This window comes from Nitrosopumilus sp. (genome assembly GCF_025699125.1).
GTDB lineage: Archaea > Thermoproteota > Nitrososphaeria > Nitrososphaerales > Nitrosopumilaceae > Nitrosopumilus.
Map to the genome: position 1 here is coordinate 1 of NZ_JAILWC010000001.1, position 57,671 is coordinate 57,671.

Here is a 57,671-nt window from a genome sequence, read left to right on the forward strand (position 1 = left end):
ACCTTCTCTTCTTCTATCACCACCTTCTCTTCTTCTATCACCACCTTCTCTTCTTCTATCACCACCTTCTCTTCTTCTATCACCACCTTCTCTTCTTCTATCACCACCTTCTCTTCTTCTATCACCACCTTCTCTTCTTCTATCACCAAAGCTTCCACTATCACGTCTGAATGATTGAGGTTTTCTGATGTCTTTCTCAGTTGGATTTTCGTATTTTTTGCCTATTTCGTCTACTCTAATGTTGAGTTTTTCAAGCAGAGTTTGATTTAGGCCTTCACCATAAACATCAACTCTGGCAGCAATGACTGCTTTTGCAGCAACTGCTCTTGCAATCTTTCCTCTTTGCCATCTAGGAGCAGCATGAACCATAGCATGTTGGAATAGTAATCCGTGTTTTGGTGGTTGTGAACCTGTCTTTAATGATCTAAACAATGCTTTCTCAGCTCCTAGAACTTGTATTGTACTGGCAGGAAGAGATGCTAATCTTTTGAGACTTCCTGCTCTTCCTAAAATTCTAGCGCCCACTGCACTTCCAAGAATTGCTGAAAGGTTTGGTGCAATTTCTTGCATTGCAGTTTCAACGTGCTCTTCAAGTTTTTTACGTAACTCGTGGAAATCTAAAATTTGTTTTGCTATTGATTGCACTATAGCTAAATTAACGTCTGAGATGTCTCCTCCTCTGCTTTTAGATGAAATTAAAGACAGCATTTCTACTTTTGATTCTGGAAAACCTGCATCTTCAAAAACTTGTTTTGTTAATGATTCTCGTTTTCCAGCAAGAACGATTTGTGCATATCCATTAATACTATCAATGATGTTATCCAATTCTGGAAAATGTAATCCATACCATTCTCTGAGTCTTGAACTTAGACCATTTGCAATTTTATCAATTTCATCTAATGAATTGATTGCTTGAATTATGTGAAGATCTGGACTTTCTGATACTTCAGTAACTTTTGATGATGATAATCCTAAAGCAAACTCTCTTAGTTTACCTAACGTGTCTTGCAAATTGGAAGCAAATCCTGAATCTACAATAATTTGAGGTTTTGTTGCTTGAATGTTGTTTAATTCTGATGCTTCCATCAAGTAACAGTCAATAGAAAATTTTTTTAAAATTGAAAGTAATGATTCATCACTAACAGAAACTCCTCTTTGAATAGAGGCAAGATAGTTGATTAATTCATTTAGTTTTGATTCCTTGTTTTTTACTAACAGATATTCTTTAACTGGATTTGAGAATGGAAACGCTCTTTCAATCTTTCCGTCATTGAAAACTGAGATTCCTAACTCTGTTAATACCACAGAATACATGACTAGTTGATTCTAAATCACCTTTAAAAAAGGTACCAGAATCGTGAATCAACTATTATATTCGAAACTAAGTTCATTATTCAAAGTGGAACTCAGTCTAGCAACTTCCATAGGTCAAATTCAATTAGATAGGCCTGTGATGCTAGCGTCTGGAATTTTGGGCATATCTTTGGATGTTTTTAATCGATTGTATCGTTCTGGCGTAGGTGCTGTTGTAACTAAATCTCTCAGTACAGAACCATGGGAAGGTTATCCCAATCCGACTATCTTTAGTGTCAAGGGGGGTGGATGGATAAATGCAGTGGGTCTCTCGAATCCAGGAGCTACTAATTTTGCAAAAATGATTGAACCTAATCAGGATGTTCCAATAATTGTGAGTTTGGTGGGTTCAATTCCAGAAGACTTTGAAACAATGATTAAACAATTTGAAAATTGTAAAGTTACGGCATATGAGCTAAATCTATCCTGTCCACATGTAGCCAAAGTTGGTTTAGAAGTTGGCGATGATCCTGAATTAGTTAAAAAAATTGTAACTACTGCAAAAAATACCACTGATGTTCCAATAATAGCCAAAGTTGGTTTAGGAACTACTCATTATCTTAATACTGTAAGTGCGGCAATAGATTCTGGAATTGATGCAATCACTGCAATCAATACTGTCAGAGCAATGGCAATAGATGTTGAAACTCAACGACCAATTCTCAGTAATAAATTTGGAGGGTTATCTGGGACTCCAATCAAACCAATTGCATTGAGATGTGTCTATGAAATTTCTTCAAAACATGATATTCCAATAATTGGGTGTGGTGGTATATCTACATGGGAGGATGCAGTTGAATTCTTTTTGGCAGGGGCTTCTGCAATTCAACTTGGTAGTGCGGTAGGAGATAATTGGATTGATGTTTTCAATGACATCAATAATGGAATATTACAGTACATGAAAAGAAAAAACTATTCTTCAATAAAGGAAATGGTGGGTCTTGCAAAGAAACAATAATCATACAACAATTGTTACCATTGAAAAAGTAATTGATGAAACACCAACTGTCAGAACTTTAGTTTTTTCTGATGATGTGATGTCCAATGTTCTTCCCGGACAATTCGCAATGGTTTGGATTCCAGGAGTAAATGAATTGCCAATGAGTGTGATGATTTCTAAAGAACCTGGAAAGGCAGCATTCACAGTTAGAAAACATGGACCTGCTTCAACTGGGTTGTTTAATATTCTCGAAGGTCAACAAATTGGAATTCGTGGCCCGTATGGAAATTCATTTGATCTAAAAGAAGGAAAACTTTTGTTAGTTGGTGGTGGAACCGGTCTTGTTCCAATGATGCGATTACTCACTTTTGTAAAACCTACTGACGATGTTACTGTTTTAATTGGTGCAAAATCTAAAGATGAGGTATTTTTTGAAGACTTGGCAAATAATTTGCTGGAAAATAATCCTCACAAAGTAATTGTCTCAACTGATGATGGAAGTTATGGCGAAAAAGGGTTTGTCACTGATTTGGTTGAAAAACTTGTCAGCAAATCTCATTTTGATGGGGTTTATGTATGCGGGCCTGAAATAATGATGTACAAAACCGTACAATCAGCTCATTCTAGGAAAATGTTTGTCCAAGCTAGTCTTGAGAGGATGATGAAATGTGGTGTTGGAATTTGTGGTAGTTGCTGTGTAGGCGAAGATCTGGTATGCCGTGATGGGACTGTCTTTGATGGGCAACATCTCTCAACAAACAAGGAATTTGGTCATTTTTACAGAAATAAGGCTGGAATATTAGAAAATTATTGAATTTGACTAGCAAGGTTTAAAATAAATCACAAAATTATTTCCATGACGGAAATGGGAACTCCAAAAATTGTATTGACTGCAGATAGAACCCTGATGTCTCCATATAGGGGATTGTCGCTTGCAACATTTTTTGGATGTGCACCGGCTATTGACCCAAACCGCGATAAAAACAGCTTTTGGTATAAAATTCTTGGAAAACAGGTAACTCCCAAAATACTGTTTGATTTTATTTGTAATTATATTCCTCATACAAATGGTGTTGCAAACTATGCTCCATATGGCTTGAGAAAATTAGAAGCTGGTTTGCTTCGAGATGGATTTAGCAGACAAGATGTAGTAGTTGCACATCCTGATCATATTGAACAATTTATTGGTCCTCAAACAGAAGTTGTTGGGACCTATGAGATGGATCCTCTTGGAATGGGTCCTGTAACTATGACATTTACTTATGGCAGAAAACAAACATCTTATGATGAATTTTACAATACTGAACTACATCATAGAATCAAAGCTGCTAAATTAAAAACTGGAAGTAAGGCCAAAGTAATTTCTGGTGCATCTGGAACTTGGCAATACAATTATGATCCGGAAAAAATTGAAGAATTTGGAATTTATGCAATTCTAGAAGGAGAATTGGGTGGGATTGCACCTGAAATTGATGGACATGCTGGACGATTCTTCAACTATTTGATAAATGGTGACTTTGAAAACATGGATCCTTTCAGAAAGAGAAGTGACTTTAAAGTTAACATAAAAGAATTTGAAAGAAACGGAAAAAAAATCCATGGACGTTTTGTTAATTTCTGGGATAGACCTGAACTTGAAGAAATTCCTGACATTGTAGAACCAAGTATGCATGGAATGGTTGAGGTAATGCGTGGTTGTGGTAGAGGTTGCAAATTCTGTGATGTTACATTAAGATCATTGAGGTATTATTCTCCTGAAAAAGTCAAAAGAGAAATTGAAGTTAACATAAAGAAGGGTGGTTCTAAGTCTGCATGGATTCACAGTGATGATATTTTTGTTTATGGTATGGATCCTAGAACTGCGAAAGGTATGGAGCCAAACAGAGAAGCACTCGAAGAACTGTTCACTGCAATCATGTCAACAGGAGTTGAACACACAAACCCAACTCACGGAACTCTTGCTGGAGCTATTGCCGATGAAAAATTAATTCCTAATCTTTCTAAAATCATCAAAGCAGGCCCTGATAACATGATTGGTGTTCAAGCTGGATTTGAAACTGGCAGTCTTAGATTAATCGGTAAATACGCTGATAGAAAACTTGCACCATATTCACCTGATGAATGGCATTGGGTTGTCAAAGAAGGTGTCAAGACATTAAATCAAGACTATTGGATTCCTGCATTCACCTTGATTATGGGTCTTGATAATGATGAAACGCCTGAAGACTCTTGGGAGACTATACGTTTACTTAGTGAATTAGAAAATGAACAACCTGATTCTATGTTTACAGCTACTGCATTAACATTCGTTCCTATTGGATTACTAGAAAAATCTGATTTCTTTAACATTGGAAATGAGATGACTCCTGCTCAACTAGGTGTGCTTTACAAAACTTGGCAACACAATTTCAAATATGGCATTCAGAAATTTATGACCAAGACCGGCTCTAAAGGCCCTCAAAGATACTTCTTTAATGCCATAGCAAGATCTCTTGGCGGTGTTCCCCTTGGTGCAATGGAGAGATATGCTCGAAGAAAGAGTAAGGAACACGAAAAAGTCATTGAGATTGTTAAAGCCAAGTATTGGTAGTCATACAAATACATAAATTCACTAATTCCTATTTCTAAATATGGCAACACACGGTTCACTTACCAAAGCAGGTAAAGTAAGAGGACAGACACCAAAAGTTGAAGGACGAAAAATTGTAGGTACTAGTTCTAGTCTTAGAAACAAAAGTAACTTCAAAAAGCGATTTGTTCTAGGTAGATTTCCTGGTCAGAACAAACCAGGACAAAGAAGAAAGAGACGTTAATCAATTATTATCAAAATTTTATCATTTTACGATCTGTGCCTATGATCTGTAATTCTAAATGACCGATCCGACGACTTTTGACAATGAGAATTTCCGACGGAGACTTGACAGAACCCCAAAACAATACTCTTATAAAGTACTCGTACCGTACCATACGGTATGGTAGAAGATTTAAGATTAGATAGTTTAGAGGGCGTAGGTCCTGTAACTACAAGAAAATTATCCGATGCAGGTGTCCACAACGTCATGGATCTCATCGTCAGAGGTCCTGTGGAAATTGCAGAAATAACTGGAATGGAAAAGGACACTGCTGAAAAAATTGTCAATAAAGCCAGACAACATTTAGTTGATGGTGGACTAATTGCCAAACACTTTGTTAGTGCAACTGAAATTTACAAACATCGACAAAGTATTGGTAAAATTACAACTGGTACAAATTGTCTTGATACACTATTTGATGGTGGTATTGAGACTCAGGCTCTTACAGAAGTTTATGGTGAATTTGGATGTGGTAAAACACAGTTTGCTCATACAATGTCTGTGATGGTTCAAAAAACCAAAGAAGAAGGTGGTCTTGAAGGCAGTGTATTATACATTGATACTGAAAATACTTTCAGACCTGAAAGAATTGTATCTATTGCCAAAGCTCATGATATGGACCCAGAAAAAGTTCTAGATAACATCATAGTTGCTCGTGCATACAACAGTGCACATCAAGTGTTAATTCTAGAAGAAGCTGGTCCCATAATTGAAGAAAACAATGTTAAACTAATTGTTGCAGATTCTGCAGTTGGACTATTCCGTGCTGAATATCTTGGAAGAGGAACATTGTCTGTTAGACAGCAAAAACTAAATCATTTTGTTCATTTGCTATCTAGAATTGCAGAAACATACAACTGTGCTGCAATTGCAACCAACCAAGTTATGGCATCCCCTGATGTCTTTTTTGGAGATCCAACAAGACCTATTGGTGGAAATGTAGTTGCACATACCAGTACATACAGAATCTACTTTAAGAAATCAGGTAAGAAACGAATTGCTAGAATGGTAGATAGTCCTCATCATCCTGAAGAGGAAGTAATCTTTGCACTAGGTGAAGCAGGTGTAATTGATCCTGAAGACGCCGATAAAAAGACAAAAAAGACTACCAAAAAAACAACCAAGCCTGCAAAAGAAACAGCTGAAGTAGATGCTACAGAAACAGCTGAAGTAGATGCTACAGAAACAGCTGAAGTAGATGCTACAGAAACAGCTGAAGTAGATGCTACAGAAACAGCTGAAGTAGATGGCATTGTGAAATCTACAGCAGATGATGAATCAGAAGATTCAGAACCAATTGAAGAGTAACTCTTCTCCTTTCTCTTCATTTATTTTTTAATTTTTATTTATTTTTCTCAATATTGATTAAATTATAATATCATTTGTGACTATCAATACATGATGACCGATCTTTATCGATTACTTCCAGAGGAGATGGAACAGCTAGTCATTGACATGGGTTATCCTAGATATCGTGCAGATCAAATCTTACTTCCGTTATATTATAAATTTCCAAAAGACATTAACGACATACCCCAACTTCCAAAAAAATTAAGAGAAGAACTGACGGAAGCTGGATATACAATTGGTTCTGCAAAAGAGATTCATAGAGTTGTTAGTGATGATGGAGAGACAACTAAACTCTTACTCAATTTGACTGACAATAATTCTGTAGAAACAGTTTTGATGCAATACCCTTCATCTAAAATTGGTGGTCATCCAAGATCAACCATTTGTGTTTCTACTCAAATTGGTTGTGCAATGGGGTGTGTATTTTGTGCAACGGGGCAGATGGGTTTCAAAACAAATCTTACTGCAGAACATATTGTATCTCAAGTAATTCATTTTGCAGAAATTTTGGAGAAACGCGGTGAACATGTAACAAATTTGGTGTTTATGGGAATGGGTGAACCAATGGCAAACTATGATGAGATGATCAGGGCCATACGAATTTTAACTCATGATAGAGGTTTTGGATTGGGTCAAAGACACATCACAATTTCTACAATAGGTATTGTTTCTGGAATCGATAAACTCGCTGAAGAAAATCTACAGATTGGTCTTGCCATATCACTTCATTCACCAAATAATACATTACGAAAAAAACTTGTTCCGACTGCTGGACCAAATTCTGTTGAAGATATCATTGAGGCAGGGAGACGATATTTTAAAAAAACTGGAAGACGTGTTACATTTGAGTATGCTTTGATGGAGGGAATTAATGACTCTCCTGAGATTGCAACAGAACTAGCTAGCCTTTTGAAAGGCAACGGATCTCATGTCAACCTAATCCCAATCAATCCAACAGCTGGAGATTTTAAACGCCCATCAAAACAGAGAGTACTTGAATTTGAACGAATTTTATCTAATGCTGGTGTAAATTGTACTGTGCGGGTGGAAAAAGGAACTGAGATCTCAGCTGCTTGTGGGCAACTCCGAACCGATATTATTGGCTAATTTTGCCTAAAACATGTTCTAAGTCTTAAAATAGGGCTTTCGAGGATTTTACACTTAATGGCAACTAAGAAATCTCATGGTCGTTCACATGGATTTAAGCACAAATCTAGATCCGTTATGAAGAAAGTATCTCCTAGAGGAGTCTCGTTCTTGTTACGTGAATATCAGGAGGGCCAGCAGGCACTTGTCATTATTGATCCTAGACAGCACAAAGGACTGCCACACAGAAGATACCATGGCAAAGTAGGTGTCATTACAAACGTTGGTAGACGTGCAATTACACTTGATGTGAAATTAGGAGAAAAATCGAAAACCTTAATCACTAGATTGGATCACATAAAACCATTCGGTGTATGATATGGAAGAAGTACAAAAGAAACAAGCAATTTCTCTTTCAGAAGTTAAAGAAATCTTAGGTAAAGTTGATCCTGAGGAAATGGATCAAATTCAAAGATGGACTTATGATTATGTTTCAAAGTTTGCATCAATAGAACCAAAGGATGCAAAAGAAATGAAAAAACAACTCATTAAAGAATGTGAGTTAACAGAAGACGAGGCTGTTGAAATTGTTAACATTAGACCCACAAGTTTAGCTGAACTACGTTCATTTACATTTGGTTGGAAAAAACTAATTCTTGCTGAAACTCTAGAAAAGATGCTCAAGATAATCAAGGGGCAATAGTACTTTTTTTCGGAGAACTTTATTTTGTATAGGGCACAATCCCCACCTAGGAAATATGAAGAGCATGCTTATGTTCTGGATTTCAATCCTAGGGGAAAATCATCAACAGTTCGAGGACGAGAAGGAATTATTGTTACTGCGATTGGGGAAGATCGTCTTACTCTTTTAGAAATTCTTGGAATCCCAAACTCTGTTTTTGAAATTGGTGAGAAAATCTATATCGGAAAAGATGGCCGAACCAAAGTTCTATCTGTTTTAGGAAAAATGGATTATGACAAAATTTCATCATCTGCACAAAGTGAGTTGCCTGCTGTTGTCGAAAAGATTGTAACTGATAATGAATCCAAATTTGTAGAGTATCTGAACAAAGCACAACCATTAACACCTCGAATTCATGCTCTTGAATTAATTCCTGGAATTGGCAAGACCTACATGAAAACAATGTTGGAAGAACGAGAAAAGAAAAAATTTGAAAGTTATGATGATTTACAAGAAAGAGTTGGGCTCAAAGAACCAGTTAAGCATATTTCACAGCGAATCATGGATGAAATCACTGGTGAAAGCAGAATGAATCTCTTTGTCAAGAGATGATAAAACGTAAACGATTCGGACAACATTTTCTAAACTCTAATTCCATAGCAAAATCCATTGTTTCTGAGGCTAAAATCACAAAAAATGATACCGTTTTTGAATTAGGAACCGGATTGGGTATCTTGACTCCTCTTCTATGTGAGAAAGCAAACAAGGTTATCTCCATGGATGTGGATGAACAACTGATTGAAGATGCAAAATCTGATTTCTCTAAAATTCATAATTTAATTCTGAAATCTGGTGATGGTTTTAAGAACAACGACTCTTTCACTATTTTTGTGTCCAATCTTCCATATTCTAAGAGTAAAGAAGCGATTGAATGGCTCGCGGAATCCTCGTTTTCACATGGTGTGATAATGGTTCAAAAAGAATTTGCAGAGAAACTGCTTGCAAAATCATCAAAAAAACGCAAAGCAATAAGTGTAATTGCTGATCATGCATTTGAAATTAGTATTCTTTCTAATGTGAGTAAGAATAACTTTTCACCGCCTCCCAAAGTTGATTCAGTAATTCTAAAAATAGTGAAAAAAAATATCATGAAAAAAGATCTAATTCAAACAATAAATAAAATTTTTTCATATAGGAGGAAAACTGTTAAAAATATTTTAAAACAATTCAATAAAGAAACTGTAATAGATAAAAGAGTGGATGATCTTTCTGGGGATGAAATAATTAACATTGCAAACCAAATTCTTGAAAAATGAAGAATATCCTCCCTCTGAGGATACTTTTTTCATCGTAAAAAATATTGAAAATGAAAAAGGAAATTTTGCTTTGGATATAGGGAGCGGTTCTGGATATCTGACTAAATTACTTTCTGAGAATTTTGTTTTTGTAGTTGGGACTGACATCAATTTCAAAGTCTTAAAAGATCAAACTTACAAAACCAAAAACATTGTTTGTTGTAGTGGTTCTGATGCATTAAAAATCAAATTTGATTTTATTGTGTGTAATCTGCCCTATCTTGCAACTGATGACATCTTGGATGTTGCCACGGATGGTGGTGCGGAGGGGTTTGAGATCCCTAAAAAAATATTCGACTCTGTAATTAACAATATCGCAGAAAATGGAAAGTTTGTTTTTGTAACTTCTTCATTGTCTAACTATCAAAAATTAATTCATTATGCCCAAAAATTAGGCTTGCAAACCCGTATTGTGGCAAAAAAGAAACTTTTCTTTGAGGAATTAATTCTAGTAGAGGCTTCTAACTGACTATTTTCTAAGTTTTTCTTTTGCATATGTGATAATCGCATCTGTCATTTGGGTAGTTGATGCGTTTCCTCCGATATCCCAGGTAACTGTTTTTCCTTCATTAATCACTTGATAAGTTGCATCAAAGATTGCGTCTCTGATTTCTTTCTCACCTATATATTCTGCCATCCAAGCACCTGATAGAACGGTTGCAGTAGGATTCACTTTATTTTGACCTGCAAATTGAGGTGCACTTCCATGCGCTGCTTCAAACATTGCAAAATCATCTCCCATATTTGCAGAATAAATCAATCCGATAGATCCTACCAATCCAGAAGCCAACTCTGAAATAATGTCCATGAACAAATTAGTACTTACAAGAACTGCTCCATTAAACTGCTCAGGAGCTACTACCATTTGTTGCGCCATATTGTCAATGTAAATTTCTGATAGTTCTACATCTGTCCCTTCAACGGCTTTTTGAGCCGAACTCCAAAATATTCCGTCTGTCTCTTTGAGAATATTTCTTTTGGTGATTGCCACCATTTTTTTCATATTGTATTGTTTTGCCCAATTCATTGCAGAATTTAAAAATCTATCACAACCTTGTCTTGTAATTTTTCTAATGGCAATTGCCGCATCATCTGTTATTTTTGCTTCAATACCAGTGTACAAGCCCTCAGTTGCTTCTCTAAAACAAACACAGTCTAATTTTCTATCCGGTGTTAATCTATCAAAAGTTTTGGTTGGTCTGATATTGGAATATAGTTCAAATTTTTGACGTAGAGTGACAGCAACACTTCTTGGAGCCCCTGGAACCGGAATTGTGGTAGTCGGCCCCTTAAAACACGCATCGGATTCTTCTAAAATACTAATTGTCTCATCAGGAATGTATGATTTGTCTTTCCTTCCATTTTTATCCCATTGCTCTGAACCTGCCTCACAGAGAATAATCTCTGATTGGATGTTACATTCTTTCAAAACTTTTAGCATCGAGTCTACTACTTCAGGTCCAATGCCATCTCCTCTCATAACTGCTGCTTTTTTACTCAAAACTGCCTGCTTTTGATGAGTTTATTATTTAATTCTACCTTGCAATTGAAATGTGATCTACATATTTTCTATAGCGATGATTTAATACCTAATTTGCCAAGGTTTTATCAAATGAAAATAGTTCAAATCTCTGATCTGCATGTGGGCTCTCAATTTTTACAGGACAAATTTGATACTCTAGTTGCAGAAGTCAATGAATTAAATCCTGAAGTGATTGTAATTACTGGTGATCTGACAAATGAAGGCTTGATGAAAGAATATGCGCAATGCAAATCACTGTTGGAAAAGTTTAACACAAAAAAAATTATTGCAATTAGTGGAAACCACGATTATCGAAATACCGGTTATCTGTTATTCAAAAAATTCTTTCCGTTTGAATCTGTAAATGAATTGAATGATGATGTTGTTTTAGTTACAGTTGGAACTGCTAGGCCTGATAGAAATGAAGGTGAAGTAGGTTACAGACAAAATTTATGGTTGGAGAGAACTATGAAAAAATACAAAGATAAAGTAAAGATTGTTGCAATGCATCATCATTTGATTGCAATTCCTGACACTGGTTCTGATCAACTCACTGTTGTCGATGCAGGTGATGTGCTGCGAACTGTTTTGGATACCCATGTTGACATAGTACTGTGTGGACACAAGCATCGACCTTGGGCTTGGAATTTTAGAACTCTTACTGTCGTTAATGCTGGAACCGCTACATCTGAGCGTGTACGTGGTTTCTTTGAAAATACCTACAACATTCTAACAATCTCTGATAAAAAAGTTCAGGTGGATCTCAAAATAGTAGGTGGAAAAAGACTGCCAATTGATGAAATAGTGAATAATTATAGTCAATTTACCGACGAGTGAATTTATTTACAGATTAAATCTAGGCATCTTTGTGCGGGGGTCGCCTAGCCTGGTAGGGCGTAGGATTGCTAATCCTATGTTCGCAAGAACGCGGGGGTTCAAATCCCCCTCCCCGCGCCATTAAAACTTAATAGACCGATTTGGGAAGTTTTTTCAATGGGACGAAGAAAAACACAAAAAATTATTCGTACTGGTCCGAAAAATGCAACTACTGGAATGTGTCCTGTCTGTAAAACAATCGGCAAGGTATTCCTTCTAGGTCCACCTGGACAAGAGAGAGGAAAATGTGAAAAATGTCGCCAAGAATTTGAATTATAACATTCTAACAAATACCATATCTTTCATTTACTGACCATGCATACTGTGATCTGATATCCAATCCATAGTCTTTGGCAGAATCAAATTTTTTTAGAACTTGGTAAACTTTCAACATCTGGGGATGCTAAAAGAGATTCCAATTAATTCTGTTCCAATACCGTATAATGATTTTTGCAAACTAGAAGCAATACCATATTTTAAAAGTCAATTTTGGATGTAACAGAAAAATCTCCCGCTGACGGTATAAAAGATACACAATACATCTTCATTATTTTAACAAATGGGTTTTGGAAAACAGCTATCTGTGCAGTGTCTCTATTTCTATCCCAAAATGCATTTCAATGAATGATCAAAATATTAAAACTTGATATACGAAAAAACGCGTAATTGATAATGATGAGTAATCTATCTGACAAAAAAGAAAAGAGATTGAACTCTATAAAAAAAGCTCATAGTCAAAAGAATTCATTTACCACTCGAATGGAGGATTATCTTGAAGTCATCTCTGAACTGGTAGAACTCAAAGGATATGCTTCTCCTACAGACATCTCCAATTACATGGATGTCCGGCCTCCCAGTGTAACCAAAATGTTACGTCGTTTAGATGCTGATGGTTATTTAGAATATACAAAATACCGTGGATTGAAATTAACTCTTAAAGGAATGAATATTGCAAATGATATACGCCAAAAACATAGCGACTTGTTGGATTTTTTTGAGATTATTGGCATTGATGGTTCTGTGGCCAACAAAGATGTTGAGGGAATCGAGCATCACATAAACCCAAAAACAATGAAACAGTTAAGAAAATTTACTACATTTCTTAAATCTAATCCTGATCTACTTTATTCATTTAACAGAGTACGCTTTTAATCAAAATTTAGTCTTTGAATTATGATGCTTTCTACGATTCAAAATTTTTCAGTTATCGCTGTGTAAATAAAGTTGCACTAGACTAATAAATTTAGCCTAGACTAACTTTATATTGTTCGGCACACCTACAAGCATCGATGATGGTGGCATCCCGCTCTGGAATAATGATGGTGTTGATAGTTGCAATGGTTGCAATATCTGCAATTTTCTTTGTGTTTCCTGAAGGAATCAACGCACAAAAAGAAGAGAAAACATTTGTTACTCATTCTGGGGGTGTGGTGAAAACCACTGGTGAAATACTAGATCCATTATACACCAGTGCGACAGTAGAATTTGATCCGATGGAATTCCTACGTGATTTTAATTATGGACGCGTAACCCAACTGTCTGATGGAACAACTGTGCGCGAATTTACAATTATTGCTAATGATGATGAAATAATGGAGGTCTCTCCTGGAATATTTTATAATGTATGGACATTTAATGGAACAGTTCCAGGACCGACAATTAGAGCAACAGAAGGGGATATTGTGCGAGTCAAGTTCATCAACAATGGAGAAAAAGAACACACAATTCATTTTCATGGCATTCATCCAGCCGGAATGGATGGCGTTTTTGAACCCGTAGGTGGAAATGGTGGACAGTTTGTTTATGAATTTGAATCTGGCCCTGTTGGTGTCCATCCTTACCACTGTCATGTTATGCCACTTGAAGAACACATTGTACATGGCTTGTATGGGGTTTTCATCGTAGATCCAAAAGAAGAACGTCCACCAGCTGATGAAATGGTGATGGTCTTAAATGGATTGGACACTGATTTTGACACTGAAAATAATTTCTATGCTGCAAACACTATTCCGTTTTACTATCAGCATCATCCAATTCAAATTAACACCGATGAATTGATTCGAGTTTATGTTGTTAATATGGTAGAATTTGACCCAATTAACAATTTTCATCTTCATGGTAATTTGTACAAGTATTATCCAACAGGAACTGACATTGTGCCCTCATTTTATACCGATATGATTACTCTCTCACAAACCGAACGTGGAATAATGGAATTTGAGTATGAATATCCTGGCAAATATCTTTTCCATGCACACAAGGTAGAATTTTCTGAAAAGGGCTGGGTGGGAATATTCATGGTGCATGAAAATAAAAATGCTGTAGAGTCAGAAGGATATGGAACTTAGTAACAAATCCTCAAAAGTAAAAATGATTGCAAGTGGTATCATCCCATTTGCATTTTTAGTAATCATGATCGCATACATCTTTGGCCCTGGTTCCGATTTGTTGGATTTGGGAATTCCTTTACCTGAAATTACAATGGAAAAAGTAGATTTTGTAGATTCTGAAATACAAGTCACAGTCCGAAACACTGGACCTATGCCTGTGGAAGTTGCGATGGCAGACATTAACGACCGGATACAACCTGCTGCAGTTGAACCTGATAGGTATTTGGACAGATATGAAACGGCTTTGGTAAGAATTCCATTTGAATGGAATGAAGCAGAACCATACATCATTGGAATCACAGTTGAAGATGGAACCCGATTTGAAAAAGAAATAGAAGCAGCAGCTCCTGCACTAGAGCCAACACTTGAACTTGCAGTATTTTTTGCCATAATCGGTACATATGTTGGAATCATTCCTGTGATGATTGGTTTATTGTGGCTTCCATTTATCAAAAAAATTAAGAAAAGCAAATATCATTTCTTTTTGGCATTAACTGCCGGATTGCTGTTATTTTTGGGAATTGATTCCATTGAAGAAGCAATACAAGTATCTGATGAAAGCCTTGCAGACAGTTTTAATGGCACATTACTCATTGCCACAATTACTATTCTTTCATTTCTTGGGTTACACTATACAGGTGAAAAATTAATAAAAAAATCTGAAACCTCCAGACTTACAAAACCCGTAGCAATTGCATTAATGATTGCGATAGGGATTGGATTGCACAACTTTGGAGAGGGATTGGCAATTGGGGCTGCTGTAGGTCTTGGGTCTATTGCATTTAGTACGTTTTTGATAGTGGGGTTTGCGTTGCACAACACTACTGAGGGAATTGCAATTGCATCTCCAATGTCCCGAGAAAAAACGGTAATCTGGAAACTTGCAGCTATGGGCATGATTGCAGGGGCTCCCGCAATTTTTGGTGCATGGGTTGGAGGTTTTGTGTATTCTCCGTTTTCCTCGGTGATATTTCTTTCAATAGGGGCAGGTGCAATATTTCAAGTAATTATGACAATCTTGAAATGGATAAGGGTAGAAGGCGACAAGAATCTTTCAAGTGCTGCAGTAGTATCAGGCTTTGCTATAGGAATGCTGATAATGTATGCTACTAGTATTCTTGTTTGACATTGGCAATATAATCAGAGATTTACTCCGCGATACCAACTATTCTCCTAAGGACTAGAATTTAATTTTTCAATCTTTTTTTAATTTGCACTTGGAATATTTTTCTAACATGAGTTTGAATTTGGTTATTTTGAATCTAAACAATCAAAATGGTTGGATTTATTTCAAATCCCAAACGCATGTATCATGATTAAATGTGTGAGTACTGTTTTCAATTTTTTTAACCGGTGCAAATCCGCCAGGAGTACAAAACTCTACATATGGACTTAGGCCGGAACTCTGACTTTCTTGTGGGATGCTGCATCTGACAGCTTTGGCTTTTCCAATCTCCCTGTTTTCTGAAGACCAATATCTGTTTGAAGAATCTTTTTGTATAATTTCAGGACAAGACATTTTTTCGATCTCTTCTCTTTCTAGTTCCGCATTGGGAAAAATTGTGTTTATTTTATAATCTAACGCAAAAGAAAATATGGCAGCTACTATTACCATGCATACAATTGGAATAATCCAAAAATGAAGAGAGTTCTCTTCCATGTTTGTAAATGGGACACACACTATTTAATCGCTTTATCATGTTGCGTCTAGATCTTAACCACATTAATGAATAGACTACTTTATGACTATCATATTTGGAGAAGGCAAAAACCAGATAATCTGAAATTGGGATTCTGCAAGATTTTCTCAAAATACTGTTTGGCTTTTTATTATTTCATTAACTATCAAAAATATCGTGCACACAGTTACCCCAATGTGTTATCAAAAATTCTGCGTATTTTGAACCACTAATCTTAAATGTTCAAACATCCTAGTATGAGTATGGATTCAAAAATTGCACTGTTTTCTATACTTGCACTAGCTGCAATATTTGCAATGGCACTTCCAATGGATTCTGTCTATGCTCAGACTGGAGATGCATCTCCTGATGGTGAGGACGGGGAACATGAGGGAAAATCTTGTCCGTCTAAAGATAAAAAAACCGCATTCATTGACAGTGGTTTGAATTTATAATTTTCAATTTCTAACCCTAAAATGTTGTATGAAATGTGGCATTGAACCTAAAGTCACTCAAAGTAGTCGATACTTTCTATGTTAAATATAGTTCAAAAAGCTAACCTGCCCATCAAAATAATTACCCATAACTTTTTAAGACAATTTTTTCTTGATAGATAATCATGAGTTCAGAAGCTGAAACCATCTATGAACGAGTTGCAAAACTTGAAGATGAGATTGCATTACTTAGAAGCGAAGTAGATATTCTCAAAAAGGCATTTAGAAATAAAATTGCTCGTCATGAAATATCTATGATTAAGAAAGGCAATGATATAGATTCCATCATTGATTAATTTTTTGATTTTATACTTCTAATTAATTCCAAAACAAAATCTACATCTTCTGCATTTGGATTAATTTCTAAATATTTGTTCAAATATTTCAATGCAGTATCAGAATTAAGTAATCTTTCCTCCAAAATTCCTTTATCTCTAATGTCTTCTGCCGATTCTGGTTCAATTGCTAATACCATGTTGACGCATCGCAACGCCTTGTCATAAACAAACGATTGAACATATGAATTTTTTAAATTACGGGTCATTCTAACAAGAATTTGTTCTGGTTTTACCTCGTCTAGGTATTCTGGCTGAAATTCTAATTCCCCTCCAAAGTTCACATCCAATATTTCTTGCAAGTCATCTACGTCTACAAGGCGACCGTCATAGAATGGATCTAGAATCATCTCCTCGTTGTATTTTACCAATACGTGTCCCGGAAAACCAACTATCTTAAGATCTAACCCTACAAACTTTGCAACTTCGGCATAAAGAATTGATAGTGTTATTGGAATTCCTGATTTTTTATCTATTACTTCATTTAGAAAATTATTTTTTGGGTTATAGTAATCATCATCATCCCCACTAAATCCTAAATTTTCAAAGAGATGTTCGTTTAACATCGAAATCAAGTATGTGGGATTCTTAACATCATTAATTGATTCTTTTAGAGACATGCCAATGCGGTTGATCTTCTCAATGTATTCGTCTACATTTAGTTCAGGATATTCTAGAATCTGTGCAAATTTTAGACATTTTTCTACCAAGTTAAAATTTGGATTTTTTACAAATGCAAACCATTCTGCAACTAATGGATCAAATCTTTCTTCCAATTGAATTAACTCAGTTTTTTGAGGTATAGTTGCGGATCTTTTAACTCTCTTGTGTTTGGCGGTATTTCCATCATTTTTTTAAAAGTATTTCTGCCTAATTTTTCGTAAATAGTTTTTGTAAAATCTTTTCCCATGCTCTTTCTTACCTGATATGATGAAAAATCTGTTCCCATAAATGTCGTAAGATAATTCTGAAAATCTTGATCTTCTTTTAGGATATTCTCGATGGCGAATCCCGCCATGCCTTCCATAGTGGTGAATGCTGCGTGGTGTTGCTGAATTGGCACTAACCACCTCTTGTAGATGTCTAAAAGATGGGGAATTGATTCATCGATCTTTGGATCTATTTCCACATGTGTAAACGTCATGACATCTGGTCCAATCTGCTCAATTAAGAAATGATCTGGATTCAAAAAGAAAAACAAATTTGCTTTTTTGGCAAATGGAAAATCATCAGGTACTGCTTGCAATTGACAATATTCTGAAAGTTTGTTTATAGTTTCAGTGTCCAGTGATAGAATTATTTTGGCCAATTCTTCATTAATTTTGTTTACCTCCATTGCGGCATTTTTGTTTATTTGATGTAGATTTCCTTGTGCTGAATGAATTAATTCCTCAAGCACTGTCATTTTTACTGCGCCAAGATAACCCGAATTCACGTTTTCAAATCTTGATTCGTATGGTTCCCCTTGTTTATGAAGAATGATCTGAGGATATCTTGATAAAATGAATTTGTTTAGATAAATGATTGAATCTAGATAATCCCCGTATGTGGTTGTAATTTTTGAAATGTATTGAATTGCATATGTGGAGTATACCAAGTATTTTGCAGTGTTTTCCTTCATTAGCTCTGCAATTGTCTTAAGATCTTCTCTTGCAACTGCATTGAATAATTTTTTTACAAACTCCTTTGATTCAGAATCTGCAAATACTTTGTCCCCCTTTAGTCTCTTCAAATCTTCTAATTCGGGAAATTTTAACTGGAGATTATCTGCAAGTTTAATTCCTAGAAAATCTTCTACTTTTTCTTTGAATGATGGAAATATTTCGTTTGCAATCTCTTCTAGCTCCCTGAATTGCACTTTTCCTGCAATGTCTTCTCTCGCTCTTGTTGCAAGCTGCATGATCTCTTTTTCTTCATTAATCTCAACCGATAATTGGCCAAACAGTGCCTCTGCAAACTCTTCAAATTCTCCCAATTTGCATCAAATCGGAAAATACTACATTTAACATTATCTTGTAATTTGCATCAAAGAAATTATTAGTTCACAATCCTTTGGCATATCATAAATGCTAGAACACACTCCTGAATTTTTAAGATGTGTTGGATGTGGTTCTAAACTTGAACTTGATATCTTACAAATGAACAAAGAAATTGAAGAAGGAATTTTAGAATGTAAGAAATGCATTCTGGCATTCCCAATTATTGAGAAAATTCCCATCTTGTGGAATGATTTTTCCAAATATCTCTCTCATCGTAAAGTTCTGGGAGGCCAACTCTATCAATTGTCAAAAACTGAAAAAATGAAAAGTTTTCTGAAATCGTCTTTATCAAAAACTATACCTGTTGATGATAGAACCGCAATCGAAGATAGGTGGTCGAAAATTTATCAGAACAGCATGCATTCGAAATTCTACTCTTTGATCAGAAGCCATCTTGATTCTCTGCCAAAATCAAATCTTGTATTGGAGCATGGCTGCTCAATTGGGATTGTTACTTCGTCACTAGCTGATTCAAGCAATACTGTGTTTGGAATAGATAGATCATTTAGCGCATTAAGGTTTGCAAAAAAAACTTTCAAACATAACCTTGATTATGTTGTTGCCGATTCTCTGTCTCCTGTGTTTGGAAAATTGCAGTTTGATTTGGTGCTTGCACTAAACCTTTTGGAATTAGTAGAGCCTTTAGAATTATTAAAACACGTATCAAAACAAATCACTTTTGGATATTTTGTAATCTCTGATCCATATGATTTTGACAGGGGCGTCAACTCTGTTAAAAAATCTCTCGATGAATTCACATTACGTGCAAATTTGGAAAAATTTGGGTTCAAAATTTCTCCAAAGACAAAAAACCCTTCTTACCTTCCATGGAATTTAAAACTCAATTCACGTGCTATCTTAAACTACAAGGTAGATTTGGTAATTGGTAAAAAATGATTTTCACTAAATCAAATCCCTCCAAATCCCTTGAAATTCATCACTTGCAACCACGGTAACTATTTTGATCTTTCCTAATGGAATTAGATCCTGTCTCTTGTCATAGTATAGATACTCTCCTTCTTTGTCGGGATAGATTGTGATTGTATCTTGTTGTCCTGGTTCCAGAAGATCAGTTTGAACATTAAATCCTTCAATGTAAAGCCTGTGATTTGTTGTACCGTTATTAATCACAGTTAGTATGTATGCAAATGATGTGCGTGACAATAATGTGGGGTTGATGTCTCCTGCGACTCCTTTTATTCCTCTAATCTGTGCCTTTCCATCAATATCTTCAAAAACTACAGTATGTTCCACTTTTTCCTGCCAGAAAATTGTTACATGCCTTACATTTCCTTCTCCGATAAAACCAACAATTACTGTCAATGCAATCATTCCTCCTACTAGTGCCACGATAACCAAAATTTTATCATTTGACTTCAATATGCTAAGATTCTGTACTCTCTCCTTAAAGAAATTAATGTTAATTCGCAATAAAAAAACCGTGTCTTGATGACGCGATGTAAAGTAATCAGATAATTTAAGAATGAGAAAAGCATTGTTTTTCTATCTTGGTTCAGTATTTCATCAGTCAAATAAAACGTGTTCAAAACAGACCCCCTAAATGTGTCAATTGTGGTGGATTGGATCTTAAAGATGATGCCGTACTAGCTACAATTGGTCCTTCTGAAACAAATGCCGACTATGTGCCATCAGTTTTATGCCTCTCTTGTGAAACATTGATGATTATCACCACTCATTCAGAATTGGTTGTTGGAATACATCACACAGTTGGAAATCAAGCGACTATGCGTAATTCTTAAAAAGTTGCATTCGTCTATATTTCAAATTAATTTGTGTCGCTGTTTTTAAAACTACAAAAGAACAACAATGAAATACTGAAATGACGTGTATGAGACATGGCATCAATAATTATCATTCCAGTTATCATAGTTGCGATAATAGGGTTATCTGGATACCTTGTTTATCGATTTTTGATTTATGATTTGTATTGCAAAAGATCTGTTAATCAGACACTTTTGAAATACAATATTAAAAAAACTCCGTCTCAAATTATTAAAGAATACTACCATAGTAAGGGGGAATCGATCTCCCATAAGGAAATTCAGATCCTTGAAAAAAATTACAGACAAAATGAACCTGAGCAATTTCTAGCAATGTATGATGCATTAAGGGATAAATCAAAAAACACTGAATAATTTCCTGAACTACTTATGGTTTAACCGGAATTTGAATGAATGGTGTTCCGCCTTCTCCGACTACAAGTGGTAATTTGCCATCCCACGCTTGTGTCTTTAACCAGTCCAAGTAATTTGGATTCTCAGCTAATGCTCTGTTGATAATTGCTATGGCTTCTGCCTCACCCTTTGCTTCGGCAATGTTTGCATTGGCCAAACCTACGGCATTAGCTTCTGTTTGCCTTGCCTCGACTTCGATTCTTCTGAGATCATTTTCTGCTCTGAGTGCATTTTGTTCCGCCTCGACTTTTGATTCAATCGCTTGAGCAAATAATGGTGAAAACTCAAAGTCCGTAATTGAAATGACGTCAGTTACGACTTCAAATTGATTTAGTCTTTCAGTGATTGCAGCTTCGATATCTTGTTTGACCAATGGTCTTTTTGTGATTAATTCTTCAGCATTGTACTTTGCAGTTACTTGTTTTACTGTTTCCTCTATGGCTGGCTGAATTACTCTGTTTTCGTAATCAAGACCTAAATTCTTGTACAGTCTGTGCACTGCTTCTCTATCTGGATGATAGTTTACTGTGACGGTTGTTTCAACTGTTTGCAGATCTCTTGATGCACTTCTAGCATCACTTGCATATTTTAGAGTACGAACTTCAATGTTAACTACTTCATCTTGAAATGGAACCACAAAATGCAATCCTTCGTCAAGTGGTGGTTGTGTTAGATCAACTGCATTCCAGTGTAATAGAACTCCTCTGTGACCTGAATCTACGATTTTCACCGAGGCTGATATCACTACTCCGATAATTATAAGAAGAATAATTCCTACTGCCACTCCTTTTGCGGCACTCATATTCACATTAACTTTAGGTGATTGATATTTTGACAATGATGTTCATGTTTTTCTCCTACTATTATATCAATGCCAATGAAAAAATATTTTTGACATTAGAATTCTACTCAACAAATTTATGACATCATGTTATTGTGAAAATAATGGCAGATCCTAATTTTTCGTGGATTTATTTGGTAATTTTCTTGGCAATTCCGTTATCTAGAATAATCCCTCGTCTATTATCCAAAAAGGGAATTAGATTTAATACGCCTAAAACAATTCAAGAAAGACAATTTCCTCCAAGTTCTGACAGTTACTTTCAAAAATCTTCGATGGATTCTCCTAAACCTGAAATAGTTCCATCAAAGCCTCAATCAAAATCAATGCTTGTTTTGGGAGAATTAAACCGGGGGACAAAATATTTTGAAAACATCCAAAAAAACACCGGCCTTGATAACCAGGAACTAGAATCAATTCTGGAAGATCTAGAAAATAACGGCTTGATGAAAGTAAATCAAAAACAAGGGTTATTTGGTCTCAAAACCGAGTTACTTCCCACGGATAAGGGCTTTAAAGAGTATTATTCTTAGAAAACTGCATTCATTGTCGGTTTAAATTAGCGACAAGTTGTAACCCTACATGATTCACAATGGTGGAAAAATAGGTGAATTTGCATGGTAAGTTCAAATCAAAATTCTAGTTGCATGAGATGTGGAAAAAACTCCATGTTAACTGATGACACTACTGGTGAACAATTTTGCTCAAAATGCGGTTATGTAGTTTCAGAAAAAACCCAGGAATCAGGTCCTGAATGGAGATCTTTCCAAAAAGATGGTGGTGCTGATCCTGCAAGAACTGGCGCTCCATCATCATTACTAATGCATGATATGGGATTATCCACCGTTATCAATCCATTGAACAAGGATGCTTCTGGAAAACCACTTTCTACCTCCATGAAGAGTACCATTGAGCGTCTTAGAACTTGGGATAACCGAAGTCAGGTTCATGAACCAGTGGACAGAAACTTGCGACAAGCTCTTGGTGAGTTAACTAGGCTAAAGGACAAGATTGCGATTTCTGCAAATGTTCTTGAAAAAGCCGCTTACATTTACAGAAAAGCTTTGGAGAAAAAACTTGTACGCGGTAGATCTATTTCTGCAATGATTGCTGCATCTCTTTATGCTGCTTGCAGAGATACTGCAACGCCTAGGACCCTCAAAGATGTTGCAGATGCTGCAAATGTAAAACGAAAAGATATTGCGCGATGTTATAGATTGTTACATTACGAATTGGAATTAAAGATGCCTGTAGTTGATTCAGTTCAATGTATTGCAAGGATTTCAAGTAAACTCGATATTACAGAAAAAACAAAACGATATGCAATTAAGGTACTAAAAGAAGCTCAGGAACGTGAAGAGTCAGCTGGAAAAGATCCTATGGGTCTTGCAGCTTCCGCATTATACTTATCCTGTGTTCATAACGGTGCGTCTGTAACTCAAAGAGATATTGCAGAAGCTGCAGGTGTTACTGAAGTTACAATACGTAATAGATACAAGGGATTGAAAGCTAGCCATTCATAATTAAAAACAGATACAAGTGTCTTTGAGATTTCAAATCAAAATTTTCTTAATTTAATTTTGTAAACTCATACTTTTACCAGAGTTTTTTGTGATTTGTTTTGTGGATTTGTCCAAACATCCGGTTCTGTCTTTTTGCCCTTTTCCATAATGAATGCTTCTGCATTTGCATTTATTTGCGTCAATGTCTTTTTTGTAATCTCCAGATCTTTTTTAGATATTTTGTCTAGTCCTATGTCTCGCATCTTTACTATGCAATCTATTATGGGATCTACTGTCTTCTTGGCCTTTTTTGTTAAAAAAATCAGATTGTTTCTTCTGTCTTTAGGATCTGACTGTCGTGTGAGGTATCCTTCCTTTTCTAACTTGTCTATTATTGGTACCAGTGTTGGCGCCTCTACGAACATCATATCTGCAAGCTGCTTTTGTGTGATTCCCTCATTAATTGAGAGTCCAGTGATTACTTTCCACTTCCCACCAGTAAGACCAAAACGCTCAGTTAGTTCAATGTCTGCTGCCCTCTCCCATGCCTTGGCAGATCTTTTCATCATTAGGCCTATGCTATCTTTGAGATCTAGCGTCTTCATTTATTTTAGCACCACGTTTATCAGATTAATCAAAGCTATATTAGTTAATATGTTATTCATTTAAATCATAATCATTAGTGCCCTAAGCTTTATTATCCACAGCACCGTACCCCTGAATGATGACTCACGGTTTCAGAGATGAACTGAGGCAACATGTAACAGTTAACACCAGGTTTCTAATTTTAGCAATATTTGCAGTTTCAATGACACTTTTTACTGGAAACTATGCTTATGCACAACAATCCAATATGAGCGAGCAAACCATGCTGTCTGAAGATCTAAAAAATGATCCCATGGCACAGAATCTTCTAAAAAAGATAGAGCAGACCAAGAAAATGATCGAAGATCTGCAGCAAAAAGAGTATGAGCAAAACCAAGCTCGAGAAAACCTTGAAAGGGCACGCGATCTATCTTTGGAAAATCTGAATCAAGATCTAAAAATGTGGGAGCGACTTTGGGAACAACATTCTTCAAGAAATGCATTTGATAGCTTTGTGAGCAACAAACCAGAACATGTTCAGGGAGTGTTTTGGGATCAGTTTGAATTCAAGGAACAAAAGGTCAAAGCAGGAAGATCTGCAATGAACCAAGTTCTGGCAAATGGCGGCACCATGCAAGCTGCAAAGGATGCTTACAATACGGCAGCATCCACGCAGAGAATCGAGCTAATTGAGGTAAATGCTCAATTTAATGTAAAGCACAATCTTGCAGATTATGAAGAACAGCAACTCTTCAACTCTACAGGCCAAATCCATTTTTCTCCTTATGCTGAATCTAAATTGTCTGAATTTTACTCAGATCACAAACTGCAACCAAACTATATCCTGGCAAATCCTGACGACGCCAGCATATCTGTACAACGAAGTTTAACAGGCAATGATGTCACTCAATGTGATGAAGGGTATGTTTTGGTATCTCGTATAACCTCAGAATACAAGACCTGTGTTGATGAGGTCATTGCTGAGACCTGGGCAACCAACAATGTTCCAGGCATTATTATCTACAATCATGATGTGGGTGAGATTTCATCTGACGTAAAAACAAATCCTGCCACTAATTGTGGAGAAGGATATCAGGTAGTTTATCATCTATCACAGTCAGAATATCAATGCGTTTCAGACTATGCTGCAAAACAGATGCTATCTGATGATACGGCAGAGATTCACACGCTAATAGAATACATCCACGGCAAGGACAAACAAAAGATAACTGCGGACAACATTTATGAAATAAACCAGAAAATTCTAAAGATAAACAAAGACTTTTCTGCTGCCAAGAAAAGCTTAGAATCAGAATATCAGGAAATGCTTGCAAATGAAGAGATGTTGATAAAACAAGACATCAGGCAAGTCATAATTGAATACAAATCTAGTCCTAATTTCACAAGAGAGGAACTTAGTGAATCCATCTCCGAATTAAACAATGCACATGATGCAATTAAAGAGAAAATAATTGAACAAAGAGATACTGCCTTGTTCAAACTTGAATCTGAGCAAAAAAACAAGATACTGGATGCGGTAAAGGGATATGAGCAAAATCCTGACATTAAAATAGATTGGAACGACTATGTGGATGAGACACCAAATGCAAAGGAATCCGAATCCAAACAAACTATTGGTGCAACAACATCCAAAGTGTCATATGAACCACCTAACAACGACTTTGTTTTTGATAATAAAGTAATACGCATCGACAACGTAGACATTGTAAATTCTTTTGGCCAGAAATTAAGCAATATTAAATCCAGTCAGATTTTGCAGGTTGTAGCGGACATTACAAACCCCAGTGATCTCAAGCAGGACTTTGTGTATATGCTGGACATAAAAGACAACAAAGATAATCCAATTCGACCCACTGCGTGGGTAACTGGGACACTTACAGCAGAACAGACCTTTAATGTAGGTCTTTCATGGATTCCAGAAGAATCTGGTGAGTTTACCGCAACAATTTCCACTGGAAACAGCATGGAGTCGGTTTCACACGTTGCAGATATTGGAATAGTAATAAGTTAGAATGCCCTTCCTTTGGAACCATATCACTGCCAATAACTTTCAACAATACTATTTTACAACGTTCAATTTTGAATAAAATCAGTTTATTTTAAAAATAAAAAAATTAACTCTAGATCGATATTATTTTCAACACGATACTTAATCCATCAATCACTTGTTGGTCTTTTATGGAATGTAAGAAAGGATTTATTCATAATTTTGCGTATTTCTTGATTTTAGATACGCGACGATGCATCAATTGTGGTATTGATGAAAAAAACATTTCATAAACAAACCTGCTTTGCTTATGAAGTATTTTAAAAATTAGTTACCAGTTACTAAATCCCAGATAAAACCTAAGAATTCTTTTATCATGGAATCATATTTTTAAAAATGTAGTTAATTTCAGATCTTAAAATTCATTGACAAATATTGTGCAATATTTCAATCAAAGAATTATAATTCCATCTAGAATAATCTAATGATCTATGATAGGATTGTGTTCTAAATGTTACTCATCTGGAGTTTCACTTGTATTAGATGATGATACCTTTGAGGCAGTATGCGACAAGTGTAGAAAATAAAATGTACGTAATTTTGATTTCAACTCTGGAAATAGTTGATTTCCCATGGATTAAAGTCAATTATAATTCTGTTTAATATTATGTTTGATAATTAATTATTTAATAAAAATGAGATGCTCAAACTGCGGAAATCAGGCAAGCTGGAGAGATCCAGAATGTCATAAGTGTGACAAGCCATTACATCAAAAAAACTGTAAAGGAAAATCTGCCGATTGTAAATGCCATACGATAAATGAACAAATGTGGTCACAGAAAAAAGTTGTAACTACTCAATAGTTTGCAAATTATTTTTGTAAAAACAAATGTTCTGTTATTGATAACTATGACTAATGAAATTTATGTTCCTTTTGGTATTTCATAATCCTTTTTTACAATTAATTCATCAAATCCTTCCCCACTTACTGGTGTCTCAAGCTCGTTGAGTTGTTTATAAATTGCAGATAGTGGAAAGGGATCTCGCCTACTTTTTTGTCTTTTTTCTAACAATCCTCTTGAAGTGTTCATAAAAATTCCTCTTACTTTGGCATTGTATTTTTTGGCAAGATCTATGTGTCTTTTTCGTATGTCTTCTGTAAGATTTGTGTCATCTATGACTATGCTTTTTCCTTGGTTGAGACATTCTTCAATGTATTCAAGTTCTTTTTTTCTATTATTGTCAAAAAATGATAAAGAAATTCGCTTATGCTTAAAATTGGCTTTGATGTAAGTAGTCTTCCCACTTAATGCAACACCGATCATCAAAACATATTCTATTTGTGACACAACCATTTTTGATATAAAATGTACTTTAAAAAGAGATTTTCAATTAAAAAACCCGTTTGTTTATTTGAATCAAACTTGATTTCTTAATCTTGTGAAATTAATCAAATTCATGAAGCCTAAGGTGATCATAATCGATGATGATATGGAAAGCGCAGAAATCCTGTCTGATCTTCTTAGTCTTCGTTCAATCGAAGTATTGGGAATGGGATATGATGGACAAGACGCAGTTAAACTGTATCAAAAATACTCTCCTGATGTCGTTATAATGGACTATTGGATGCCTGATTTTGACGGTCTGTATGGGCTCGAAAATATTCGAAATTTAGACTCTAATGCCAAAGTGATAATTTTGACAGGAAGTCCAGACAATGAATGCGGCAATGAATTATTTGAACTAAAACCCTCTGCTATAATTCAAAAACCATTCAATACCAATAAACTAGTTCAATTAATTGATAAAATTTCCTTAGGTGACATTATACAATTGGATAATAAATCAAAATAAACTTAGATAAAATCTGTTCTTTGAGCTGTATGGTGTGTGAAAATACAGATCTATTATATTTGTAAAACGTGTATTGATATCATGAGTATACACTGTGAATGTGGGATTTGTGGGCATTGTGCTGAAAAAGAATGCATCGCAAAAGAATGTGAATGTTGTACAAATTTTCACATGCGTTCGGGATAAATCCCCTAAATTCCTATTTTTGATATTTGTATAAAGCCTCTACTCGTGTTTAACATTAGTCAAGTCAATAAATGATTAAATGAAAATTGATCTAATGTAAACAATAACTTTTTCATATATTCATTAATGGTAAGTTATTCGAAAAAATATTCATGAAATTTTGTTCTAATTGTGATACCAAGCTTTCACAAAATTTTGAAGATGTTGGCGGACCGTGGGTTTGCCCAAAGTGTAATCCTGAAAAAGTAATTCCAAAAAGACCAACTTATGGGATGAATTACTCTGGAATAACCAAATCTTGCTCCAAAGGATGTGGTGCACAAATCTATTGGGATGATCAATTCAAATCTGATAGTGGAAAATTCATTCCGATTGATACACGAACAGATGAGCCCCACAGATGTGATGATCCTGCTGAATCAGAATATTTTCCAGATGAAATAAAAAAATATGCTCAGCCTAAAGAGTCAAAACCAGAATCAAAAATTACATTACCTGCAGAAATTTTATTTGATGTTGAAAAAATCCCGAAATCTCTTGTTGATGAAGACAGGATTGTCCATGAGATAGTTCAAGGCCATAAAGAAGAATCATTGGCAATTATTCATTATGAGAAAATGTCCTCACCGGAACCTGAAACGATTCCTGTTCAAAGTCTTAGAGATGTACTGTCTGAAAATATTCTGAAAGGAATTGAAAAGTACGGATTTTCTGGATTGCTTCCGTTTCAGGAAGAGTCAATACGCTCAATTTTAAATGGAAATAACTCGATAATTTCTGCGCCAACTGGCTCTGGAAAGACTGAGGCTTTTTGCATTCCAATTTTACAAAAGATTTCCCAAGAAGAACAGCCTGGCGTATTTGCATTGTTTGTGTATCCTCTTAACGCTCTAATTGATGATCAGGTCTCAAAGATATCGCAGCTAATTGATAGATGTGGATTGAAAAACAAAGTTGCCGTTTATTCGATTCATGGTGGTCAGAGTTCAGACTACAAAGACATGATAATTTCCGATGCCATTAAAAAATCATTAATCATTGCTACAAACTTTGATTTTATCAATTATCATTTGATATTACAAGACAAAAAATGGAATGAATTATTCAAAAATGCCAGAATAATTGTAATGGATGAAGCTCATTCTTACACTAGCTTTCATGGATCAAATGTGTATCATGTCCTAAATAGAATGAAACGATACATGGCTGATATTCAATTTGTTGGTTCTTCAGCTACACTGGATAATTCAAAAGAATTCTTTTCAAGTATGTTTGATTTGCCTGAAGATTCATTCTCATACATCAAAAGCAAGATTCGAAGAAAACACAACATGCACATGTTTTTCATAATGCCCAGAAAATATGGACAGCGAACTACCATGGAGATGCTGGCATCAATATGCTACAAGAATAAATCTACTCAGCTAATCTTTAGTAATTCTCATAATGATTCGGAATTTCTAGCATCAAATGTGGAAGCTGCAAATGATGGAATTAGAATTCAAATACATAGAGGAGGTCTTGACCAAACTAGCAGAAAGTTATACGAATCTCAAATGAAAGCAGGAGAACTAGATGCATTATCGTGTACACCTACATTGGAGCTTGGAATAGACATTGGTCATGTGGATGTAGTGATATCTGCATTCAAAAATGAGTATGATTCTTTTGTTCAGAGAATTGGACGTGCTGGACGTATGGGGCAAAAATCCTATGCAATATGCGTTTTTGATCCTGATGATGCTGCATGTCACTACTTTGCACGCCACATTGATGATTATCTGTCACAAGACCATGTCATTCCAATAAACAAGAAAAATCCAATCATTTCTGATAAGCATCTGGAATCAATAGAAATTGAAAAGGTGGCAGCAACTGAATCTGATAAATCTCAATTCTTTGATTTTGCAAACAGCATCAATTTACGTGGTACATCCGGCGAGATTGCAATTTACTTTAACTCTAAAAAGATAGGAACCCGTGGCATTCCTGTTGGATATTATCAGTTGCATCAAAACGCCATCTATCATTTTAACAAGCAAAATTATGAGGTCACATCTCTGATAAAATCTCAAAATGGTGCAAGAGCGTATCTGAAGAGATCATATGAAAAACAAAAAAGAACCATTCCTATAGTCCGAACATCCATACTTGAGACATCAGAAAGGAATGCAACGCATCGAGACATTACTATAAAATCTAAAACACTCTCATTACGTTATGGCATAATCGAGCTAAGCAGAACCATCACTGGGTATGTAAAAGGAAACTATAATGAATCATCAGAAAACTTTGAAACCCACAATGGAACCAGCATTTCATCCTGGAGGAATTTTAATTGGAAATCAAAACATTCCTCAGTAAGCATCGTCATTCCTTCAGAATTTATTCTAAAATCAAACTCTGAATCAAAAAGTCAAATTGCAGCTGACTCTAGAATTCATACAATAACGCACGTGCTTATCAACGCTGCAAAAATTATCACAAAATCTGAATCAAATGATATTGACGCATATTATGAAAACGGAATGATTTACCTCTACGATAATTCCTCAGATGGATTCAATGGGTGCAGTAAAATAATCTATGATGATTTTGAAAAAATTCTCAATACCTGTTATTCATTATTGTGTGACTGTGATTGTCCTGCGGATCCTAAACAGAAAAAGCTAGTTCAACAAGGGGATAATTGGGGCGGATGCCCAAAATGTACATTTACAACTAATTACTGTGTAACTAAAAACAAGGAACTATCAAAAAAAGACGCAAAAGATTTTTTTCAATTTTTTCACTAAAATCTAATTTGGATATCCAAATTACGTGGTTTTTATTTTCATCATTGATTGTAAACGATCTTGCGATGATAAGACAAAGATAGCGCAATTGCTGGAATTTCTAAAAAGAGAACACGTGGCATGCAAAAATTAGTTGAACAAATACATGTCCTAGTCTGCAATCCCTTGAAGGCTTGTATTAAAACCATCAGTATGATTTAATCTAATAATTCCTACGAATTCCTCATAAATGATTTTTAGTTTTTATGTTCAATGACCAAACTACTGTATGCCTCCATCATTGCTTCTGTAATTGTAATGTCTGTTTTTAGTGCTGACGCCTTTGCACAGTCAGATTTTAAAAAAATTGAAGGCAATGATCTGAACAATCCTGTTTCTCAGGACATTCTTGCAAAAATAGAATTTGCCAAAAAACAATTCCTGCAAGCAAAAGAGACTGAAAACAAGCGTAATACCCAACAAAAACTCATTGATGAGCAACGGGCCATTTCACAAGAATCTCTAAAACAAGAACTCCAAAGAATGGAAAAAACATATGAAGAATTCACGCCTAGAAATGCATTTGCAAAATATGTTTCAAATCTCAATGCTACAAACCATGGGATATTCTGGGATCAATTTGATTATCTTCACGCAAAAATATCTCTGGCAAGAGATGCAAGGGATTCTGTTATAAAACAAGGCGGAACATTTTCTGAAGCTATGAAACAATATATCCAATTTGCCAAGATGCCAAAAATCGAAATGCAAAACATTGTGAGAGATCTTAACATAAAACACAACCTTGCACAAGAAGACATTCAGTCAAATTTTGACGTAAATGGGAAATTACCCCGATACGAAAATGACATCGAAGCTCCATGCTATGGATGTACTGCAAAAATCTCCAAAGTTCAAATTGATTCAAAGCAGTCAGTTCCTATAACAAGAACTGTGTTTGAGCCAAAGCCTACGCAGATAAGTGATCTAAAAGACTCTCTTTCCGACCTCCAAAGCCAATTCTTAGAATCAAAGAATATCATTGCTCAGAAAAAAATGGTATTTGAGATGAATGAAATCATAAAACGAATTCAAGAACTTCAATAACCATTCTCTTTTATTTTTAATACGGGCTGATAAGATCAGGCATTACGAAGCAATCATGCAACCCCGTAAACTGACGGCCTGTAGTTCACATCTACTAACCTGCAGATAGAGTGAATCTGCTCATCTGTTTCAAAGTTACAATTCTTGCAGGAAAATTTTATCGGTTCTATGCAAATTGAACATTTTTGTTTTGTCTCCAAGACGAACCCACATTTTCTGCAACTATCCATTCTCATTGTATTTTTCACCTACAATCCTAATGAAAGAACAATAACCGAAATTACTGCAAAAACATAGAAACCAATGAATGCCTTTTTGTATCTAGGAATCATTAATTTTGATTTTTGTTTATTTTGAATCATTGTGATTCCTCCTTTGAAAAAACAGCGAGAAATCTGTGGAAAAAATCACAGTTCTTGACTGGTCTAGAGCAATGTAGTTCTCGCATGGAAAGAATACGTTATTACTGACCATATACATTGGTCAGCTATTCAGCTTACCGGTAATCTAAATAATTTACCAGAATCTATGAAGAACTAGCACTATAGTATAATCATGAAACAACAAATCTCAAACTGGGATAAAATGGTTCATGCTCCATTCAAAAAGGTCGTAAAGTTTGACCTCATCTGCATGGGAATCGGTGTAGTAATGGGAATGGGCGCTGGAGCCTATCTTGTTGCTAGCGGTTTATTGGGCTAGCAACAATTTCTTTTTTATAATAACTGTTCATAACTATCAGCATGCAATTTCAAACAATAGAGCCGTCTTACACATCAAAGGAGGGATGTAGGTTAGTTTGGAAAGGAGTTGATGAGGATGATACTGATGTGGTCATTCTAAACAAAAAAGAATTAGAGGATTTAGTTGAAATTTTTAAAAAAAATTCCACTGGCGAAGTAGAATTGGAAGATCAATCAAGTCTCATCAGAGTAAATTCTGACGTTACTCAGTTTACTCTAACAAATCACCCGTTATTGGAAGCAAAGACAACTGATCTTCAACAGCAAGTTTTAGAGTATGCTGAGGTCCCTCACGAGCCCCAGTATGTCTACATAGGTTCAAAGGAATTCTATCCTTCAGTATGGATACGAAAAGATGACAAAGTGCAAGAAAAATTTTCTAAAACAAATCAAAAACAATCCCTGATTGAAGCTATTCTGTCATCCGAACCTGAAAAAATAAGACAAGACCTTTCTCCAACAGACCTGTTCAGAGTTTTTGCTACAAGGCGTTCCACAAGAAAATTTGATAAAACCAAGGTTGAGGACTGGAAGATTGATAAAATTCTCTCGGCAGCAGATGTTGCTCCAACAGCTGGTAACTTTCAAGGATTTCAGGTATTTCTGATTAAAAATAAAAATACCAAAGAAGCACTTGTCGAAGCTGCAAACAAGCAACCCTATGTCAATGCACCTGTTGTTTTGGTATTTTGTACTGATCCATCCAGAGTCAAACTGAAATTTCCTCCAGAGACATTGGAGAAATTCTCGTTACAAGACGCCACTATTGCCGCTGCATTTTCATTATTGGCAGCCTCGGGAGTGGGGCTTAGCACAATTTGGATTGGAATGTTCGATGAGGAAAAAGTAAAGAAGATTTTGGGAACTGATTTGAAACCTTCATCAATTCTTTGTATTGGTTACCCAGATAAGAAAAAGCCGCCAAAATCAAGAAGAAAGCTCAAAGAACTAATCAAAGTTATAGAATGATTTTGTAATCATTTTTATCCAGTATTGAGGAATATGTTCAATGCCTGATCTTTTCGATGAGACTGCAAACTATGTGCTTGATTTGGCCAGTCCTCAACGAATGCAGATTTTATTCAAATTACTTGAAAAAAACTATACTCCTACTGCATTGGCAAAAGAAATTGACGCTACAAAACAAGAAGTACATAGAAATTTTGTAAGGCTGGAGGAAAGTGGCCTTATTGAAAAGGAAACAAATGGTACCTATTTGTTAACAACATTTGGAAAAATTGTGTGCACTCAAGTGCCATCACTTATTTTTATCTCGCAAAATAGGAAATATTTTGAAGAGCATAACTTTGGTGACATTCCATACAAGTTTCAAATGCGCTGTGGCCAGCTTGCAAATGGTCAATACGTCAAAGGAATCTCCAAAGTTTTGGAACAATGGAAAAGCATTTACAAAAACTCAAATGAATACATCTACGAAGTGTTATCAGACGTTCCATTGGATTTGATAGAGCCACTGGTGAAACAAGTCAAAAAAGGAGTCAGATTCAATTACATATTTTCAGAATCTGCATCAGTTCCTAAAGGGAGAAAGGCATTGCTGAAGAAACTTGGTTTTGACAAATTAATTGAAAAAGGTCTGATTGAGAGAAAGATGGAAAAGAATGTCCAGACAGTTGTAATTCTGAATGAAAAAGAGGCATGCATAATGTTTCCAACTTTGGATGGGGAGTCTGATCTTACTGAAATGTTTTATTCAGATGACTTGATGTTTCATGAATGGTGTCTTGATTATTTTAGATACTGTTGGTATGGCTCTGATGTGTTCAGGGAAAGTAAGTTAAAAGAATAATCTTGTTCATATCTGTTCTTCCTAGTTGGTCTTTGTGAGAATTAGTTCGAGTCTCTGTTATTGAGTGTTACATCTATTTCATTTGGTTCAAGGCAAAAAAATACAAATTCTATAACATTGCAAAGTAATTATGGAGAAAATTTGTTGGGCTAACACTGATAATTTTGATGAATCCGAATTTGTCATATTGGGAATTCCAGACGAATCCCAATCACATGCTTTAAGGAAAGGAACGGAGGAAGCGCCATCTAAAATCCGACAAATCTCTAATCTGCGTGATTCCTATGTTCGGAATGGTGAAATCTCCCTTGGGAGGCCATTTCAAGGCAATGAAAAAAAAGTGCATGACATTGGGAACATCGGCAGAACCGATATTGAAAATATGTATGACAAAATTTCCGACTCCTCAAAGATTCCTATTTCTATTGGAGGTGATCATTCCATTACAAGTCAAATAATTAACTCCATGGCAAACACCTATGAAAAAATCTCTCTGGTGTATTTTGATGCTCATCCTGACTTTGTAAGTTCCGCTACCAACTACTATGGTTCAGTAATCACTGATGTTCTTTCTAGAATTGAGATTGAATCAAGTATTCAAATAGGAATTCGAACTCCTGAACAAGAAGAATTGGATAATATCAAAAAATACAATCTACAAGTAATTACCCCTTTTGACATTGCAGAGCAGGGAATAGCAAAAGTTGCAAACACAATCTTGGACAAATTAGGGGATAAAGTATATGTCTCATTTGATATGGATTGTATCGATCCTGCATATGCCCCAGGTGTTTCTGTTCCAGTTCCTATGGGTCTTAACAGTAATGATGCTATCTATTTATTACAAAAAATTGCAAAAAGAGGAATAATTGGAATGGATATAATGGAAGTGTGTCCTAGTTTTGACATCAAAGACAGAACATCGCATTTGGCATCTAGAATAATATCTGAAGTGCTTTATTCATCAGGTGAAACATAACTTGTCTGAATTTGAAAACGAATACACATGGGGCAAGGCTGTAGCAAATAATACTACTGAAAAGTTTCATGAATCTTTTGATAGTGCAATTGACAAAGTCAGAAAAATTCTTGGGAAAAAATATCCGATAATAGTTAATGGCAAAGAGATCTATTACGATGATTGTTTTTCCGTCCGATGTCCTTCTGACACTGAAATCGTTGTTGCAGAATTTCCAAAAACGTCAGTTGATGACACAAAAAATGCCATATCTAGTGCAAAAAATTCATTTGAAAAATGGAGTAATACAACGTTTCAAAAAAGAGTTGAAACATTCAGAAATTGTGCAGATGCTTTCTCCAAAGAAAAATTCTTTTTAGCTGCCCTTATGACTTTTGAGAATGGAAAGAATCGACTAGAATCTATGGGAGACGTTGATGAAGCTATAGACTTTATGAGATTTTATGCATTACAATTAGAAAATAACCAAGGATTCTGCAAGCAGACTGCTCATCCAAATCCTCATGAGAAAACACAGGTTATAATGAAACCGTATGGTGTGTGGGGAATAATTGCGCCATTTAACTTTCCATCTGCAATTGCAATAGGTATGACTACTGCTGCGTTAATCACAGGAAATACTGCAATTTTAAAGCCTGCAAGTGACGCACCATTATCTTCCTTTCAGTTTGCAAAAATCATATATTCTGTAATTCCAGACGGCGCAATTAATTTTGTAACAGGTTCCGGAGGAATAGTTGGAAAAACCATCATTGAAAGCAAAGACGTTGACGGCATTGCATTTACTGGCTCTCGTGAGGTTGGCATGAAGGGATTCCAAGAGTTTACTAAAATCACGGCAAAACCTTTCATCTCTGAAATGGGAGGAAAAAATCCAGCCATTGTAACTAAAAATGCTGATTTGGACAAGGCAGCTGAAGGAGTAATGAACGCTGCTTTTGGATTTGGAGGACAAAAATGTAGTGCGTGCTCTCGAGTTTATGTTCAAAATGATGTTGCTGATCAGTTCATTTCAAAGATTGTTGAGAAGACAAAGAAACTAAGAATAGGAATGCCTTGGGAAAGGGATGTGTTTCTGGGACCTGTGATTAACAAGGATGCAAAAACAAAATTTGAAAGTGCAGTAAGCTTGGCAAAACAAGACGGCGAGGTTCTTACAGGAGGTACAATACTGACTTCGTCAGGGCTTGAGAAGGGTTATTTTGTGGAACCTACGATAGTCACAAAATTACCTGATGATCACAAACTTGTCAAAGAGGAGCTATTTTTACCATTTTTGTGCATTCAAAAATACGATACCTTTGATGATGCAATCAAACTTGCAAATCAAACAGAATATGGGTTGACTGCAGGTATTTTTAGCAATGATGACAAACAGGTGGAAGAATTCTTTGCAAAAATTCAAGCAGGTGTTGCGTATGCTAATCGTTTCGCAAGTGCAACTACTGCTGCATTAGTTTCTAGTCAGCCATTTGTTGGTTGGAAATATTCAGGATCTACGGGAAAAGGTACAGGTGGTGAAAACTATCTGCAGCAATTCATGCATAGTCAGACTCAAACCCGTTGTGATTGAATCAGCGAACTTCCAAGCAGCAGTATGTTTCTTTTTCTCTCTTTAATTCGCCTGAATGAATAAGGTAACCAATTAATTCCATATGGGATGTAATCTGAAACAACCAGTTTCTTTTTAATTAGTTTGGGCTTTAGTTCCTCTCTGATTCCTTTTAACATCTGAAACTCAAATTTTTTGGGATATTTTTTTGACAAGTTTTCTGCTTTTCGTATCATTTTTTCGTCATGTGTTGCTATTGCAAATTCGTTTCCTTTCTTGAATAGCATTTTCATTAGCTTTAGATAATTTTTGTCCACATCTTCTTTTGATTTGAATGATGTGCTTGCTTTTTCTCGGTATGCTCCTTTTACTAGGCGTATTTTTGCACCCATCTGTAACAAGTCATTCAGATCATCTTCAGTTCTCTTGAGATTGGCTTGTAATGCAATACCGAGTCTTTCATATTTTGAAAAAAATGTACTGTAAATTTCTATTGTCTCATCCGTATGTTCAGCTGACTCCATGTCCAACCAAACAAAGACATGTGCATTACATGCTTTTTGTATGATTTTTTCAAAATTATGATAACATTCTTTCTGGCTAATGGAAAGGCCTATCTGTGTTGGTTTTACCGAGATTGCCCCACGAATCTTCCACTTTCTAAAAGAATCTATGATTTTTTTATACTCTTCCATAGCTACGCTGATTTGCTTTTTAGAGGTATGGTATTCGCCTAATTTGTTTATGATTGCATGTCTTCCTAATTGGTATGCGTTTTTTGCAGAAACTAGCGCATCATCAATAGTATTTCCTGCAATCCATTGTTTTGCAATTTTAAACAAAACTTTTTCCATCAACTGTGTACCGGTTCCCACAGTGAGTGTTCTTTGACGATAATTATATGATTTTAGTTATTCTTGAACCACAAAAGAGAAATTTGATGATTGTGTACTGTTATTGTGGATAAGGCTTTTGTTCTAATTAATTGTGATCCGGGTAAAGAGCAGTCAATACTGGGACAATTGAGGAAAATTAACAATGTAATTGATGCTCAAGGAACATACGGTGTCTATGACATTGTGGCAAGAATAGAATCTGATAGTAAATCACAACTTGACAATATTATTTCTGATCAAATCCGAAAGTTAGATCATGTTAATTCTACTTTGACGCTTATCCCCGTTGATGAGCAAAATATTGTTCCTGATTTAATTCCAGATGTCATCCCAGATGTCATCCCAGAACAGAAAAAACCTTTGGATGAATCTTCTGAAGATGAAGAAGAGGATTTAGACGAAGATGATTATGATGACGAGACAAAATTAAACTAGTCTAAACAGTTTGAAATTCTTTATAGTCTTATATCTGAATTGACAAATAATTTAAATTTGTAAGTAATACCTGTATTTTTTAAAAATCTTTAAGATGTTTTTTTGAACTATTAAAATACGATTGCAGATAAAGGAAATTATGAATAAAGCATATGTTTTGATAAACTGTGAATTAAATAAAAAGAAAAAAGTCATCGAAAATCTAAAACACATTGACTCTGTAAAAGAAGTACAGGGTACATTTGGTGCCTATGATGTTATTGTTAAAATTGAGCATGAACAAAAAGACAATGTACGAGAAACCGTGAAATGGAATATTCGAAAAATGGATGATGTTCGTTCCACGCTTACTTTGGTAGATACGGGACAACAAAACTAGTGTAAATAATCCAGCTGAAATTATTGTTATTAGCTTAGTGAATGTTATTAGATAATACAATTATTATGAATTATGCACGTTAAAAAAACCTACGAAGTGGAAAGACTTCAAAAGATAATGAAGGCAAAACTTGAAAATAAAAAAAACATTCCACGAAAGGAAATAAAACAAGTAATGGATGATTATGTTAATTCATAAATAATATTGTGAATATTTATGATAAAAAACAGATTAAATGTTCAGTTTGTGGATAATTTTTAGTAATGATGAATGATGGTTTAGTTCTAACTTAATAATTCTAATGTTGAAATATTTTTCCGTTTTCTAGCTTAAAATAATGTTTATGCTTTACAGATATTTTTTTCAAATGCAAAAAAATCTTTAATGTGGATCACGAAATAAAAAGAGAAGAATGGACATCGTCTAGTGGTTTTATTCTGGCATGCATTGGTTCTGCTGTGGGCATAGCCAACATCTGGAGATTTCCTTATATTGTTGGTGAAAATGGTGGTGGTGCATTTCTAATTCCTTTCTTAATGGTGGTTATTGGATTGGGATTATCTTTAATGATGTTAGAATTTGCAGTTGGGAAATATTTTCAATCCTCAATTGTCAAAAGTCTTGAAAAGATAAAAAACAAATTAAAATGGTCGGGTGTTTTCATTGCTTTTGTATCGTTAGCAATTTTAAGCTATTATCTTGTGATTATCGGCTGGATTGGATTCTTTCTTTCAAGATTTCTTGTTGCCTCTCCTGTTGATTTTGGAGCCATGTCTGAGACCTATTTTCCCCTGATTGCATTCGTCATTGTCTCGTTAATCGTTGTAGTCATAGTTGGTAAGGGTGTTATTAATGGAATTGAAAAGTTCAATAAAATTTCAGTACTTGTTCTTATCTCTATATTGATACCTTTTTCGATATATTCTGCAACACTTCCAGGGGCTTTTGAGGGAATTTCGTATTTTCTGATGCCTGATTTTTCATATCTCTCAAATCCTGGCATTTGGGCTACAGCTATGGGGCAAGCATTTTTTTCACTATCTTTAGGTTCTGGGGCATTGTTGACTTATGGAAGCTATCTTGGAAAACGGCAATTTCTCTTAAAACCTACTGCCATAATTATCAGCACAAATACATTGGTGTCTATATTTGCAGGAATTTTGATTTTTTCACTTGTGTTTTCTAGTGACCAAAGCCCTTCCCAAGGGTTGCCTTTGGTATTCAAAATACTTCCAGAGATATTTTTCCAAATGGATTATGGTTTTGTTTTAGGGACAATATTTTTTGCATTACTTTTTGTTGCAGGTATGACTTCTGCTATAGGATTGTTTCAGGTTCCTATGTCCTCCTTGCAAGAATCATTAAAAATTTCTAGAAAAAAAGCTACTTTGATTGTATTTGTATTGTTGATGGTAATTGGAATTCCTTCTGCACTAAGTTATACTCCGTTGGCCATCCAAATCAATCAAATGACCTTTTTGGATTTTATGGATGACATTTTTGGAACCTATGGGATTACTCTAGCTGAATTGGTGTTTGTTTTATCTGTCACTTGGTTTATGAACAAGAAAAAAATTCTAGAAAATCTAAACAAAAATTCTAAATACACTTTTCCAAGTTGGACGATTCACTTGATCAAATTTGTTGCACCGTTATTGATAATCTTTACAATCATCTATTCCATGTTTTTGAAAACTTTTTAATTTTTCATTCATACATATTTGAAACAATTTTACTTGAAATATTTCCTGCTGAACTACAAACTCTGTTTGCAAGATGAATGATGAAAAGCTTAATGTTCATTATAGAGCTTATTTTAAATTAAAAAAATTAGTTACCTATATGTAATTTTTCAACGTAATTTAATCATGACAGAAAAACAACCTGTCGCTGAAACAACAGAATCAGAAGGGAGACTGGAATCCTCAAAAAGTTCCAATGTCCAAAAGGGATCTCGACCTTCTGATACTTGTAGAGAACAAGAAGAAGCACCTAAGCAAGAAAAGGCTGCTGCTTCACCCAATTAATTTTTTAAAATTGTTTGTATTCATAATGTTATTTGCTCCTAGACACACAATTGTGTGACATATGTTAAAAAAATTTCAGATTAAATTATTAGCAAGTTTTTATGAAATCATGTGGAATCAATTTCAATAAATTTTTCTAGTTCTAAATTAAAGACTTGTTCAACTCCGGTAAAAGACGTCCTCATTATCTTTTTTTCATCTTCAATGATGTAAATCTGCAAATAATCCTCTTCCTCAAATAGATTTGAATTATCTACTTGTGTAACTGTACCTTCAAGACAGAAAACGTCAACAGATGTTGGACACATAGTCTGTATGTCAAATTCCACTATGGCTAAATCATCATCTGTAGTGTGAATTATTCTGTTTTTATCCCATAAAGTGATCCAAAAATCTTCAGATAACCCTAAAAGATTTGCATTGGATTTTGCAAAATAATAGGGCTTTTTGACATTATATGGTTCTTGAGTTTCATAAATTGCTACTTTGTCAGCGTCTTTTAATGCAGCAAACAATCTTCCAGTTTTTTCATCATAATGTATGTCCCATGGATATGTCTCAGTAGTTATGGCGTATTCTAGTTCTTCGGAATCTAGATTTATGGAATTTATCTGATTTTCATATTGATGAGAGACATACAAAATATTGTTTTTAGCGTCCAGCGTTAGTGCTTGCGCGGTATACTCCAAAGGAATTGTTTTGATAACTCTTGCATCTATGATTGATAATACTGTGATTTCTTCACTTCCTCTATTTGCAATATAAGCAATATGTTCTTCTGAATCAATTTCGATATCCCATGGACCCTCATGAACATTGATGGTTTTTACTACTTTGTGACTAGGAAATTTTCTCTCAGAGTCAAAAACTGGCTCTATAACACTAACCGAATTACCTGCAGTAGAAGTAACAATTAATGTGTTGGAGATTTCATCAATTGCCATTTCAAATGGATGTGCTGGCACAGTTATTTGTTCAATAATTTGATCATTGTAAGGATTTATCACGTATATTATATCCGAGTGATAGTCAAGAACATAAACTAATTCAAGATTTTGATTATATGATATAGCCCATCCGCCGGTATCGTATGACAAATCTTTACTAATCTGATCAGAAGGAGGTGCTTCAAAAGAAATTTGTGAACTAGGTAATTGAAGTGTATGAAAATAAGTCATGTTTAAGAAAAAAACATCTATTTTACTACTACCATACATTGATACGTATAACTTATTCATTTCTGAAATTACTTCAATGCCCATAACACCAGTATCCGATGTTGTAAAAAACTCAGACTCCATTGAGGATAGATCAATTATTGATACATGTGGATATTCAAAACTTGATGTAAATAATTTGTTATCTTCAAGTACAAGTTTCATGGGACTTGGAGAAACTGGTATGGTTTGTTCTAACGTTTGTGCCTCTACATTAGATATGCCCATAAAAAATATAATTGGAAAAATAACCAAAAAATAATTTCTCATAAATAAAATAACTCTTGGATTATTTATTAAATCGCATAAGCTGATTGTTTGAAAGTTAGCTGATTGTTTAAAAATTAGCTTGTTTCTTTACTCAACTTCAAGTACTACTAGGAAAGTACAATGCATATGAAACACGAAGACAGTACTTGGGATAAGATGGTTCATGCACCATTCAAAAAGGTAGTAAAGTTTGACCTTATCTGCATGGGAATAGGTGTAATGATAGGAATAGGTATAGGGGCATATCTTGTCACTAGTGGATTGTTCAGATAACAGCAAGAATTTTTTAATTTTTCGCTAGAATCTGAAATATTGTATTTTATTTTCATAACATGACAGCATCTGAAATACAAAATGATTTTCTTGTATTGTTGATTGGAATTGAATCTTAGAAATGTCTGTTTTAAAATGAAAATAATATTTCATTAAACGATAATGTTTCACAGTCTGAGATTTTTAAAATTATTTCTAGAATTGGGGTTTTAACGATAAAAATCCCAATAAGATGCTTAATCCGATGAAAATTGTTATTGTTATTATCATGTGTTGCTGAGCTTTTTCTTTTTCATAAAACTTTCTTGGAGTGACGCCTCCGATGAAGAAGACAATCATCATTCCCAATACCAATCCGATAATGTTTGCACCAGTAAGAGTTAGTGCGCTTGAAAAAATTTCAAAATCCCACAAAGCAATCCCGATTCCTGAAACAACTGCAGGTGGTACTAAAGCTGCTGCAATTGCTACGCCTACCAAGATTCCAGGAATATTTGTAGACATTGCAATTCCACCTGCAATGCCAAGTGCTATTGCAACTGCTAAGAATACAGGGGAAACGACAGTTCTAGACAATATTTCATTAGTTAAGGGTAAATCTACAAACTGTGCAGCAATTACAGTTAAAATGGCACCAGTAGCGACAACTGCAGCAAGTAAAATCGATCCAGACACAAGTGCCTTGAACATTTTGTTGGTTTTTCCTACTGCCGTGTTAAATGAAAAAGCAGAGATAGGTCCTAGTAACGGGGATATTAGCATCGCCCCAATTACCAAAGAGGCGTTATTTGCAAATAATCCTGCCACTGTAACTCCCGCGGCTATGACAATCATAAAAAGTAGATTTTTGTTAAACCTTACATTTGGTTCAATTAATGACTCATACTCTTCAATGAGTTTTTTCTTTTTTACTTTGACTTGTTTTGTTTCAAGTTCTTTGACATAGTTTGTTAGGTAATCTGATAATGTGGCTTCAATTGCTAAACTCGTGACATACAATTCTTTTCTTCTGGTATCGATTATTTTGTTTAATTCGTTTGTTAACGCATTGGCCAAGGAATCTGGGCATATTCCGGTATAGCGAAGAAGCTTTTCATTTTCTGCCATAGTCAATTCAACGTGGTATGGAATTTTGTATTTTTTAAAAGTAAATTCTAAACTTTGGCTTTGTTGTTCATAACAAATAACTTCAATTTTTCTCAAATCTTATCTGTCTTGTAAATCGTTTTATGTATTAGTTGTTATCTTTTGTGGTGTTAGAAAATAAGACCTAGTATTCAAACTCTCTACGATTCACTAAACTAAATCTGTTGGAATTTGAAAAACAAGAATTGGTTTGTTTATTTACCATACATTTCATCTATGATTCCCTTGAATGTGGTGTAAGGTTGTGCTCCTGTAATCATTTCTGCATTTTCAGGCCCAATGATGATAAATGTCGGAGTAGATCTTACTCCTGATTCTGATGCTATCTTTTTGTTGTCCTCCACCCGCTTTTCATATTTTCCAGAATCAAGACATTGGACAAACAAATTTGTGTCTAATCCGTCAATTTCAGACACGAGTTTCTTCAGATTTTCTGAATTTGCCCAGCCGTCGTTTTCATGTCCTTGGTTTGCATATACAAAGTCATGATATTTCCAATAGATATCTTGTTCCTGAGCACAGTAGCTTCCGGCATGAATGGTTAAAGAGTCAGGTCCTATGATGGGAAAGTCAATGTAAATCAGACTAGCTTCTCCACTCTCAATCAGATCCTTTTCTATAGCAGGTTTTGTTGATTCATTCCATCTCTTACAGAAAGGACATTGATAGTCCCCAAATTCTATAATTGTAACTGGTGCAGACATATCACCAAGAACTGGAGAACCACTACGAGTATCAAGCGATAATTTGACAGCGTTTGGATTGTCTGCCTTTATTGCATCTGGATTCACATATGATATTCCAACTACTGCAACAATTACTGCGCATATTATGCCAATCATGACAATTTTGGTATTTGATTTTCCAGGCTGTCTTGTCTTCTTGTTTCGCTTTCCCACAACAGAACAAATTCAAAGTGTTAAAAGAATCTATCTTGAATTATGCATAAAACAACATTCTGCTAGAGAATCTGTTCTGTCTTTAGTTTTTAGTTTCTGTATACTCAAATCGCTCACCACAAAAAGGACAAAAATCAATTGGATAATAGACCACATCATCATGAGATACTGTGTCTGCCCAACAAAACTTGCCTGACTTCTTGTTCCACAAATGTAACTGTGAATCCATTATACGCAGTCTATAACAACAAAATTCAATATCCTCAATTATCTTATACTCTTCAAATGTGGCAAACTCGTAATTTGTAACGTGTTTTTGAAATTTTACATTCATAGCATTCTCAATAACGTCTTATCTTTACAGTCCTTCTTTTTCCAAGATTTGTCCTATCTCTTTAAAGGTAAATGGAACAACCCCCTCTAATCGAGTCTTTGGATCATGATAATCACTCAAATGTATCAGAAATTCGTTTAGCCCAAATTCAGATTTGTCGCATGCAGGACAGTTATACAATTTCCTAAATTGTTCTCGGGTAATCCCATAGTTTTCTTTTAGGAATTCAAAATCGCCACGAACATCAAGCTCTTCCCAACTATTCTTACTACTCATATTTCCTGTATTGTAATACAATAATCCCAGTGCACAAAATGCCTCAGGCTTAGCAGTGAAGTGATCAGATGAGAAATGAGCCAGAACTCCTGCAATTTTTTTTAGTTTTGTTTTCATAAGGACTTGGCTTATCTTGTCTTTCATATTGTGCCCTATCTAATTCATCCGTCATAAATTATTCGGATCAGCGGTTACTGGTGTTTCGAAATAATGTAGAACAACTTATGAATCTCTTATATTTACCAAATACCGTGGGATGTTTTTTAGTTTTATCATTAATCGAGATTGTTGAGGAAAAGCATGAATAATTTCAATTACTTTTTTACTCCAGTGGGTCCCAAATACAAAAAGAAATTTGCAAGAAATGTGGGAATTGCAATGTTGATTCTATTTGCATTTTACGGAATATCAAGTTTAGTTTCAAGTTTGTCTGATTCTGTTAGTGACATTTCAGAAAACCACGCACCAGAAACTAGAAGCATCATCACAGTTCAAGACAGACCTGCCAACAGAACAATTGTGCCAATAACAATTACAGAGAAAATTACAAATGCTGAATCTTTGGATACTATCACACAGTGGAATTTCTCTCTTATAGGAATAGAAATGTCAACTCTAAATGAATACTGGGGTAATCTTGCAGACAAATACATCACATCTGGTCTAGTTGATCAAAACGGAAACAATGTTGTAGATTACACCCAAGTCCCAGACGGGCAAATTTTTTACAAGTTATCGCTACAGTACTATCCCGCAATTTGTAAAGATGGTCAGAAAATTCGAGGAGAGGGAGGATATCCAGAACCTATCCCAATAAAGCAAGGAGTGTCCGAGGTATTTTTTAAAACTGGTAACATAGGATTGTACCCGGATGATGATGGAAAATATTTTTTTGATTTTGTATCTGGTTTTGAGACAGACGTGGAGTTTCATCCAAACATCCACGTAATATCACAGGAAACAAAGAAATGTGATTTAGAAAAGAAGCGATGGGATTTTACTCAAGTGTATTATACTCATGCTGTTTTTAGTTTTGAAGACTAGGAGAAATAATGATTCATGAAATAAGAGACATTAATCCAAAAACATGGCTCAAACCATTTCAGAAAACAAGCATTTTCTACCTTCTAAAAATGGGCCTGTTCTACCACGGATTAGGCGTGATTTTGATGTATACGGGCTCTTTTTTTGCCACAAATATCATTTCAGACTATGAAATACCGCAATTTCCAGTATCCATAACTCTTGCAATAAGCTCAGGATTACTAGAGGAATCAATATTTTTTGGGATGCCATACTACATGACTGGCAACCCTTTGATACTTTTGGGTTCAGGAATAATTTGGTCTGCATCACACTTGTTTAGTTCATCCATATTTTCAGTTGAGGCACTAGCATATGGGGGGTTTCTCCTAACAATTCCGCACATATTTTTTAGCATCAGAACATGGATTAGCAAAAAAGGATGGTTTGCAATCGTGTTTCATTCTGCATGGAATTTTTCATTTTTGATTCTTTACTGCATGTTGGGATTGCGCCAATGCAGTATTGTTAACGACATGTATGATGTCCTAAACCTAATCATGGCAATATCTGCAGGAGTTATTGTATATCTTGCATATCAAAACAAGAAAAGATATCTCAATCGATTCTTGTATCTCATTCCAGTTGGAATCATATTTGTGTCAGCTGCTATTTTGTTTTCAGATTATGTTTTCTAGAATGTTTCTTAAACTCTTTGTATGACTTTATCATAGATTCCATATATTCGTCAAGATCTTTTTGAATTCCTGGAAGTTGATTATACAGTTCCGCCCAAAGTTTTTGATAGTGAGTATCTGATGACAACATCATAGAGCCAAATAATACCTGTATGTCACGAGATGTTGAATCATCACCATGTCTTATCTTTTCTATTTGTTCTTCGACTGCACTGAAATATTCCAAAAACTTTCTAAACACATGTTTTGATTTTTTTAGATTTTCAATAGTTATGTCAAATCCTTCTTTTTCGAGATCTTTTTGAAATTCTTTGTTTTCTATCCATATCAGAAAATAGTTTTCAATTTTTTCTGCAAACTCTCGATCCTGTTTGTAGGCTTTGATTATCCCATAAACTGTAGGGCCATACCCAATTTTTTTCCTGCCCTTTTTCTTTGACTCATAAACTCGAATTTTGCCTGACTTGCTTAACTGCCCAAAGTGTCTGTGAATTGTACCAATTGGAATTCCAGTCTTGCTGTTTGCAGAGTAAAGTGTGAGGGGACCATTGTCCATTATTGCCTTGAATATATCCAGTGACGTCTGTAAGGCCGTGGATATATTCACCATATTCCATATATTTGATAATAATGGATATATTCATTTCTATGGATATATTAATATGAAACATTATCTTTTCATAGCACTCCTAGTTTTGGGTTTTCCATATGCATCGGCTGCACAGCTTGATGCTGCCATACTATCAGATCAAAACACAACAGAGCCGTCATTTCAATTTTTGAGGGTAGTCTACATTGAATATCCTGATGAAGGAGAAATTTCAGAATTATTACGAGGCACAAAGAAGACCGTTTCCTTTGTTGCAGATTCCAACACACCTGGAATGGATGATCTGGTGAAACTGATTAATCAAAATCTAAAGAAACTTTCAAGCAATGCAATTGCCACGGATGCAAAGATAAACTATCAGGCAATATTGCAGGGAAATGAACATTCTGCAGTAATTGAATACAAGGTACAATTAGTTCCAACAATTACAAACCACATACTTGAGAAATCGTTTGAAAAGAGCACGGTTGATTCGAATTGGCGAGGGATCTCGCTTGACTCACCGGTAGTTATTCAAACTATTCATGGTGCATTTGATGTGAATAACCCAAAATCTGCACTTGATGTAATGATTCCAGACGTTTCAGACAAACTAAAAGATATCACAATACTTGAGTTGCCATTAATTGACGCAAGTGGAATTATGACACTTCCCTTGCACAAATGGCATTCCCTGTTTGATAACACTGCAATAATGTCTGATGCCATACGATATGACTATGCTGGAAAAAATGTCATTACTCACTATTCCATGGGAGAGTGCAACATAGAAGTTGGCATGTGTGAAGACAAAAAATTGGTGCAGGAAATTATTCTTGATAAAAAATATGTCGTAAAAGTTATAGAGTCAAGTGATGATGCAACAATTTCTTTTGAAGGATATGTTGACACCACTCGCCTCAACGGAAACGAGGTATTTCAAACCAGTCTAAAATCACTTGTAACTCACAAGCCGGACACTGATGAGTTTCCTGCAACTGTAATGTATGGAATGGCAGGAATGGCAGTGATTGGCGGAGTTGTAATGTTTGTGATAAGTGATAGAAAACTAAAGAGGACCAAAGATGAGGGGCAAACAGGCGTAGATCCCGCACACTTGACATCATATGAGATTGGTAGTTCTGCTGGAAGCTACAAAACAAACAGAGGCGAATCACATCTGATTACATACGAAAAATCCAAAATGCCTATTTGATCAAATTTTGAATTCTTTTTCTTCTTGGTGTATTGGTTCTAAGCAAATATGAACAATCACAAATTAGATAAAAACTGTCTAATTATGCCTAGTTTTAATCGTGTGGTGTGAGTTTTGAACTGAATTTGTGTGTGCCGGGGGCGAGTTTCGAACTCGCGACCTCCAGATTATGAGTATTGCCTTAGTTGGAGAACCGTTAGAGATTACCAAGCGAACTGGCACTCTAACCAGGCTGAGCTACCCCGGCATACTATATGCCTAAAAATTTGGGAAATTAAATGATTCTACAAGATCTTTGAGTTTGTCACATGACTTCCCTCAAAAATATAATTTTTCCATGCGGTGCATTGCAATGCATTCCTACAGCTTATCTTGATTTTTGATGTTGCATTAATAATGAGAAAAAGTTTTCAACATTTTTCCATTCTGACATTAATTATTACATTATCGTTTGTTGTAATGATCTCTCAAGGAGTATCAAATCCAGTCCATGCTGAAGAATATGATTTTGTAGCCGGAATACGCAATGAAGTAACTTTTCATTTTAGAGATGGCATTGAAACCGTGAATTTTCCTGTTTTTTCCACCACTTCGGATATTGTATCTAATGTTGGAACTAGTTTTGAAGTTGAAGGTGTTGTAGGAAATAATCCGTACTTGCACAAGGCACTAGATGAAGCATATCTCTATAGAATGTCTACTTTAACTGGAGGTAACAGCTTTGAATATAATTATCGATACTTTGATGTTGATGTTAATGTAGTTCAAAATCAAAGTATTCTAAAATCCTTCAAGTACAACAACTGTGAAATTTCTGGATATGGTTTATCTACTCTTACAGATGACTATGAATCCTATTTAGCGTCTGATACTGGATTTACGATTGTAAATAATATACAATTTAGATGTAGTGGGGTTGGAATTAACTTAGCTCATGATAAATCTGATTTGAATTCCATGCCACGTAGTTTTACTGATTATGGTTCGTTACCATTTGCACTTGCAGAAGACGTTCGTACTTTTCTAACATTTGAATTTGATCATGGTTCTGAAAAAATAGAGTCTGTGATTTTTACCTTGACTTCAGGATTTAATGAGGCCAATGATAGTGGTCCTAGCTTTCAGATAATTACTGCAGTTTTGCCTCACCCTTTGATAGATGATGCAATTGATAAATCTCGAAAGGTTTCAGGTATGGCATCTGCGTTTAATGAAGACTTTGATGTGTCTGTAGAATTTACAAATTCTCAAGAAATACTGCGAGGTCTTGATTTTAAAGATTGCATAGTAAGTGGATATGACATACTGACTCTGAGAGATAAAGAGGAAGGCTATACTGGAAAACGAGGATTTGCCACTGCCGAAATTCTTGATGTTGCTTGTTCTGGTTTGACTCCAGTTAATCCTGCTTTTGATAACTTGTACGATGCCAAAGAATCTAGATCTTCTCAGATGAGTAATACCCACACAACAAATTCCTATAATATGGGAAATGGTCCTCACATTATTGCCACTTTTGATTTTAACAGTGGCACTGAAGTTGTAGACTTTCCTGAATTCTACCAAGGCAATCTGATTGCAAGGGCAAATCCAACTTTCACACTTGTGGGAGTTCCTGGCGTCACTCCATTGCTATATGATGTCGTTGATCGTACTAGAGAGTCTGGATCAAAATCAACTGGTGTCTCTTCCCAAGTAGAATTGTTTGATGTAAATCTTGTTTTAGTATATGGTGATGATGTTGTTCGGGGCTTTGATTATACAAAATGTCGTATTGTCGATTATATAGTAAGAACAGAACACGATGCAGAGGAGAGCTTTTACAAGGGATTTGCTTTAACTGATGAATTCTATTTTGAATGCCATGGGTATGAACCATTTGATCCAAAATATGATGAGTTATTTGATACTCCACATGCAAAGACAGAGTCTTCATTAAATTGGAAAGAAAAACAAAGAGATACTTGGGGTTCTAACTTTAGATAAATTACTTTATGCTCTTCCAATCAATATTCTCATTTTTGACCCAGAGGAATTTCTTTTGCAATGCAGATGTGTACAATTTCTCCCATTCTGCACCTACCTCATCAGTCCATGCCTTGAAAACGCGAGGATCTATGTAATTTCTCAAAGATGTTCCAATGTTGTAATCTTTAGTTTTCTCAGACAAATCAATTTGCAATTCTAATTTCTGCAATCTTTCTTTGTGCTTTGCCTTTTGTTTTTTGATTTGCTCGTTTAGTGTCTTGATTCTCTTTTCTTTGGCCTTCTTTTGTGCATCCGTCTTTGGAGTAGAGGCCTCGACTTTTTTAAGAGTCTCTTGTGTCTTTTTCCAAGATTCTTCCTTTTCGACTTTTTTAAGAGTCTCTCTTTTCTTTTCTAATGATTGCTCAAATGTCTTTGGAATTGTTCTTTTGTGATTGCACATCATGGCAGCTTCAAGATTTGCCAATTTTGCATGGTATAGTTTCTCAGTTGCGGTCTTTCCCTTCATGTTATCATGTTTGACTAGATAGTTTTTGACAACTGTTGTAGCAAGATATGTTCTGAACACCTTGGCAGTTAAACCCTTTACAATGCTTGAATAATATGCATTTACATGCCTTGATGTAATGTCGTCAAAAATCTCGTCTTTTGGTTTTTTCTTTTCTACTAATTTCTTTAGGTTCTCCTGAAACTGCTTATCGTGTCCTTCTGCAACTACTGTCTCTTGCCATCTTACACTATCTTTTCCAAGAAAATCAAATTCTATTGTCTTATCAGTAATTTTGATGTGTTCTTTTCTTAGTGTGGTGGCACCTACGGTATCCGCCTCATCAGGATCCTTTTCGTCTCCGACCCTCATTGCTGTTCTATAAATTAAATAACATGCAGTTGCAATCCTGCTAATTTTTGGATCCTTTATTTTCATGTCTTTTACAATTCTGTCTTTGATTTTGTCGATCTCTTTTGCAAGCTTTACTGCTTTTTCGTACTTTTCTTTATCACGATCTTGCTTTAGTCCGGCAGTATCTGCAAGCCACACGTATTTTCTTTTTTGCGTCAGAAAATCCATCCAGCTTGCAAGCCACATGGAGTCTTTGTCGTGAATAATTTTCCCCCACTTCCCTTCGGGTACTTTGGCCTCTTTTCCAAGATTTAATGTGACGTCTTTTGCGGTGACTCTTGGTTTCCACCTTCCTCTTAGTGGATGTTCTCCCCTGCCGATGAATATCCCTGGAGGTTCTGCCATGTAGTTTCCAACTTCCACCTCCTTTCCATCCATGATGGCAATTCCGTATTTTGACTTCAATTTTTCACGCAGCTCTTTTCTTTTTGTTGCGAGAGCTTTCTTCTCTTCTTTTGTCATCATTTCTCTGATGTCTTTTTCTTTGTCAACTACTTTGTATGCATTTGAAAAATCAATATCTTCATATGATATTTTTTTAAATTTGGAATCTAGAGTTTTAGCAAAATCTGCTGTAAAGTTTTTCTGAAAAACCTTGTCTTGAACATATGGTGTGTCTTTCTTTTTTGCCCATTGATACACCATTTCTTCTTGATTTAGATCAAGAGGAACATTTTCGCCTTTGATCTTAATTGTGATACCTTGAGCCTCATATTCAGGCGGAAATAAGATTCCATTATGTTGTAGCGTTTTCCATTTCATTCTTTTCACTTTAAAATTGCGGACTTTGACAAAAACTCTATTCTATGTGTATATCAATTTAACGTACAAGAGATTTTAGCCTGGAAATAGCTCTTTACTCAAGTATTTCTCAAATTCTATGTCTGTTTTCATCTTTTTTGCTTCCATAAACATGGCAGCATCAGTTCCTACAATGTATCTTGGCAACATTTCATCATCGTGAATTGCTTTCATTATCACTTTGGCAACCTCGGATGGCGGTGTTCCCATTTGTACCATCATCTTTAACCCTGCTAGAATGTGATCAGTCAGTTCTTTGTATTTTGGGTCTGTCTTTGAATCTGGAATCTTCATTGATTCAAAAAAGTTTGTTTTGATCACTCCTGGCTCAATTAAGGTGGTCTTTATTCCAAACTGTCCAAGTTCGTATCGTAAGCATTCTCCCAGTCCTTCTAGTGCAAACTTTGAACTGATATAAGCTGGAGATCCTGGAAGTCCCATTCTTCCTGCAACTGAACTGATGTTTATGATATTTCCTGATTTTTGTTTTCTCATGATTGGAGCTACTTCTTGAATTATTCTTACAATGCTGAAAAAATTAGTTTCAAATTGTTTTCTAAAATCATCAATTGATACATCTTCTGTGCATCCAAATTGACCATATCCTGCATTGTTCACTAGTACATCTATTCTTCCACAATCAGTAATTATTTTTTTAATTGTGGAAACTATTGATTCTTCTTTGTCTACATCTAGTTCTATAATCTCAATTGAAAGATTTTCTTTTTTTGCAGCTTGCTCTAACTCTCCTGCTTTTTTTGTATTTCTCATGCTTGCAAAAGTTTTGTATCCGTCCCTTGAAAGTGCCAGTGCTGCTTCTAAACCAATTCCCGAAGAACTGCCTGTGACAAGAGCTACTTTTTCCATGCAATTGCTATAATTTTGGCATATTTATCCCATTTTGATTATCATACTAATGGCCTGTCTCCTTCAGTAGGATCTACCAATTCTGTTTTTTCACCCTTGTGTATTCTTTCAAGAATTTCCAATGCCGAATATTTGTGGAGGAATTCATTATTGTTTCCGCATCTGTATGAGAACGTACATCGTGGACACCCTGACTCATTTTTGCATGGGCATTCTTTTACAATGTACATGCTTCTCTCAAGGACTTTTTCAAATCTGTCGTACAGTGCTTTGCTGGCACCACTTCCGCCAATTGCACCATCATAGATGAAAATCAGGCCTGACGTGCCTAACGATATGCCTCCCAAGTCTTGAGACACTCCGCCTGTAATCATATTGCTTCCTTCAATTACGACATGTTCTGTTGCATGATATCCGCTGGCTTCTGTGTAATCCTCATCCTCTGCCTTTTCCATTATCTTTAGTGGTCTTGGTGCATGAAAGACAATTCCTTTTGTAACAAAATCATACTCTAGTGGTGCATCTAGCATCACTTTTTCCCCTTGAGTAATTTCTTGTCCTAGCTCTATGTTGACATATCCGTAGACTTTTTTCTGAATATGTAATTTGCAAAAAGCAACCTCTATCCCGTTCGCCCTTCTTCTCTCAAAAACCGTTTCAATGGTAGGCCATTCTTCTGTGAGTGATTTTGTATAGTATGGATAGTCTCTTGAAATTCTTTCCAGTTTTGCAATATTTTTTTTAGGATAGTCAAACTCTTTTACCTTGTATCTGATTCCTGCTAAAAAATAGATTGCATCTTTGTGCAACTCCTCAAGCGCGATTGGCAGTACTCTGTCTCCCACTTTTCTGTCTGATAAAAAGATGTCAATAGATTTGCCAATTCCTCTTATGCTGTATTCATTCAGCATGGAATTTATTTTATCAAAATTCGGAACAATTCTGTTGTTGATTATTTTGAGATTTTCTTTGATGATGTGATATTCAATAATTTCTTCATGCTCCTTTAATTCGTGTTTGGAAATCGGCCTGTCGCATGCCATTGCCAACACTTGAAACTCCTCCACAAATGGATTCTTGGGGTCAATGTATGTTTTTTCAATATCCTCAAAATAATCGTCCGGATGATTCTTGTAGTATTGAGAAATGGGATCGTTTCCCAATGCCAGAAATGCATAACCTCTTTGTCCTTTTCGTGCAGCTCTTCCTATTCTTTGGATTAGTCTGTTTACCGGGATTGTAGATGAGATGACGCAATCTACATTTCCTACATCTATGCCTAATTCAAGCGTAGGAGTGCATGAAATTGCTTGTAATTTGTCCTCTTTGAACTGTCTTTCTACTGCAGTTCTATAATTTGCCATCAGCCCTGCACGATGAACTTTGATGTTGACTTTTTGCTTTTTTGCTTGTATTGCTAAAAGCTCAGAGTTTAGATGTGAATTGTTAAACACCATGGTCTTGTGCTTTTTTTCAGTCAATTTTTTTGTCAGTTCTACCATGAGTTTTCTTTGAGTTCTAAGTGATGGAAATAACATTACAAAATCTGTCTGGCCTTTTTTTCCAGACCCGTGAATAATTTGCATTTTTTCTCCAAACAACTGCTCACAGAATTTTTTTGCGTCATCTAGAGTTGCTGATGCTGCAACAAATTGTAGCTTATTGCTGCAAATTCTTTTGAGTCTCTTTATGATATAATGTACGTTTGAGCCAAAAATTCCCGAATATACATGGGCCTCATCCACAATTAGAATTCTTGTAGATGACAGTAATGACGAAAATTTTGTCTGATGCCACATGTGATAATGCAGCACATCAAAATTTGTAACTAAAATCTGAGGTGGCTTTTCAACAATATCTCTTCTTTCTGGAACTTTGGTGTCTCCATCGAAAACTTTGACATCAACTCCAATCTTTTCAGCAAATTTCTGTATTTTTGGGAATTGATCTCTTGCCAAAGCTTTTGTAGGGTATACAAAAATTGCAAAAACATTTCCTTGGTTTGATTCCTTTTTTATTCTCTGAATGACTGGAATCAAAAATGCTTCCGTTTTTCCTGATGCTGTTGGTGCCTCGATCACAACATTTTCTCCAAATATGATTTCTTGAATTGTCTCTTCTTGAAACTTGTAAAATTCTCCAATCTGTAATTCCTTGAGGTGCTCTGTGATTGATTCCTCTAGACCCATATCTTCTATTTTGCAGCCCATTTTGGGCTCAGGGTTCTTCAAAACTTTGTATTGCGAAATGTAGTCTTTTTTTGAAAATAGGATCTCCTCTGTAATTTTGTCTGGCTTGTTATCTGCTATCATCTCTCTGATTTCATTTTCTGCCCTGATGATTCCCTCATCTTTCAAGCCGTCTGATAATCCCTTCTCGGTAACTAACCCCCTATCAAATCTTGAGAGAAATTCAAGGAATACCTCGTCAATGTTTTTTGAAAATTCTAGCAGATCTTCAATGCCGCATTTTCCACAAGAAACATGCATCTTTTTGTTGAATGTTTTTTGTATCTCCATCTTTGATTTGCATTTTGGACATGAGAATTTCAAGATCTACCTGATTGACATTATTTGGTGATTTATTGTTTAATCATCATTATGGATCCATGACATTATTAAGCTAGGAATGGTCTTGAATTTAAAAATGAAAAAAATTGAAATTAATAATATTTACAATCTAAATTGTATTGAAGGAATGAATTTAATTCCTAAAAATAAGGTTGATCTTGTAATTACTGATCCTCCGTTTGCTATAAATTTCAAAGCAAACAAGGCGAATTATAACAGAACGTCATCTAGAGTGTTGACTGGTTATAACGAAATCAAACCTGAAGATTACTATGATTTCACATTTGCATGGATGAGTGAAGTTTTTCGAATTCTAAAAGATTCAGGAAGCATGTATGTTTTTTCTGGATGGAATAATCTCAAAGATATTTTGCGTGCACTAGATGACGTCGGATTTACTACAATTAATCATATTATTTGGAAATATCAATTTGGAGTGGTCACGAAAAAAAAATTTGTTACTTCACACTATCACTGTCTTTATGTTTGCAAAGACGATAAGAAGCGAAAATTCTATCCTTTTTCCAGATTTCAAAAAAATGACAAAACAAAAGATGGTAGGAGTCTTCATTATAAAGACAAGGAGGACGTATGGGATATCAAAAGAGAATATTGGACTGGGGATGAAAAAACTCCTACTAAACTTCCTTCTGAGATCATCAAAAAATTACTGGAATATTCAAGTGAAAAAAAAGATGTTGTATTTGATCCTTTTCTTGGTTCAGGACAAGTTGCAGTTGTAAGTAAATCGCTTAATCGACGCTATCTTGGATTTGAAATAGTTTCAGATTATTACAATTTTGCCAAAAAACGACTCGATAAAAACATGTACAGAATAAAGACATCAAAATAATCTATTTTTTACTTTCTGACTCGTCAATTCTCTTTTGGCCTATTTTCTCAGAGATGCTTTTTCTTAACTCGTCATCGGTTTTACCTTCTACTTTAACTCCTGCAGTTCTTGCAATCATCTCCAGCTTTTCTCTTTCTGTTTCAACTGGTCCTGAAATTTTTGGTGATTCTTCTGTAACTTCTTTCATGTGGTCTTGAATTTCGTTTTTTGCTTTGTTGTACTCATTTACTGCTTTTCCAAGTTTTCTTGCAGCACCTGGAAGTCTTCCAGTGCCTAAAATTAATACCAGTGCTAAAAAAATTATGATTAGCCATTCGCTTCCACCTATGTTTAGTGAATGTTCTAGCATATTCTGCTATTAACCAAATTTGAAATTAAACGTAATGTTGAAGATTTATGCCTAGAATGACAGGGATATTTTCATTGAATATCATTCATGAGAAGTACTTATTGATTTAAATAAATTCAGAACTTTAGACTTTTATGAAAAAAATTGAAGCTATAGTTCAATCGGGAGCAAAAGATGCAGTTGTTACTGCAATTAAGAAGATTGGTGTTGGTGGAATAACTGTTCATCAAGTTCAAGGACAAGGCTCACAGGATCCTCCGCTAGTTGGACAATACTTTAGCAGAGACATGATAATTTGTGTGGTAGACGATCCTAAAGTAGATGAAATTTTAGATGCGATTGCAAATGTTGCATGCACTGGAACAAAGGGTGACGGTAAAGTTTTTGTCACTCCTGTTGATGACGCACTTGATATTTGCACCAAAAAACGCGGAACCACCTCTATCTAATTTAGAACTCTTTGTGGTTCTAGTTTCTTTCTAGATATGATTGCAAATATTACAACTCCGATTCCTATTATGCAAAACAGCGCATAAGGTGTTTCATTCCCAAATGACTGTGCAATTGGTCCCCCAAT

At 35.3% G+C, this 57,671-nt stretch carries 65 protein-coding genes and 2 tRNA genes (1 of these 67 running past the window's edge); 45 read left to right on the forward strand and 22 right to left on the reverse strand.

The genetic code is table 11. The features are described from left to right. Nucleotides 1–1,314 (reverse strand): ribonucleotide-diphosphate reductase subunit beta (locus K5783_RS00005; RefSeq protein WP_297471449.1); only part of this gene is annotated, 1,314 nt, incomplete at its 3' end. Between the two features lie 43 nt (nt 1,315–1,357). On the opposite strand from K5783_RS00005, the gene K5783_RS00010 reads away from it, so the two are divergent. The 11 genes from K5783_RS00010 (at nt 1,358) to K5783_RS00060 (ending at nt 10,087) form a co-directional block, all read left to right on the forward strand. Further along, nucleotides 1,358–2,311 (forward strand): dihydroorotate dehydrogenase, encoded by a 954-nt coding sequence (locus K5783_RS00010; RefSeq protein WP_297471451.1) that lies wholly within the window; start codon nt 1,358–1,360, stop codon nt 2,309–2,311. Then, a complete protein-coding gene (locus K5783_RS00015) occupies nt 2,295–3,107 on the forward strand; it encodes a dihydroorotate dehydrogenase electron transfer subunit (protein WP_297471453.1) in 813 nt (270 codons plus the stop codon). Before K5783_RS00010 ends, K5783_RS00015 begins: the two co-directional genes overlap by 17 nt. Nucleotides 3,108–3,158: 51 nt before the next feature. Continuing rightward, nucleotides 3,159–4,883, forward strand: coding sequence for a radical SAM protein (locus K5783_RS00020; protein ID WP_297471454.1), 1,725 nt, complete (start codon nt 3,159–3,161; stop codon nt 4,881–4,883). Nucleotides 4,884–4,923: 40 nt separating this feature from the next. Further along, on the forward strand, nt 4,924–5,106 hold the full coding sequence (locus tag K5783_RS00025; RefSeq protein ID WP_048115322.1) for a 30S ribosomal protein S30e: 183 nt from the start codon (nt 4,924–4,926) through the stop codon (nt 5,104–5,106). Nucleotides 5,107–5,265: 159 nt separating this feature from the next. Then, the gene (radA, locus tag K5783_RS00030) at nt 5,266–6,453 is read left to right on the forward strand and encodes a DNA repair and recombination protein RadA (RefSeq protein ID WP_297471460.1); all 1,188 of its coding nucleotides are present in this window, start codon (nt 5,266–5,268) and stop codon (nt 6,451–6,453) included. A 93-nt stretch (nt 6,454–6,546) separates the two neighbouring features. Next, nucleotides 6,547–7,602 carry a 23S rRNA (adenine(2503)-C(2))-methyltransferase RlmN gene (gene rlmN, locus K5783_RS00035; RefSeq protein WP_297472666.1) on the forward strand — a complete coding sequence of 352 codons (1,056 nt, stop codon included), beginning with the start codon at nt 6,547–6,549 and terminating at the stop codon, nt 7,600–7,602. A 57-nt stretch (nt 7,603–7,659) separates the two neighbouring features. Next, nucleotides 7,660–7,959, forward strand: a complete 300-nt coding sequence (locus K5783_RS00040; protein ID WP_109876869.1) for a 50S ribosomal protein L21 — start codon at nt 7,660–7,662, stop codon at nt 7,957–7,959. Nucleotide 7,960: 1 nt separating this feature from the next. After that, entirely contained in the window at nt 7,961–8,284 is a 324-nt protein-coding gene (locus K5783_RS00045; RefSeq protein ID WP_109876868.1) for an RNA polymerase Rpb4, read from the forward strand. 24 nt (nt 8,285–8,308) lie between these two features. Beyond that, entirely contained in the window at nt 8,309–8,875 is a 567-nt protein-coding gene (locus K5783_RS00050; RefSeq protein WP_297471464.1) for a DUF655 domain-containing protein, read from the forward strand. After that, a complete protein-coding gene (locus K5783_RS00055) occupies nt 8,872–9,579 on the forward strand; it encodes an rRNA adenine dimethyltransferase family protein (RefSeq protein WP_297471466.1) in 708 nt (235 codons plus the stop codon). The genes K5783_RS00050 and K5783_RS00055 overlap by 4 nt, the downstream gene beginning before the upstream one ends. Beyond that, nucleotides 9,554–10,087: a HemK2/MTQ2 family protein methyltransferase gene (locus K5783_RS00060; protein WP_297471468.1), complete on the forward strand. Its 534-nt coding sequence runs from the start codon at nt 9,554–9,556 to the stop codon at nt 10,085–10,087. Before K5783_RS00055 ends, K5783_RS00060 begins: the two co-directional genes overlap by 26 nt. Here the strand turns inward: K5783_RS00060 and K5783_RS00065 are convergent, their stop codons facing one another. Next, entirely contained in the window at nt 10,088–11,119 is a 1,032-nt protein-coding gene (locus K5783_RS00065; protein WP_297471470.1) for an isocitrate/isopropylmalate family dehydrogenase, read from the reverse strand. 111 nt (nt 11,120–11,230) lie between these two features. Between K5783_RS00065 and K5783_RS00070 the strand changes: the two genes are divergently transcribed. The 6 genes from K5783_RS00070 (at nt 11,231) to K5783_RS00095 (ending at nt 15,532) form a co-directional block, all read left to right on the forward strand. Then, the gene (locus K5783_RS00070) at nt 11,231–11,977 is read left to right on the forward strand and encodes a metallophosphoesterase family protein (protein WP_297471471.1); all 747 of its coding nucleotides are present in this window, start codon (nt 11,231–11,233) and stop codon (nt 11,975–11,977) included. 33 nt (nt 11,978–12,010) lie between these two features. Continuing rightward, nucleotides 12,011–12,097 (forward strand) — tRNA-Ser (locus tag K5783_RS00075). Nucleotides 12,098–12,133: 36 nt separating this feature from the next. Next, on the forward strand, nt 12,134–12,295 hold the full coding sequence (locus tag K5783_RS00080; RefSeq protein ID WP_179371275.1) for a hypothetical protein: 162 nt from the start codon (nt 12,134–12,136) through the stop codon (nt 12,293–12,295). A 393-nt stretch (nt 12,296–12,688) separates the two neighbouring features. After that, a complete protein-coding gene (locus tag K5783_RS00085) occupies nt 12,689–13,168 on the forward strand; it encodes an iron dependent repressor, metal binding and dimerization domain protein (RefSeq protein WP_297471472.1) in 480 nt (159 codons plus the stop codon). A 140-nt stretch (nt 13,169–13,308) separates the two neighbouring features. Then, entirely contained in the window at nt 13,309–14,364 is a 1,056-nt protein-coding gene (locus tag K5783_RS00090; RefSeq protein ID WP_297472668.1) for a multicopper oxidase domain-containing protein, read from the forward strand. Further along, on the forward strand, nt 14,354–15,532 hold the full coding sequence (locus K5783_RS00095) for a divalent cation transporter (RefSeq protein ID WP_297471474.1): 1,179 nt from the start codon (nt 14,354–14,356) through the stop codon (nt 15,530–15,532). The genes K5783_RS00090 and K5783_RS00095 overlap by 11 nt, the downstream gene beginning before the upstream one ends. Before the next feature lie 159 nt (nt 15,533–15,691). Here K5783_RS00095 and K5783_RS00100 read toward each other — a convergent pair whose 3' ends face one another. Continuing rightward, complete coding sequence (locus K5783_RS00100) at nt 15,692–16,066, reverse strand: hypothetical protein (protein ID WP_297471476.1); 375 nt, start codon at nt 16,064–16,066, stop codon at nt 15,692–15,694. Between the two features lie 282 nt (nt 16,067–16,348). On the opposite strand from K5783_RS00100, the gene K5783_RS00105 reads away from it, so the two are divergent. Together K5783_RS00105 and K5783_RS00110 are read left to right on the forward strand one after the other, a co-directional pair. Continuing rightward, a complete protein-coding gene (locus tag K5783_RS00105) occupies nt 16,349–16,540 on the forward strand; it encodes a hypothetical protein (protein WP_297471478.1) in 192 nt (63 codons plus the stop codon). Between the two features lie 164 nt (nt 16,541–16,704). Further along, complete coding sequence (locus K5783_RS00110) at nt 16,705–16,875, forward strand: hypothetical protein (protein WP_179371267.1); 171 nt, start codon at nt 16,705–16,707, stop codon at nt 16,873–16,875. Here K5783_RS00110 and K5783_RS00115 read toward each other — a convergent pair. Both K5783_RS00115 and K5783_RS00120 read right to left on the reverse strand, forming a co-directional pair. Then, nucleotides 16,872–17,690, reverse strand: coding sequence for a SirB1 family protein (locus tag K5783_RS00115; protein ID WP_297471480.1), 819 nt, complete (start codon nt 17,688–17,690; stop codon nt 16,872–16,874). The genes K5783_RS00110 and K5783_RS00115 overlap by 4 nt on opposite strands. A 5-nt stretch (nt 17,691–17,695) precedes the next feature. Beyond that, nucleotides 17,696–18,889 carry a hypothetical protein gene (locus K5783_RS00120; RefSeq protein ID WP_297471482.1) on the reverse strand — a complete coding sequence of 398 codons (1,194 nt, stop codon included), beginning with the start codon at nt 18,887–18,889 and terminating at the stop codon, nt 17,696–17,698. Nucleotides 18,890–18,980: 91 nt separating this feature from the next. Here K5783_RS00120 and K5783_RS00125 point away from each other — a divergent pair, with 91 nt between their 5' ends. Continuing rightward, nucleotides 18,981–19,850: a methyltransferase domain-containing protein gene (locus tag K5783_RS00125; RefSeq protein WP_297471484.1), complete on the forward strand. Its 870-nt coding sequence runs from the start codon at nt 18,981–18,983 to the stop codon at nt 19,848–19,850. A gap of 6 nt (nt 19,851–19,856) precedes the next feature. On the opposite strand, the gene K5783_RS00130 is transcribed toward K5783_RS00125, so the two are convergent. Next, entirely contained in the window at nt 19,857–20,333 is a 477-nt protein-coding gene (locus K5783_RS00130) for a hypothetical protein (protein ID WP_297471485.1), read from the reverse strand. 200 nt (nt 20,334–20,533) lie between these two features. Here K5783_RS00130 and K5783_RS00135 point away from each other — a divergent pair, with 200 nt between their 5' ends. Together K5783_RS00135 and K5783_RS00140 are read left to right on the forward strand one after the other, a co-directional pair. Next, on the forward strand, nt 20,534–20,713 hold the full coding sequence (locus K5783_RS00135; protein ID WP_297471487.1) for a hypothetical protein: 180 nt from the start codon (nt 20,534–20,536) through the stop codon (nt 20,711–20,713). 96 nt (nt 20,714–20,809) lie between these two features. Further along, entirely contained in the window at nt 20,810–21,109 is a 300-nt protein-coding gene (locus K5783_RS00140) for a hypothetical protein (RefSeq protein WP_297471489.1), read from the forward strand. Nucleotides 21,110–21,122: 13 nt separating this feature from the next. Here K5783_RS00140 and K5783_RS00145 read toward each other — a convergent pair whose 3' ends face one another. Continuing rightward, entirely contained in the window at nt 21,123–21,986 is an 864-nt protein-coding gene (locus K5783_RS00145; protein WP_297471491.1) for a prohibitin family protein, read from the reverse strand. A 107-nt stretch (nt 21,987–22,093) separates the two neighbouring features. Here K5783_RS00145 and K5783_RS00150 point away from each other — a divergent pair, with 107 nt between their 5' ends. After that, nucleotides 22,094–22,522, forward strand: coding sequence for a hypothetical protein (locus K5783_RS00150; protein WP_297471493.1), 429 nt, complete (start codon nt 22,094–22,096; stop codon nt 22,520–22,522). A gap of 84 nt (nt 22,523–22,606) precedes the next feature. Then, entirely contained in the window at nt 22,607–23,512 is a 906-nt protein-coding gene (locus tag K5783_RS00155) for a TFIIB-type zinc ribbon-containing protein (protein WP_109876850.1), read from the forward strand. Nucleotides 23,513–23,577: 65 nt separating this feature from the next. On the opposite strand, the gene K5783_RS00160 is transcribed toward K5783_RS00155, so the two are convergent. Further along, nucleotides 23,578–24,096, reverse strand: coding sequence for a MarR family transcriptional regulator (locus tag K5783_RS00160; protein WP_297471496.1), 519 nt, complete (start codon nt 24,094–24,096; stop codon nt 23,578–23,580). A 116-nt stretch (nt 24,097–24,212) separates the two neighbouring features. Here K5783_RS00160 and K5783_RS00165 point away from each other — a divergent pair, with 116 nt between their 5' ends. After that, nucleotides 24,213–26,108, forward strand: coding sequence for a hypothetical protein (locus K5783_RS00165; RefSeq protein WP_297471498.1), 1,896 nt, complete (start codon nt 24,213–24,215; stop codon nt 26,106–26,108). 899 nt (nt 26,109–27,007) lie between these two features. Here the strand turns inward: K5783_RS00165 and K5783_RS00170 are convergent. Continuing rightward, nucleotides 27,008–27,439, reverse strand: a complete 432-nt coding sequence (locus K5783_RS00170; protein WP_297471500.1) for an AAA family ATPase — start codon at nt 27,437–27,439, stop codon at nt 27,008–27,010. A gap of 103 nt (nt 27,440–27,542) precedes the next feature. Between K5783_RS00170 and K5783_RS00175 the strand changes: the two genes are divergently transcribed. From K5783_RS00175 to K5783_RS00210, 8 genes are all read left to right on the forward strand, one after another. After that, complete coding sequence (locus K5783_RS00175) at nt 27,543–27,938, forward strand: response regulator (protein WP_297471501.1); 396 nt, start codon at nt 27,543–27,545, stop codon at nt 27,936–27,938. 338 nt (nt 27,939–28,276) lie between these two features. Further along, entirely contained in the window at nt 28,277–30,919 is a 2,643-nt protein-coding gene (locus K5783_RS00180) for a DEAD/DEAH box helicase (protein WP_297471503.1), read from the forward strand. Nucleotides 30,920–31,171: 252 nt separating this feature from the next. Beyond that, nucleotides 31,172–32,005 carry a hypothetical protein gene (locus K5783_RS00185; RefSeq protein WP_297471505.1) on the forward strand — a complete coding sequence of 278 codons (834 nt, stop codon included), beginning with the start codon at nt 31,172–31,174 and terminating at the stop codon, nt 32,003–32,005. Between the two features lie 555 nt (nt 32,006–32,560). Next, nucleotides 32,561–32,707, forward strand: a complete 147-nt coding sequence (locus K5783_RS00190; protein ID WP_160049213.1) for a hypothetical protein — start codon at nt 32,561–32,563, stop codon at nt 32,705–32,707. A 41-nt stretch (nt 32,708–32,748) separates the two neighbouring features. Beyond that, nucleotides 32,749–33,717, forward strand: coding sequence for a nitroreductase family protein (locus K5783_RS11245; RefSeq protein ID WP_366939130.1), 969 nt, complete (start codon nt 32,749–32,751; stop codon nt 33,715–33,717). Nucleotides 33,718–33,757: 40 nt separating this feature from the next. Continuing rightward, a complete protein-coding gene (locus K5783_RS00200; RefSeq protein WP_297471509.1) occupies nt 33,758–34,558 on the forward strand; it encodes a winged helix-turn-helix domain-containing protein in 801 nt (266 codons plus the stop codon). Nucleotides 34,559–34,688: 130 nt separating this feature from the next. Next, nucleotides 34,689–35,537: an agmatinase gene (speB, locus tag K5783_RS00205; RefSeq protein WP_297471511.1), complete on the forward strand. Its 849-nt coding sequence runs from the start codon at nt 34,689–34,691 to the stop codon at nt 35,535–35,537. Nucleotide 35,538: 1 nt separating this feature from the next. Then, the gene (locus K5783_RS00210) at nt 35,539–37,110 is read left to right on the forward strand and encodes an aldehyde dehydrogenase family protein (RefSeq protein ID WP_297471513.1); all 1,572 of its coding nucleotides are present in this window, start codon (nt 35,539–35,541) and stop codon (nt 37,108–37,110) included. Here K5783_RS00210 and K5783_RS00215 read toward each other — a convergent pair. Beyond that, the gene (locus K5783_RS00215; protein WP_297471515.1) at nt 37,092–37,964 is read right to left on the reverse strand and encodes a proline dehydrogenase family protein; all 873 of its coding nucleotides are present in this window, start codon (nt 37,962–37,964) and stop codon (nt 37,092–37,094) included. The genes K5783_RS00210 and K5783_RS00215 overlap by 19 nt on opposite strands. An 84-nt stretch (nt 37,965–38,048) precedes the next feature. Between K5783_RS00215 and K5783_RS00220 the strand changes: the two genes are divergently transcribed. The 5 genes from K5783_RS00220 (at nt 38,049) to K5783_RS00240 (ending at nt 40,826) form a co-directional block, all read left to right on the forward strand. Continuing rightward, nucleotides 38,049–38,420, forward strand: coding sequence for an Lrp/AsnC ligand binding domain-containing protein (locus K5783_RS00220; RefSeq protein ID WP_297471518.1), 372 nt, complete (start codon nt 38,049–38,051; stop codon nt 38,418–38,420). Between the two features lie 139 nt (nt 38,421–38,559). Next, nucleotides 38,560–38,799, forward strand: a complete 240-nt coding sequence (locus tag K5783_RS00225) for an Lrp/AsnC ligand binding domain-containing protein (RefSeq protein ID WP_297471520.1) — start codon at nt 38,560–38,562, stop codon at nt 38,797–38,799. A 72-nt stretch (nt 38,800–38,871) separates the two neighbouring features. After that, nucleotides 38,872–38,997: a hypothetical protein gene (locus K5783_RS00230; RefSeq protein WP_297471522.1), complete on the forward strand. Its 126-nt coding sequence runs from the start codon at nt 38,872–38,874 to the stop codon at nt 38,995–38,997. A 188-nt stretch (nt 38,998–39,185) separates the two neighbouring features. Continuing rightward, entirely contained in the window at nt 39,186–40,502 is a 1,317-nt protein-coding gene (locus tag K5783_RS00235) for a sodium-dependent transporter (protein WP_297471524.1), read from the forward strand. Nucleotides 40,503–40,667: 165 nt separating this feature from the next. Next, a complete protein-coding gene (locus tag K5783_RS00240; RefSeq protein ID WP_297471526.1) occupies nt 40,668–40,826 on the forward strand; it encodes a hypothetical protein in 159 nt (52 codons plus the stop codon). Between the two features lie 107 nt (nt 40,827–40,933). Here K5783_RS00240 and K5783_RS00245 read toward each other — a convergent pair whose 3' ends face one another. Beyond that, nucleotides 40,934–42,271, reverse strand: coding sequence for a YncE family protein (locus tag K5783_RS00245; protein WP_297471527.1), 1,338 nt, complete (start codon nt 42,269–42,271; stop codon nt 40,934–40,936). A gap of 168 nt (nt 42,272–42,439) precedes the next feature. Here K5783_RS00245 and K5783_RS00250 point away from each other — a divergent pair, with 168 nt between their 5' ends. Next, nucleotides 42,440–42,586 carry a hypothetical protein gene (locus K5783_RS00250; RefSeq protein ID WP_297471529.1) on the forward strand — a complete coding sequence of 49 codons (147 nt, stop codon included), beginning with the start codon at nt 42,440–42,442 and terminating at the stop codon, nt 42,584–42,586. Between the two features lie 195 nt (nt 42,587–42,781). On the opposite strand, the gene K5783_RS00255 is transcribed toward K5783_RS00250, so the two are convergent. The 4 genes from K5783_RS00255 to K5783_RS00270 all read right to left on the reverse strand — a co-directional run bounded on the left by K5783_RS00255 (nt 42,782) and on the right by K5783_RS00270 (nt 45,385). Next, nucleotides 42,782–43,789, reverse strand: coding sequence for a TIGR00341 family protein (locus K5783_RS00255; protein ID WP_297471531.1), 1,008 nt, complete (start codon nt 43,787–43,789; stop codon nt 42,782–42,784). 137 nt (nt 43,790–43,926) lie between these two features. Next, nucleotides 43,927–44,631: a DsbA family protein gene (locus K5783_RS00260; protein ID WP_297471533.1), complete on the reverse strand. Its 705-nt coding sequence runs from the start codon at nt 44,629–44,631 to the stop codon at nt 43,927–43,929. 82 nt (nt 44,632–44,713) lie between these two features. Next, nucleotides 44,714–44,965 carry a hypothetical protein gene (locus tag K5783_RS00265; protein WP_297471534.1) on the reverse strand — a complete coding sequence of 84 codons (252 nt, stop codon included), beginning with the start codon at nt 44,963–44,965 and terminating at the stop codon, nt 44,714–44,716. A 24-nt stretch (nt 44,966–44,989) separates the two neighbouring features. After that, a complete protein-coding gene (locus tag K5783_RS00270) occupies nt 44,990–45,385 on the reverse strand; it encodes a hypothetical protein (protein WP_297471536.1) in 396 nt (131 codons plus the stop codon). A gap of 156 nt (nt 45,386–45,541) precedes the next feature. Between K5783_RS00270 and K5783_RS00275 the strand changes: the two genes are divergently transcribed. Both K5783_RS00275 and K5783_RS00280 read left to right on the forward strand, forming a co-directional pair. Next, nucleotides 45,542–46,285, forward strand: a complete 744-nt coding sequence (locus K5783_RS00275) for a hypothetical protein (protein ID WP_297471538.1) — start codon at nt 45,542–45,544, stop codon at nt 46,283–46,285. A gap of 8 nt (nt 46,286–46,293) precedes the next feature. Next, complete coding sequence (locus K5783_RS00280; protein WP_297471539.1) at nt 46,294–46,962, forward strand: CPBP family glutamic-type intramembrane protease; 669 nt, start codon at nt 46,294–46,296, stop codon at nt 46,960–46,962. On the opposite strand, the gene K5783_RS00285 is transcribed toward K5783_RS00280, so the two are convergent. After that, a complete protein-coding gene (locus tag K5783_RS00285; RefSeq protein WP_297471541.1) occupies nt 46,934–47,518 on the reverse strand; it encodes an ArsR family transcriptional regulator in 585 nt (194 codons plus the stop codon). The two genes, K5783_RS00280 and K5783_RS00285, sit on opposite strands and share 29 nt — an antisense overlap. A 106-nt stretch (nt 47,519–47,624) precedes the next feature. Between K5783_RS00285 and K5783_RS00290 the strand changes: the two genes are divergently transcribed. Continuing rightward, nucleotides 47,625–48,767, forward strand: coding sequence for a hypothetical protein (locus tag K5783_RS00290; RefSeq protein ID WP_297471543.1), 1,143 nt, complete (start codon nt 47,625–47,627; stop codon nt 48,765–48,767). 132 nt (nt 48,768–48,899) lie between these two features. Here K5783_RS00290 and K5783_RS00295 read toward each other — a convergent pair. Continuing rightward, a tRNA-Met gene (locus K5783_RS00295) sits at nt 48,900–49,014 on the reverse strand. Between the two features lie 149 nt (nt 49,015–49,163). On the opposite strand from K5783_RS00295, the gene K5783_RS00300 reads away from it, so the two are divergent. Continuing rightward, complete coding sequence (locus K5783_RS00300) at nt 49,164–50,753, forward strand: hypothetical protein (RefSeq protein WP_297471545.1); 1,590 nt, start codon at nt 49,164–49,166, stop codon at nt 50,751–50,753. 1 nt (nt 50,754) lies between these two features. On the opposite strand, the gene K5783_RS00305 is transcribed toward K5783_RS00300, so the two are convergent. The 3 genes from K5783_RS00305 to K5783_RS00315 all read right to left on the reverse strand — a co-directional run bounded on the left by K5783_RS00305 (nt 50,755) and on the right by K5783_RS00315 (nt 55,874). Further along, nucleotides 50,755–52,416 (reverse strand): DNA topoisomerase I, encoded by a 1,662-nt coding sequence (locus tag K5783_RS00305; protein ID WP_297471547.1) that lies wholly within the window; start codon nt 52,414–52,416, stop codon nt 50,755–50,757. Nucleotides 52,417–52,491: 75 nt separating this feature from the next. Beyond that, nucleotides 52,492–53,322: an SDR family oxidoreductase gene (locus tag K5783_RS00310; protein WP_297471549.1), complete on the reverse strand. Its 831-nt coding sequence runs from the start codon at nt 53,320–53,322 to the stop codon at nt 52,492–52,494. Nucleotides 53,323–53,363: 41 nt separating this feature from the next. Continuing rightward, nucleotides 53,364–55,874 carry a DEAD/DEAH box helicase gene (locus K5783_RS00315; RefSeq protein WP_297471550.1) on the reverse strand — a complete coding sequence of 837 codons (2,511 nt, stop codon included), beginning with the start codon at nt 55,872–55,874 and terminating at the stop codon, nt 53,364–53,366. A gap of 94 nt (nt 55,875–55,968) precedes the next feature. Between K5783_RS00315 and K5783_RS00320 the strand changes: the two genes are divergently transcribed. Further along, nucleotides 55,969–56,745, forward strand: a complete 777-nt coding sequence (locus K5783_RS00320) for a site-specific DNA-methyltransferase (protein WP_297471552.1) — start codon at nt 55,969–55,971, stop codon at nt 56,743–56,745. A 1-nt stretch (nt 56,746) separates the two neighbouring features. On the opposite strand, the gene K5783_RS00325 is transcribed toward K5783_RS00320, so the two are convergent. Next, nucleotides 56,747–57,094, reverse strand: coding sequence for a twin-arginine translocase TatA/TatE family subunit (locus tag K5783_RS00325; RefSeq protein ID WP_297471554.1), 348 nt, complete (start codon nt 57,092–57,094; stop codon nt 56,747–56,749). Between the two features lie 134 nt (nt 57,095–57,228). Here K5783_RS00325 and K5783_RS00330 point away from each other — a divergent pair, with 134 nt between their 5' ends. Continuing rightward, nucleotides 57,229–57,543, forward strand: a complete 315-nt coding sequence (locus K5783_RS00330) for a P-II family nitrogen regulator (protein WP_297471556.1) — start codon at nt 57,229–57,231, stop codon at nt 57,541–57,543. On the opposite strand, the gene K5783_RS00335 is transcribed toward K5783_RS00330, so the two are convergent. After that, nucleotides 57,540–57,671: the 3' end of an MFS transporter gene (locus K5783_RS00335; protein WP_297471557.1), read on the reverse strand. The gene runs 1,023 nt beyond the window's last position; the window shows 132 of its 1,155 coding nt (coding positions 1,024–1,155); its start codon lies off the right edge, out of view; the stop codon is at nt 57,540–57,542. The two genes, K5783_RS00330 and K5783_RS00335, sit on opposite strands and share 4 nt — an antisense overlap.

Bases quoted from the DNA above. Each gene is read 5' to 3' on its own strand.
- K5783_RS00020 (WP_297471454.1), top strand. From the start codon at position 3,159: ATGGGAACTCCAAAAATTGTATTGACTGCAGATAGAACCCTGATGTCT.
- K5783_RS00025 (WP_048115322.1), top strand. From the start codon at position 4,924: ATGGCAACACACGGTTCACTTACCAAAGCAGGTAAAGTAAGAGGACAG.
- radA (WP_297471460.1), top strand. From the start codon at position 5,266: ATGGTAGAAGATTTAAGATTAGATAGTTTAGAGGGCGTAGGTCCTGTA.
- rlmN (WP_297472666.1), top strand. From the start codon at position 6,547: ATGACCGATCTTTATCGATTACTTCCAGAGGAGATGGAACAGCTAGTC.
- K5783_RS00040 (WP_109876869.1), top strand. From the start codon at position 7,660: ATGGCAACTAAGAAATCTCATGGTCGTTCACATGGATTTAAGCACAAA.
- K5783_RS00045 (WP_109876868.1), top strand. From the start codon at position 7,961: ATGGAAGAAGTACAAAAGAAACAAGCAATTTCTCTTTCAGAAGTTAAA.
- K5783_RS00055 (WP_297471466.1), top strand. From the start codon at position 8,872: ATGATAAAACGTAAACGATTCGGACAACATTTTCTAAACTCTAATTCC.
- K5783_RS00070 (WP_297471471.1), top strand. From the start codon at position 11,231: ATGAAAATAGTTCAAATCTCTGATCTGCATGTGGGCTCTCAATTTTTA.
- K5783_RS00080 (WP_179371275.1), top strand. From the start codon at position 12,134: ATGGGACGAAGAAAAACACAAAAAATTATTCGTACTGGTCCGAAAAAT.
- K5783_RS00085 (WP_297471472.1), top strand. From the start codon at position 12,689: ATGATGAGTAATCTATCTGACAAAAAAGAAAAGAGATTGAACTCTATA.
- K5783_RS00090 (WP_297472668.1), top strand. From the start codon at position 13,309: ATGGTGGCATCCCGCTCTGGAATAATGATGGTGTTGATAGTTGCAATG.
- K5783_RS00095 (WP_297471474.1), top strand. From the start codon at position 14,354: ATGGAACTTAGTAACAAATCCTCAAAAGTAAAAATGATTGCAAGTGGT.
- K5783_RS00100 (WP_297471476.1), bottom strand. From the start codon at position 16,066: ATGGAAGAGAACTCTCTTCATTTTTGGATTATTCCAATTGTATGCATG.
- K5783_RS00105 (WP_297471478.1), top strand. From the start codon at position 16,349: ATGGATTCAAAAATTGCACTGTTTTCTATACTTGCACTAGCTGCAATA.
- K5783_RS00110 (WP_179371267.1), top strand. From the start codon at position 16,705: ATGAGTTCAGAAGCTGAAACCATCTATGAACGAGTTGCAAAACTTGAA.
- K5783_RS00125 (WP_297471484.1), top strand. From the start codon at position 18,981: ATGCTAGAACACACTCCTGAATTTTTAAGATGTGTTGGATGTGGTTCT.
- K5783_RS00140 (WP_297471489.1), top strand. From the start codon at position 20,810: ATGGCATCAATAATTATCATTCCAGTTATCATAGTTGCGATAATAGGG.
- K5783_RS00150 (WP_297471493.1), top strand. From the start codon at position 22,094: ATGGCAGATCCTAATTTTTCGTGGATTTATTTGGTAATTTTCTTGGCA.
- K5783_RS00155 (WP_109876850.1), top strand. From the start codon at position 22,607: ATGGTAAGTTCAAATCAAAATTCTAGTTGCATGAGATGTGGAAAAAAC.
- K5783_RS00160 (WP_297471496.1), bottom strand. From the start codon at position 24,096: ATGAAGACGCTAGATCTCAAAGATAGCATAGGCCTAATGATGAAAAGA.
- K5783_RS00165 (WP_297471498.1), top strand. From the start codon at position 24,213: ATGATGACTCACGGTTTCAGAGATGAACTGAGGCAACATGTAACAGTT.
- K5783_RS00170 (WP_297471500.1), bottom strand. From the start codon at position 27,439: ATGGTTGTGTCACAAATAGAATATGTTTTGATGATCGGTGTTGCATTA.
- K5783_RS00175 (WP_297471501.1), top strand. From the start codon at position 27,543: ATGAAGCCTAAGGTGATCATAATCGATGATGATATGGAAAGCGCAGAA.
- K5783_RS00180 (WP_297471503.1), top strand. From the start codon at position 28,277: ATGAAATTTTGTTCTAATTGTGATACCAAGCTTTCACAAAATTTTGAA.
- K5783_RS00185 (WP_297471505.1), top strand. From the start codon at position 31,172: ATGACCAAACTACTGTATGCCTCCATCATTGCTTCTGTAATTGTAATG.
- K5783_RS00190 (WP_160049213.1), top strand. From the start codon at position 32,561: ATGAAACAACAAATCTCAAACTGGGATAAAATGGTTCATGCTCCATTC.
- K5783_RS11245 (WP_366939130.1), top strand. From the start codon at position 32,749: ATGCAATTTCAAACAATAGAGCCGTCTTACACATCAAAGGAGGGATGT.
- K5783_RS00200 (WP_297471509.1), top strand. From the start codon at position 33,758: ATGCCTGATCTTTTCGATGAGACTGCAAACTATGTGCTTGATTTGGCC.
- speB (WP_297471511.1), top strand. From the start codon at position 34,689: ATGGAGAAAATTTGTTGGGCTAACACTGATAATTTTGATGAATCCGAA.
- K5783_RS00225 (WP_297471520.1), top strand. From the start codon at position 38,560: ATGAATAAAGCATATGTTTTGATAAACTGTGAATTAAATAAAAAGAAA.
- K5783_RS00230 (WP_297471522.1), top strand. From the start codon at position 38,872: ATGCACGTTAAAAAAACCTACGAAGTGGAAAGACTTCAAAAGATAATG.
- K5783_RS00240 (WP_297471526.1), top strand. From the start codon at position 40,668: ATGACAGAAAAACAACCTGTCGCTGAAACAACAGAATCAGAAGGGAGA.
- K5783_RS00245 (WP_297471527.1), bottom strand. From the start codon at position 42,271: ATGGGCATATCTAATGTAGAGGCACAAACGTTAGAACAAACCATACCA.
- K5783_RS00250 (WP_297471529.1), top strand. From the start codon at position 42,440: ATGAAACACGAAGACAGTACTTGGGATAAGATGGTTCATGCACCATTC.
- K5783_RS00265 (WP_297471534.1), bottom strand. From the start codon at position 44,965: ATGAATGTAAAATTTCAAAAACACGTTACAAATTACGAGTTTGCCACA.
- K5783_RS00270 (WP_297471536.1), bottom strand. From the start codon at position 45,385: ATGAAAGACAAGATAAGCCAAGTCCTTATGAAAACAAAACTAAAAAAA.
- K5783_RS00275 (WP_297471538.1), top strand. From the start codon at position 45,542: ATGAATAATTTCAATTACTTTTTTACTCCAGTGGGTCCCAAATACAAA.
- K5783_RS00280 (WP_297471539.1), top strand. From the start codon at position 46,294: ATGATTCATGAAATAAGAGACATTAATCCAAAAACATGGCTCAAACCA.
- K5783_RS00285 (WP_297471541.1), bottom strand. From the start codon at position 47,518: ATGGACAATGGTCCCCTCACACTTTACTCTGCAAACAGCAAGACTGGA.
- K5783_RS00290 (WP_297471543.1), top strand. From the start codon at position 47,625: ATGAAACATTATCTTTTCATAGCACTCCTAGTTTTGGGTTTTCCATAT.
- K5783_RS00300 (WP_297471545.1), top strand. From the start codon at position 49,164: ATGAGAAAAAGTTTTCAACATTTTTCCATTCTGACATTAATTATTACA.
- K5783_RS00305 (WP_297471547.1), bottom strand. From the start codon at position 52,416: ATGAAATGGAAAACGCTACAACATAATGGAATCTTATTTCCGCCTGAA.
- K5783_RS00310 (WP_297471549.1), bottom strand. From the start codon at position 53,322: ATGGAAAAAGTAGCTCTTGTCACAGGCAGTTCTTCGGGAATTGGTTTA.
- K5783_RS00320 (WP_297471552.1), top strand. From the start codon at position 55,969: ATGAAAAAAATTGAAATTAATAATATTTACAATCTAAATTGTATTGAA.
- K5783_RS00325 (WP_297471554.1), bottom strand. From the start codon at position 57,094: ATGCTAGAACATTCACTAAACATAGGTGGAAGCGAATGGCTAATCATA.
- K5783_RS00330 (WP_297471556.1), top strand. From the start codon at position 57,229: ATGAAAAAAATTGAAGCTATAGTTCAATCGGGAGCAAAAGATGCAGTT.